Origin of the sequence: Streptomyces sp. NPDC006235 (assembly GCF_040613735.1) — a bacterium.
Lineage (GTDB): Bacteria > Actinomycetota > Actinomycetes > Streptomycetales > Streptomycetaceae > Streptomyces.
Map to the genome: position 1 here is coordinate 1 of NZ_JBEXSR010000025.1, position 57671 is coordinate 57671.

A 57671-nucleotide genomic window follows, 5' to 3' on the forward strand; every position below is an offset into this window, starting at 1 on the left:
CGGTTACATTCCGAACCCGGAAGCTAAGCCTTACAGCGCCGATGGTACTGCAGGGGGGACCCTGTGGGAGAGTAGGACGCCGCCGAACAATTATTAGGAAAACCCCCGCATCTTCGGATGCGGGGGTTTTCTGCGTTTTGGGGCCCTCTTCCGAGGGGCCCTAAACGTCATAGGCGTCCAGCTGCCTTCAATGCCAAATACGCGTCCGCCAATGCCGGCGCCAGATCGTCGGGTGTCGCGTCCACGACCGTCACCCCGTGGCGGCGGAGCTGTTCTGCCGTGCGGTGACGTTCGGACTGGGCCTGGGCGGCTGCGGCTGCCTCGTAGACGGCGTCGACGTTTCCGCGGGCCTTCGCCATTTCGCTGATGTGCGGGTCCGCTACTGATGCCAGCAGGACCGTGTGGCGCTGGGTGAGCTGGGAGAGGACCGGGAGGAGGCCCTCTTCGATGGGGGCCGCGTCCAGGGTCGTGAGGAGCACGATCAGAGAGCGGCGGGGGGACGTGCGCAGGGCTGTGGCCGTGAGGCCTCGGGCGTTCGTTTCGACGAGCTCGGGTTCGAGCGTGGCCATCGCGTTGACCAGGGACGGAAGGACATCGCCTGCGGTGCGACCCTGGACGAGGGCGCGGACCTTGCGGTCGTAGGCGAGGAGGTCGACGCGGTCGCCGGCGCGTGAGGCGAGGGCCGCGAGCAGGAGGGCCGCGTCCATGGAGGCGTCGAGGCGGGGTGCGTCGCCCACGCGGCCTGCCGAGGTGCGGCCGGTGTCGAGGACCAGGAGGACGTGGCGGTCGCGTTCCGGGCGCCAGGTGCGTACGGCGACCGCGGACTGGCGGGCTGTGGCGCGCCAGTCGATGGAGCGGGTGTCGTCGCCGGGGACGTACTCGCGCAGGCTGTCGAATTCGGTTCCCTCGCCGCGGGTGAGCAGGCTTGTGCGGCCGTCCAGTTCGCGGAGGCGGGCCAATTTGGAGGGCAGGTGCTTGCGACTGGTGAAGGGGGGCAGGACACGTACGGTCCAGGGGGCCTTGTGGGTGCCCTGGCGGGAGAAGAGGCCGAGAGGGCCGTACGAGCGGATGGTGACACGGTCAGCCTGGCGGTCGCCCCGGCGGGTGGGGCGCAGGCGGGTCGTCACGCGTCGGCGTTCGCCCGCGGGGACCGTGAGGCGGTGGCGGGAGGCCGTTGTTTCCATGCCTGGCTGCCAGGCGCTCGGTGGCCAGGCATCGCGGAGGCGGGCACGCAGGGGGCGGCGGGTCGGGTTGGTGATGGTCAGGGTCACGTCCGCGGTGTCGCCGAGGCGTACGGACGTGTCGCCGGAGCGGCTGAGACCCAGGCGTCGTACGGGGGCGGCCAGGGCGAAGTCGCAGGCGCAGGCCACGGCCAAGGGTGCGTTGACCGCCAGGATGCCCGTCCAGCTGGGTTCCCAGATGCCTACGGGGAGGGAGCCCAGGGCTGCCAGGAGGGCGGCGCGTCCGGTGAGTGCCATCAGCGGGGGACGGGGACGTGGGCGAGGATCGCGTTGATGACGGAGTCGGCCGTCACGCCTTCCATTTCGGCCTCCGGACGGAGTTGTACGCGGTGGCGGAGGGTGGGGAGGGCGAGGGCCTTCACGTCGTCGGGGATGACGTAGTCGCGGCCGGTCAGCCAGGCCCAGGCGCGGGCGGTGGCCAGGAGAGCCGTGGCGCCTCGGGGGGAGACGCCGAGGGTGAGGGACGGCGACTCGCGGGTGGCGCGGCAGATGTCGACCACGTAGGCGGTGATCTCCGGGGAGATCGTCGTCTTGGCGACGGCGGCGCGTGCTGCCTCGAGGTCGGCTGGGCCCGCCACGGGGCGTACGCCGGCGGCGTGCAGGTCGCGTGGGTTGAAGCCCTCGGCGTGGCGGGTGAGGACGTCGATCTCGTCCTGGCGGGAGGGGAGGGGGATGGTGAGTTTGAGGAGGAAGCGGTCCAGCTGGGCTTCGGGGAGGGGGTAGGTGCCCTCGTACTCCACCGGGTTCTGGGTCGCGGCGACCAGGAACGGGTCGGGGAGGGTGCGAGGGGTGCCGTCGACGGTGACCTGGCGTTCTTCCATGGCTTCCAGGAGGGACGACTGGGTCTTGGGGGGTGTGCGGTTGATCTCGTCGGCGAGGAGGAGGTTGGTGAAGACGGGGCCGGGTTGGAAGGAGAACTCGGCGCTTCGGGTGTCGTAGACCAGGGATCCGGTGACGTCGCTGGGCATCAGGTCGGGGGTGAACTGGACGCGTTTGGTGTCGAGTTCGAGGGCGGAGGCGAGGGCGCGGACCAGGAGGGTCTTGGCGACGCCGGGGACGCCTTCGAGGAGGACGTGGCCGCGGCAGAGCAGGGCGACGACGAGGCCGGTCACGGCGGGGTCCTGGCCGACCACGGCCTTGGCGATCTCGGCGCGCAGGGCCTCCAGGGCGGCTCGGGCGGCGCCCGGGTCCCCGGTCTGCCCGGCGTTGTCAGTGGTCGGGTCCATCATGGACGGCGTACCTCTCTTTCGAGGGCGTCGAGTTGGTCGGCGAGTGCGATGAGTGCTGCGTCGTCGCTGGGCGGGGGTCCGAAGAGCAGGGTGCGCAGGTCCTGTCCGTCGCCGTGGAGGTGGGCGGACAGGGCGGGGAGCAGGGCCTCGGGCGTGTGCGCCTGGGTGACGGGGACGCCTGTGAGGGGGGCGAGGCGGGTGCGGGTGGCGGAGCGAAGAGCGTTGGCCGCGCGGTCGCGGGCGTCGGACTTGCGGTAGAGGCGGGCTCGGCCTTCGGCGGTTTCGGAGGCGCGGATCGCCACGGGGAGTTTTTCGGGCACGAGGGGGCCGAGCCGGCGTGCCCGCCAGAGGGCGGCCAGGGCTGCGGCGATGAAGAGTTGCAGGGTGCCCCAGAGCCAGCCCGAGGGCATCAGGTCGAAGAAGCTGCGTTCGTCGTCGGTGCCGGTGGCCGACGTGTCGGAGAGCGAGGGGAGGTACCAGACCAGATGGGGGCGGGAGCCGAGGAGTTGGAGGGCGAGCGAGGCGTTGCCCTGCTTGTCGAGGCGGTCGTTGAGGAGGATGTCGGGCGCGCCGAGGACGACGGTGTCGCCGTCCCCGGTCGCGTCCGGGATGCGCAGCAGGGTGGCCAGGCGCTCGCTGGGGTAGCACGCGTCGGCGTCGAGGTGGGTGGTGGTGTAGCGGACGCCGCCCGTGTCGGCGGTGCCCGCGCGCCGGGCGGCGGGCAGCCGGCAGTCGGGGGAGAGCGTGGAGTCGAGGCTGGTGGCGGGGTCGGCGGTGACGCCGGGGGCGAGTCGCTCGACGGACGCGCTGCCGGAGGCGACCAGGACGGTGCGGCCGCGGGAGTCGGCGAACGCGTTGTGCAGGCGGGACTGCTGACTGCGGGTCAGCAGGTCGGGAACGGCGACCAGGAGGGTCGTGTCCGGGCCTGCTGCGGCGGCTGCCTCGTCGAGGGTGGTGACCACGCGTGTGTCCACGCCCCGGTCGGCGAGGAGTTCGGCGACTGCGCGGCTGCCGTTGGGGTCGGCGGAGCGCGGGTCGAGTTCGCCGTGGCGGGCGTCGGAGCGGAGCACGGCGATGGCGATGGCCCCCACCAGGAGCAGTACGAGGGCGAGCGCGATGCCGCGCGCGCGGGTCCAGACCTGGCGGGCGGTGGGCGAGGCCGAGGTGGGCTGGAGGGTGGCCTCGGTGGTCATTCGGCGGCTCCCTGGCGGGTGTGGGGGGCCGTGGTGGGGGCGCTGCTCGTGGCGAGCTGGGGCTTGGTGCGTTCCAGGTCGCGGTCGAGTTCTTCGATGCGGTGGTACGACTGCTCGGTCGCCGACCGGCCGCCGTATGTCACGTCGTCGAAGTCGCGGGCGGCGGCGCGCAGTCGGTCGGTGTGGGCGGGCAGGGCCCGGCCGGCTTCGGCGGCGGCCTCGTCGGCGGTGCGGCCGGGGCGGACGTCCAGGAGGGCGCGTTCCTCCAGGGCACGGACGAGGGCGCGCATGCGTTCCTGGACGGCTTGGTTCCAGTGGCCCTGGGCGGCGTGTGCCTCGGCGGCGGCGCGATGGTCGGCGGCGCTGCGGGGGCGGTCGTCGAACAGGGTGGCGGACGAGGTGGGTTGGCGGCGCGGGCTGCCCAGGCGCCACCACAGGGCGGCCAGTACGGCGACGACGGCCAGGATGATGACGGCCAGGCCGAGTGTGCCGCCGGGCGTGGCGGTCGAGGCGGCGTTGAACAGTTTGTCGAGCCAGTCCCAGAAGGCGTCGAGGGCGCGCTGGAACAGGCTGGGGTCGTCCTCGTGGTACATCCGCTTCGACAGCTCGCGCCGGGCCGCCTCGCGCGCGGGGTCGCGCGGGATGGTGAGGGGCGGTTCGTCGGCGGAGCGTGCCGACGACAGTACGGACGTGCCGTCGGCGCGCAGCAGTGTGCGTATGGCGGCGCCTGGCAGCGCCGATGTGAGAACGTCCCCCGCCCAGCTCACGGCATCAGCTCCCCGGGACGGCGCCGGGGGCGGTGGAGCCGTAGCCCTGGACACCGGCGGCGCGGGCCAGTTCGAGGTCGAGGGCCTCGCGGCGGATGCGCTGGTCGATGTAGAGGAGCACGGTGACGCCGGCCGTGATCGGGAACGTGATCATGGAGCCGATCACCGCGCCGATGCCGCTGACGATGAGGAAGGTCCAGCCGAGGCCGGAGCCGCCGCTGTTGAGCCAGCCGGTGACGCCGTTGCCGCTGAGGGCCGCGGCGAGGAAGGTGAACGGGATGACGATGATCGAGGCGACGACGTTCGCGATGATCGTGGCGAGCAGCTGGATGCCGAAGATCCGCCACCAGGTGCCCCGGACGAGCTTCGTGGAGCGGCTCATGGCCTTCTTGATGCCCTGCTTCTCCAGCATCAGGGCGGGCGAGGCCAGGGAGAAGCGGATCATCAGCCAGAGGGCGACGATGCCGGCGCCGATGACGCCCAGTATGGTCAGGGCGACGCCCGCCCCGGTGCTGCCAGCGGCGGCGATGAGGATGCCGGGCAGGGTGCCGACGGTGACGATGCCCGCGGTGATGAGCAGCAGCAGGCAGATGAGGCCGAAGAGTTTGACGACCTGGGGGCGGGCGTCCCGCCAGGCCTCGCCGATGGTCACCGACTTGCCGAGCACGGCGCGACTGGTGACGGTCGTGAGCAGCGCGGTCGCGATGACCGTGCCGACCAGGGAGATGACGAAGACGACGGTGGAGTTGAGCATGGCGTCGCCCATGGCGCGGCTCAGTTCGCTGAGGGTGGCGCTGGGGTCGTTGAGGGCGGCGGTGCTGGAGTCGTCCAGGACGAGGCCCTGGAACAGCACGACGATGATCTCGGTGATGACCGCGACGGTCAGGGAGATGCCGAGGACCGTGCGCCAGTAGGTGCGCATGGTGGAGACGGCGCCGTCGAGGATCTCGCCCACGCCGAGCGGGCGGAGCGGGATCACACCGGGCTTGGCAGCGGGCGGGGGGCCGCCCCAGGCGTTGCCCCAGCCGCCGTAGCCTCCGGGGCCGCCAGGGCCCGGGTATCCGCCGGGGGTTCCTGGACCGCCGGGGCCGTAGCCTCCGGGACCGCCGGGGCCGTATCCGCCGGGGGGTTGGGTGCCCCAGCCCGGGCCGGGCGGCGGGGGCGGAGGAGCCTGGCCGGGGACGGCCGGGCCTCCGGAGCCGCTGGGGGCGGACCACTGGGCGGGTGGCGGCTGGTCCTTGGACCACTGCGGGCCGGGGCCCTGCGGGGCCTGGGCCGGCTGGCCCGGCTGGTCCGCGGGCTGTGCGGGGCCGGGGCGGTCGGCGGACTCGGCAGGGCCCGGGCGGTCGGCGGGTTCGGCAGGGCCCGGGCGGTCGGCGGGTTCGGCAGGGCCCGGGCGGTCGGCGGGCTCGGGAGGGCCGGACGCGTCCGGCTTCTGCCCGTCGGACGGGGCGGATCCGGGCGAGGCCCAGCCCGGAGTGTCGTTCATCGTCGCTCCTTCACGGTGCCCGTCCGCGGTCGCGGCGGCAGGTTGGCAGCCATCGTGCCATGGGGTGGTCTTGGAGTGACCGGCAGCGGTATGGGCTGCGTACCTTCAATTGTCCGCGCGTTAGGGGGCAGACTGACGGCATGGCTGATCAGTACGCGTACAGCGGTGATGACAAGCGGCCGACCGAGACCCCGGCGATCCGTTGGGACGAGCCACCGGAAGGACCCGTTCTGGTCCTTCTCGACCAGACGAGGCTGCCGGCCGAGGAGGTCGAACTGGTCTGTACGGACGCGCCCGCGCTGGTGGAGGCGATCCGCTCGCTCGCCGTGCGCGGGGCGCCCCTGCTCGGCATCGCGGGGGCGTACGGCGTCGCACTCGCGGCCGTGCGGGGCTTCGACGTGGACGAGGCCGCCGCCGCGCTGGCGAGCGCCCGGCCGACCGCGGTGAACCTGGCTGTGGGGGTGCGCCGGGCACAGGCGGCCCACGAGGCCGCGCTCGCCAAGGGCGGTGACATCAGGCAGGCGGCCGCGGCGGCGCTGGCGGCGGCGCGGCAGCTGCACCGGGAGGACGCCGAAGCCAGTGCGCGGATGGCCGAGCACGGGCTGGCCCTGCTGGACGAGCTGCTGCCCGGCGGCGGGCACCGGATCCTGACGCACTGCAACACCGGTTCGCTGGTGTCGGGCGGCGAGGGGACGGCGTTCGCGGTGGCGCTGGCGGCGCACCGGGCGGGCCGGCTCCGGCGTCTGTGGGTGGACGAGACGCGTCCGTTGTTGCAGGGCGCCCGGCTGACGGCGTACGAGGCGGCGCGCAGCGGGATGGCGTACACGCTGCTCACCGACAACGCAGCCGGGTCGCTGTTCGCCGCCGGGGAGGTGGACGCGGTGCTGATCGGGGCGGACCGCATCACGGCGGACGGCTCGGTGGCGAACAAGGTCGGGAGCTATCCGCTGGCGGTGCTGGCGCGGTATCACCATGTGCCGTTCATCGTGGTGGCGCCGGTGACGACAGTGGATCTGGACACCCCGGACGGGGCGTCCATCGAGGTCGAGCAGCGGGCCGGTCATGAGGTGACCGAGTTCGTGGCGCCGCAGGTGCCGGTGACCGGGGCGGAGGCGGGCGGTGGCATTCCGGTGGCGCCGCTGGGGACGCAGGCGTACAACCCGGCGTTCGACGTGACGCCGCCCGAGCTGGTGACGGCGATCGTCACGGAGGAGGGCGCGGTTTCCCCGGTCACGGACGAGGCGCTCGCCGAGGTGTGTGCCCGGTCGCGCCGGGTGGCGGCGGGCTGAGCCGGGTGGCGGCCGGAGCGCGTGCGCAGGGGCGCGGGCTCCGGCAACCTCGTCGTTTCGCGGGGCGAGGGCCTGCCGCTGCGCGTCGTCGAGATCACCAAGGGAGGCGGGCGAGGGCAGACAGTAGCGCTTGCTGCGACTATGGTCACTGGCCGGTGACCTACCTCACCACTGCCTTCGCCACTGTTATGAGAATGGGATGATGTCGTTTATGAAGGGACGAGTCCTTGTCGTCGACGACGACACCGCACTTGCCGAGATGCTCGGCATCGTGCTGCGTGGTGAGGGTTTCGAGCCGTCTTTCGTGGCCGACGGCGACAAGGCGCTTGCCGCCTTCCGCGAGTCCAAGCCCGATCTGGTGCTGCTCGATCTGATGCTGCCCGGCCGGGACGGCATCGAGGTGTGCCGCCTGATCAGGGCGGAGTCCGGTGTGCCGATCGTGATGCTCACGGCGAAGAGCGACACGGTCGACGTCGTCGTGGGCCTGGAGTCGGGTGCCGACGACTACATCGTGAAGCCGTTCAAGCCGAAGGAGCTGGTGGCCCGGATCCGGGCGCGGCTCAGGAGGTCGGAAGAGCCCGCCCCGGAGCAGCTCGCCATCGGTGACCTGGTCATCGACGTGGCCGGGCACTCCGTGAAGCGGGACGGGCAGTCGATCGCGCTGACGCCGCTGGAGTTCGACCTGCTGGTCGCGCTCGCGCGCAAGCCGTGGCAGGTGTTCACGCGTGAGGTGCTGCTGGAGCAGGTGTGGGGCTACCGGCACGCGGCGGACACGCGTCTGGTCAACGTGCATGTGCAGCGGCTGCGCTCCAAGGTCGAGAAGGACCCGGAGAAGCCGGAGATCGTGGTGACCGTCCGTGGTGTCGGGTACAAGGCAGGACCGAGCTGACATGTCCGGCGACAGTGCCGCTTCGGCGCCCGGCCGGTCCGGGGCCCGCCCGGGGCGGTCTGTCGGGCGGAAGAAGGCGGGCTCCCGCTGGGGACGGTTCCTGGAGAGCGGGCTGCTGCTCCAGGGCGGGGTCCAGGGCAGTCCGGTCATCCGGCTGTTCATGCGGTGGGTGCGCCGGCCGCTGCTGCCGGTCATGCGGCTGTGGCGGCGCAACATCCAACTCAAGGTCGTCGTCACGACGCTGTTGATGTCGTTGGGCGTGGTCCTGCTGCTGGGCTTCGTCGTCATCGGGCAGGTGCGCAACGGCCTGCTGGACGCCAAGGTGAAGGCGTCCCAGAGCCAGGCCACGGGCGGATTCGCGGTGGCCAAGCAGCGGGCGGACGAGGCGGCGAGCGGCACCGGCGACGATGTCGCCACGGCGGACGGGCGTCCCGCACAGAACGTCACCGAGTGGATGAGCGACCTGGTCTCCTCGCTGTCCAGCGGCGGCCAGGGCGCCTTCGACGTGGTGACCCTCCCGGCCTCCGACGAGGACGGCGCGGGCGGCCGGGGACAGCGTGCCTCCGGCGAGGTGGACTGGAGCAGGAGCGTGCCCCCCGAGCTGCGCGAGCGGATCGGCAGCAGCACGACGGCCGCGCAGAGCTACACCCGCATCACCTACAACAACGCGACCAAGGACTCCCAGCCGGGCCTCGTCGTCGGCAAGCAGGTCAACGACCCCAACGGGGACCCGTACCAGCTCTACTACCTCTTCCCGCTCACCCAGGAGGAGAAGTCGCTGAGCCTGGTCAAGGGGACCCTCGCGACGGCCGGGCTGTTCGTCGTCGTCCTGCTGGGGGCCATCGCCTGGCTGGTGGTGCGGCAGGTCGTCACGCCGGTGCGGATGGCGGCGGGGATCGCCGAGCGGCTGTCCGCCGGGCGGCTTCAGGAACGTATGAAGGTCACCGGTGAGGACGACATCGCGCGGCTCGGCGAGGCCTTCAACAAGATGGCCCAGAACCTCCAGCTGAAGATCAGCCAGCTGGAGGACCTGTCGCGGATGCAGCGCCGGTTCGTGTCGGACGTGTCGCACGAGCTGCGTACGCCGCTGACGACCGTACGGATGGCCGCGGACGTCATCCATGAGGCCCGTGAGGACTTCGACCCGGTGACCGCGCGGTCGGCGGAGCTGCTCGCCGACCAGCTGGACCGGTTCGAGTCGCTGCTCGCGGACCTGCTGGAGATCAGCCGGTTCGACGCGGGCGCCGCCGCGCTGGAGGCGGAGCCGATAGACCTCAGGGACGTCGTACGGCGGGTGGTGAGCGGGGCCGAGCCGCTCGCGGAGCGCAAGGGCACGCAGATCCGGATCGTGGGCGACCAGCAGCCCGTCGTCGCCGAGGCCGACGCCCGGCGCGTGGAGCGCGTGCTGCGCAACCTCGTCGTGAACGCCGTCGAGCACGGTGAGGGCAGGGACGTGGTCGTCAAGCTCGCCGCGGCCGGTGGCGCGGTCGCGGTCGCGGTGCGGGACTACGGGGTCGGGCTCAAGCCGGGCGAGGCGACCCGGGTGTTCAGCCGCTTCTGGCGGGCCGACCCGGCACGCGCGCGTACGACGGGTGGTACGGGTCTGGGGCTGTCCATCGCCCTGGAGGACGCGCGGCTGCACGGCGGCTGGCTTCAGGCGTGGGGCGAGCCGGGCGGCGGCTCGCAGTTCCGGCTGACGCTGCCCAGGACCGCGGACGAGCCGCTGCGGGGCTCGCCCATACCGCTGGAGCCCAAGGACTCACGGCGGAACCGGGGACTCGACGACGCCGGGCTGCCGTGCGGCGGCGGGGACGGCGAGAAGCGGGCGACCGTGCCGGCGCAGTCGGCGAGCGGGCCGGTGCCGTCGGGACAGGCGCGTGATCCGATACCGCCGCGGGCGGCCTCAGCGGCCCCCACGGCGGATCCGACGGCCCTGCCCGGCAACGGCGCGCGCGTGGTGCCCCGGCCCGCCTCGGGCACCGCGAGTGCAGCCGGCAAGGGTGTGGTGAGTGGGTCGGCGAGCGCGGCCGGCGGTGGTCCGGCGACTGCGGCCGGCGACGGCAGGTCGAGTGGGTCTGCCGGGGCCTCTCGGGGCCGGGATGTGAGCGGGCCGCGGGACGCGGACAGGGACGACGGATCCGCGGGCTCGGGCAGGGAAACCGGGACGGAGAGCGCGGACAGGCATGGGGAGGCATCTCGTGGGCGCTGACCGTGGGGGGCGCGGTCGGCGTACGCCCGCGCGCGTGATGGCGTACGCCGCCGGTGGCGTCCTGCTGATGGCGGGGTGTGCCTCGATGCCGGACAGCGGGGATCTGCGGGGTGTGGAGTCCACGCCGCGTCAGGACACCCAGGTACGGGTGTTCGCCGTGCCGCCCGGGGAGGACGCGCCGCCCTCGGAGATCGTGCAGGGCTTCCTCGAGGCGCTCACCAGCGACGATCCGCACTACAAGACCGCGCGACAGTACCTGACCGGCGAGGCCGCGAAGACGTGGCGGCCGGAGACTTCCACCACCGTGCTGGCGGAGGGGCCGGGTGCCAAGCCCGAGGCGGGTGGCGGCGGGGAGGACACCGGCGAGATCTCGTACACGCTCACCGGCACCAAGGTGGCCACCGTGGACGCGCAGCAGGCGTACGCGCCGGCCACCGGGGCGTACGGCCGCACCGTGCATCTGACGCAGGACGAAAAGAGCCGGCAGTGGCGGATCGACGCGCTGCCGCAGGGCGTCGTCATGGGCGAGTCGGACTTCCAGCGCAACTACATGTCCGTCAACAAGTACTACTTCGCCTCGAACACCACGGTGGCCGGGGCGGACACCCAGCCCACCGCGGTCGCCGACCCGGTGTACGTCCGCCGGCGGGTGGACCCCATGACGCAGGTGGTGCGCTCCGTCCTGAGCGGGCCCACGCGGTGGCTCGGGCCCGTGGTCAGGTCGAGCTTCCCCACCGGTACGGCGCTGGCGAAGAAGACCGGTGCGCTGGCGCCCGACGACCGGAACAAGCTGACGGTCCCGCTCAACGACAAGGCCGCGGGAATCGGCACCAACCGGTGCCAGGAGATGGCGGCCCAGCTGCTGTTCACCCTGCAGAGCCTCAGCCCCGCGGTGGAGGAGATCGAGCTGCGGGCCGACGGGGAGGAACTGTGCTCGCTCACGCAGGGCGCTTCCGACTCCGCCGCCTTCCGGAGTTCGGCGCGCCGCCCCGACTACCTGTACTTCGTCGACGGCAAGGACCGGCTGGTACGGATCCCGGCGGGCAGCAGCGACCCCGAGTCGGACCCCGCGCCGGGGGCGCTGGGCGAGGGCGACACGGCACTGCGGTCGGTGGCCGTCTCACGCGACGAGCACACCGCGGCCGGCGTCAGCCTCGACGGCAAGTCGCTGTACGTGGGCTCGCTGGTCTCGGGCGGTTCGCTGGGCGAGCCGGTACTGCGCAGCCATGGCCGGTCCGAGGCCGACCGGCTGACGACCCCCAGCTGGGATGCGCACGACGGCCTGTGGGTGGCCGACCGCGACCCGGACAATCCCCGGCTGCTCCTGCTGCAGGAGGGCAAGGGTGATCCGCTGGAGGTGCGCATGCCGCACGTGGACGGGCGGGTCCAGGCCGTGCGGGTGGCCGCCGACGGGGTGCGGATCGCCCTCGTCGTGGAGAAGGGCGGCAAGAAGACCCTGCTCGTCGGCCTGATCGAGCGGGAGGGGAAGCCGGGCGAGCAGCCTGCCGTCAGGGTGGCCGAACTGCGTTCGGCGACACCGGAGTTGGAGGAGGTCACCGCCATGTCGTGGGCCGGGGACAGCCGGCTCGTGGTGGTCGGGCGTGAGCACGGCGGCGTGGAGCAGATGCGGTACGTCCAGGTCGACGGCTCCACGCCGGACGTACCGGCGCCCGCGGCTCTGACCGGCGTGAAGGAGGTCACCGCCGCCGAGGACGAGCGGCTGCCGCTGGTGGCGTACTCGGTGGACGGCATCGTCCGGCTCCCGTCGGGCGCGCAGTGGGAGAAGGTGACGGAGGGGACGGCGCCGGTTTATCCGGGGTGAGGTGTGGCGCCCCCGCGCCTTCCCGGGAGGTGGTCTCACGGATGAGCGGTTCGTCGGGCGGGGAGTTGTCCACAGGCCGTTGTCCACAGGGGTGGCAGGGCGGGGCCCGGGGCGGCACAGTGGTGGACATGCGGGGGTGGTGGCAGGACCTCACCGACCTGGTGCTGCCGGCCGAGTGCGGGGGCTGCGGGAGGCCTCGTGCGGTGCTCTGCCCGGAGTGCCGTGCGGTGCTGAGCGGAGTCGCGGCATGCCGGGTGCGGCCGGAGCCGGAGCCGCCCGGGCTGCCCCGGGTGCATGCGGCGGCACGGTACGCGGACGAAGTGCGGGCGACGTTGCTGGCCCACAAGGAACGGGGCGCTCTGGCGCTTGCCGGTCCCCTCGGGGCCGCTTTGGCGGGAGCCGTGCGCGCAGGGCTGCAGACGGCGTGGGGCGGCTCCTGGTCCGGGGCCGAAGGGGCGTGGTCCCGGGCTGTCACGGCTCCTGTGCTGCTCGTGCCCGTTCCGTCGGGGCGGCGGGCCGTGCGGGCCCGTGGGCATGATCCCGCGCGGCGGATCGCGCTGGCGGCGGCGGGGGAGCTGCGTCGGAGCGGGGTGCCGGCCCGGGTGCTCGGCGTGCTGCGGCAGCGGCGGGCCGTGGCCGACCAGGCGGAGCTCAACTCCCGGCAGCGGCTGGACAATCTCGCGGGCGCGCTGGCGGTGGTGCCCGGCGGTGACCGACTGCTCTCCGGTGGGCCGGTCGTCCTCGTCGACGACGTGATGACCACGGGGGCGTCCTTGGCGGAGGCAGCGCGCGCCGTGCGGGCGGCGGGGCCGGTTTCGAACGCTGCCGGGGCTGTGGCCGTGTACGGGGGAGAGACGTGGGAAAGCAGAGAGGAACAGAACGTCGGAACAACGCGAGAGAGGACGGGTCGGCGGCCCGGCCGGCAGGGAATGACGTGCGCGGGCGGCGCCGACGGAGCCGTTGACGTGGTGTGCGCGGCGGTGGTCGCGGCATCACCGGACTCTTTTGAAATAAACCGGAACTGACTGAGATCTTGCGTCGTTGCAGGTAGCGAGAGGCCTTATTCACCTGAACGGAGGTACGCCGCAGTAGAGGGTGACGACATCCGTCCAGGCGAGATATGTTCGGTTGAGAGGGAAAGCCGCAGGCCACACCTCTCAAATCCGAATGCCGCGTCGCGGGTTTTTCTTCATCACTCGCGACGGTGGAGTGGAGATCTCGCCCGCGGGGGAGGAGGTGGAAGTCACCGAGTCCGAGGTCCCGGGGCACACCGGGACCTGGTGCAAAAGGGAGACGCTCCGCAGCGAAGCGGAGCGATCCGGGAACGGAGTTCTGCGTGGACATCGTCGTCAAGGGCCGCAAGACCGAGGTGCCCGAGCGGTTCCGGAAGCACGTGGCCGAGAAGCTGAAGCTGGAGAAGATCCAGAAGCTCGATGGCAAGGTGATCAGCCTCGACGTCGAGGTGTCCAAGGAGCCGAACCCCAGGCAGGCCGACCGCTGTGACCGAGTGGAGATCACGCTTCGCTCCCGCGGTCCGGTGATCCGGGCGGAGGCAGCGGCGAGCGATCCGTACGCGGCGCTCGACCTGGCGGCGGAAAAGCTGGAAGCCCGGCTGCGCAGGCAGCACGACAAGCGGTTCTCGCGCCGTGGCGCGCGCCGGATTTCGGCCGCGGAGGTCGCCGATCACGTCCCGGGCGTGGCGACGCTCAACGGAAACGGCCTGGTGCCGACTCCGCAGGAGGAGCCTGAAGAGGCCGTCCCCACGAAGAAGATCGGCTCGCTGGAAGTGCAGGGTGACGGCCCCATCGTCGTCCGCGAGAAGACCCACGTCGCAGCGCCCATGACCCTCGACCAGGCTCTCTACGAGATGGAACTGGTCGGGCACGACTTCTACCTGTTCGTCGACTCCGAGACCAAGGAACCGAGTGTCGTCTACCGACGGCACGCCTACGACTACGGCGTGATCCACCTCAGGACGGACACGATGGTCACACAGGCGCACGCCCCCGAGGCAGGCGGTGCGCTCGGCGGCTGACCATGCCGGGTACAGCGGAGCAGAGGTGCCCCTGGAGCGCGTGTGCGCCCCCAGGGGCACCCCCGTGCGACCTCTTGGCACCCCGCTCCGTCACCCCGGTGTCGTCCGGGCATGAAATCATGGTTGGCCACGGCCCAACCGGTGGGTCGTTGCTCTGGGTTGGCGATGGCTCAGGACCACAGGCCGCAGCCTTCAGGGGGAGGAACGATGGCGGACAGCTTCGGACCGATGCGTGACGAGGATGCCGACGACGGCGTCGTCGGCATGGGCCCGGACACGGACTCTCCACGCAAGGAACCGATCAGAGTCCTTGTGGTCGACGACCACGCACTGTTCCGCCGTGGCCTGGAGATCGTGCTGGCGGCCGAGGAGGACATCCAGGTCATCGGGGAGGCGGGCGACGGCGCCGAGGCCGTCGAGAAGGCCGCCGACCTGCTGCCCGACATCATCCTGATGGATGTGCGGATGCCCAAGCGCGGCGGGATCGAGGCCTGCACCTCCATCAAGGAGGTCGCCCCCAGCGCCAAGATCATCATGCTGACGATCAGTGACGAGGAAGCCGATCTCTACGACGCCATCAAGGCGGGCGCGACCGGTTATCTCCTCAAGGAGATCTCGACGGACGAGGTGGCCACCGCGATTCGCGCGGTGGCCGACGGGCAGTCGCAGATCAGCCCTTCCATGGCGTCGAAGCTGCTCACCGAGTTCAAGTCGATGATCCAGCGCACGGACGAGCGCCGGCTGGTGCCCGCGCCGCGGCTGACGGACCGCGAACTGGAAGTCCTCAAACTCGTCGCGACGGGGATGAACAACCGCGATATCGCCAAGGAGTTGTTCATCTCCGAGAACACCGTGAAGAACCACGTGCGCAACATCCTGGAGAAGCTCCAGCTGCACTCCAGGATGGAAGCGGTGGTGTACGCGATGCGGGAGAAGATCCTCGAGATCCGGTGATCCCTTGCAGCGATAGGGCTCAGGCGAGGATGCGGGCGAGTTCCTTGACGAGGGGTTCGCGCAGGTCCGGTGCGTCGACCAGCTCCACGCGTACGTCCGTGCAGTCCACCCAGGTCGCCGCTTCGACCAGGGCCTGGGCCACGGCCGGGACCGCCTTGGCGCCGTCGAGGGTGACCTGCTTGGCCACCAGCGTGCGGCCCTCGCGGGCCGGGTCCACGCGGCCGACGAGCCGGCCGCCGGCCAGGACCGGCATCGCGAAGTAGCCGTACACCCGCTTCTGTTTGGGGACGTACGCCTCCAGGCGGTGGGTGAAGCCGAAGATCCGCTCCGTGCGCGCCCGCTCCCAGATCAGGGAGTCGAAGGGCGAGAGCAGCGTGGTGCGGTGGCGGCCGCGCGGGGGTGTCTCCAGGGCCGCGGGGTCGGCCCAGGCCGGCTTGCCCCAGCCCTCGACCGTGACCGGGACGAGGCCCGAGTCGGCGATCACCGCGTCGACCTGCTCGCCCTTGAGGCGGTGATAGTCGGCGATGTCCGCGCGGGTGCCGACGCCGAGGGACTGGCCCGCCAGGCGGACCAGGCGGCGCAGGCACTCGGGGTCGTCCAGCTCGTCGTGCAGCAGGTCCTGCGGGATCGCGCGCTCGGCGAGGTCGTACACGCGCTTCCAGCCGCGGCGCTCCACGCAGACCACCTCGCCGTACATCAGGGCGCGTTCGACGGCGACCTTGGAGCCGGACCAGTCCCACCAGTCGTTCGTCTTCTTCGCGCCGCCCAACTCCGTGGCCGTGAGGGGGCCTTCGTCGCGGAGCTGCTTGATGACCTCGTCGTAGGCGCCGTCCGGGAGATCGTGGTTCCAGTGCGGGCGGTTGCGGTAGGCGCGGCGGCGGAAGGCGAAGTGCGGCCACTCCTCGATGGGGAGGATGCAGGCCGCGTGGGACCAGTACTCGAAGGCGTGGGTGTCCGTCCAGTAGGCGTTCTCCACTGTCTTTCGGCCTACCGCGCCCAGGCGGGCGTACGGGACGAGTTCGTGGGAGCGGGCCAGGACCGAGATGGTGTCGAGCTGTATCGCACCCAGGTGGCGGAGGATGCCGCGGACGCCGGCGCGGCGGGGTGGGGCGCCGAGGAAGCCCTGGGCGCGGAGGGTCAGTCTGCGGGCCTCGTCTGCGGAGAGCTCTGTTGTGGGGCGCGGGTGCGGGGTGGTCATGGTTTTGCACGATAGGGGGTGGGACTGACAGTGGGACTGGCAGTGGGGCGTGAGCTGCGGGGTTGGGTGTGGGGCGCTGTGTGTGGGGGCTGGGGTGGGGTGTGTGCGCAGCCCGGCGGAGCGAGGTGCCGCTGCGCCCACCCGTGCCGCCCCAGCGGCACGACTGCCCGCAGCTCAGCGCTACGCGCGGGCCGGCAAGTACGGGGCCGTCGACGGGAGGCCCAGGTCCGAGGGGAGCAAGGAGCCGACCCACGTGTCGCGGCGTACGCCCTTGTTGTTGGTCGCGGCGCGCAACATGCCTTCGATCGTGAAGCCGGCTCGTTCCGCTACCGCGCGGGAGGCGTGGTTGCCCACCTCGGCGCGCCATTCGATGCGGTCGACGGCGGCCTTGGCGAAGGCCCAGCGGCAGGTGGTGAGGGCGGCTTCCGTGATGTAGCCGTTGGAGCGGTGCTGCTTGGCGGCCCAGAAGCCGATCTCGCCCATGCCCAGGGCGTGCATGGTGATGCCGACCATGCCGGTGAGTTCTCCGGAGTGGAGGAAGACGCCGAAGGTGTACATGGACCCGTCCGCCCAGCCGTCGGGCACCAACTGCTCCGTGAAGCCCTCGGCGTGTTCACGGAGGTACGGCGAAGGGATCGTGGTCCAGCGCTGGATGTCGGGGTCCTGGCAGGCCGCGTACACCGCGTCGGTGTCCTGGGGGCCGACCGTGCGCAGCCGGAGGCGGTCCGTGGTGAGGGTGACGGGGTCCATCGGCCGATTGTGGTGGGAGGCCCGAGAAGAGCGCCATCTGTTTGCTGTGAGTGAGGCAGTGATCACGCTTCGCTCAATTCGGGCGGGGGGTGCGGCACCATACGAGGGGCCCGGACGTTGTCCCCTTTGAAGCAGAGTGAATGAGAATGAAGCAGCGGACGGTCGCCGTCTCGGCAGGCCCTCCCGGCGCGGTGGGGTCCTCGCATACGATGGCCGTTGCTCAGTAAGTCAAGTGGTAACCGACCGTCCCAGGCCCGACCGGCAAGGAGACCAACCCCCGTGTCCGTCCTCTCGAAGATCATGCGTGCAGGCGAAGGCAAGATCCTGCGCAAGCTGCACCGCATCGCGGACCAGGTCAACTCCATCGAAGAGGACTTCGTCGACCTCTCCGACGCCGAGCTGCGGGCCCTCACCGATGAGTACAAGCAGCGCTACGCGGACGGCGAGACGCTGGACGACCTGCTGCCCGAGGCGTTCGCCACCGTCCGCGAGGCCGCCAAGCGCGTCCTGGGCCAGCGGCACTACGACGTGCAGATGATGGGCGGCGCGGCCCTGCACATGGGCTACGTGGCGGAGATGAAGACCGGTGAGGGCAAGACCCTCGTGGGCACGCTGCCGGCGTATCTGAACGCGCTGTCCGGCGAGGGCGTCCACATCATCACGGTGAACGACTACCTGGCCGAGCGCGACTCCGAGATGATGGGCCGCGTCCACCGCTTCCTGGGCCTGAGCGTCGGCTGCATCCTCGCCAACATGACGCCGGCTCAGCGCCGCGAGCAGTACGCCTGCGACATCACGTACGGTACGAACAACGAGTTCGGCTTCGACTACCTGCGCGACAACATGGCGTGGTCCAAGGACGAGCTCGTCCAGCGCGGCCACAACTTCGCCATCGTCGACGAGGTCGACTCCATCCTCATCGACGAGGCCCGTACGCCGCTGATCATCTCCGGCCCGGCCGACCAGGCCACCAAGTGGTACGGCGACTTCGCCAAGCTGGTCAAGCGTCTCAAGCGCGGCGAGGCCGGCCAGCCGCTCAAGGGCATCGAGGAGACCGGCGACTACGACGTCGACGAGAAGAAGCGCACGGTCGCGATCCACGAGTCCGGTGTCGCCAAGGTCGAGGACTGGCTGGGCATCGACAACCTCTACGAGTCGGTGAACACCCCGCTGGTGGGCTACCTGAACAACGCCATCAAGGCCAAGGAGCTCTTCAAGAAGGACAAGGACTACGTCATCATCGACGACGAGGTCATGATCGTCGACGAGCACACCGGACGTATCCTCGCGGGCCGCCGTTACAACGAGGGCATGCACCAGGCGATCGAGGCGAAGGAAGGGGTGCCGATCAAGGACGAGAACCAGACGCTCGCCACGATCACGCTCCAGAACTTCTTCCGCCTCTACAAGCGCCACGACCACAAGGGCAAGGAGCAGCCCGGCCTCTGCGGCATGACCGGTACCGCGATGACCGAGGCCGCCGAGTTCCACCAGATCTACAAGCTCGGCGTGGTGCCGATCCCGACCAACCGTCCGATGGTCCGCAAGGACCAGTCGGACCTGATCTACCGGACCGAGGTCGCCAAGTTCGAGGCGGTCGTCGACGACATCGAGGAGAAGCACCGCAAGGGCCAGCCGATCCTCGTCGGCACCACCTCGGTCGAGAAGTCCGAGTACCTCTCGCAGCAGCTCAGCAAGCGCGGCATCCAGCACGAGGTGCTGAACGCCAAGCAGCACGACCGTGAGGCGCAGATCGTCGCCCAGGCCGGCCGCAAGGGCTCCGTCACGGTGGCCACGAACATGGCCGGTCGTGGTACGGACATCAAGCTCGGCGGCAACCCCGAGGACCTCGCCGAGGCGGAGCTGCGCCAGCGCGGCCTCGACCCCGAGGAGCACATCGAGGAGTGGGCGCAGGCCCTGCCCGAGGCGCTCAAGCGCGCCGAGAAGGCCGTCCAGGCCGAGAAGGAAGAGGTCGAGAAGCTCGGCGGCCTCTACGTGCTGGGCACCGAGCGGCACGAGTCGCGGCGGATCGACAACCAGCTGCGCGGTCGTTCCGGCCGTCAGGGCGACCCGGGCGAGTCCCGCTTCTACCTCTCCCTCGGCGACGACCTGATGCGGCTGTTCAAGGCCCAGATGGTCGAGCGCGTGATGTCGATGGCGAACGTCCCGGACGACGTGCCGATCGAGAACAAGATGGTCACGCGTGCGATCGCCTCCGCCCAGTCGCAGGTCGAGCAGCAGAACTTTGAAACCCGCAAGAACGTCCTGAAGTACGACGAGGTCCTCAACCGTCAGCGTGAGGTCATCTACGGCGAGCGGCGCCGCGTCCTGGAGGGCGAGGACCTGCACGAGCAGATCCAGCACTTCATGGACGACACGATCGACGCCTACGTCCAGGCCGAGACCGCCGAGGGCTTCCCCGAGGACTGGGACCTCGACCGGTTGTGGGGCGCCTTCAAGCAGCTCTACCCGTGCAAGGTCACGATCGAGGAGCTGGAGGAGGCCGCCGGCGACCGTGCCGGGCTGACCGCCGAGTTCATCGGCGACTCCGTCAAGGACGACATCCACGAGCAGTACGAGGCGCGCGAGGCGCAGCTCGGCTCCGAGATCATGCGTGAGCTGGAGCGCCGGGTCGTGCTGTCGGTCCTCGACCGCAAGTGGCGCGAGCACCTCTACGAGATGGACTACCTCCAGGAGGGCATCGGCCTGCGCGCGATGGCGCAGAAGGACCCGCTGGTCGAGTACCAGCGCGAGGGCTTCGACATGTTCACCGCCATGATGGAGGGCATCAAGGAGGAGTCCGTCGGCTACCTGTTCAACCTGGAGGTCCAGGTCGAGCAGCAGGTCGAGGAGGTCCCGGTCGAGGACACCAAGCCGGTGGCCGACCTGGAGAAGCACGACACGGTGCCGGCCCAGGCCGGTGCCCGTCCGGAGATCCGCGCCAAGGGGCTCGACGCCCCGCAGCGGCGCAACCTCCACTTCTCCGCCCCGACGGTCGACGGCGAGGGCGGCACCATCGAGGGTGACTTCGCCACCGACGAGGAGCCGGTGCGTTCCGAGGCCGACGGCCTCACGCGCGCGGAGCGCCGCAAGCAGGCGCGGAGCCGGGGTCGTCGTAAGAAGTGACGGTCGCTGAGGCGCCGTAGCGGCAGGAAGGGCCGGACACCCGAGGGTGTCCGGCCCTTCGGTTTGCCGGGGGTCAGTCGGCCTCTGCGCGGGGCGGTCGGGGGCCGCCGAGTTCCACCGCCGTGCAGCGCCAGCGGAGGTCCTGGCCGAGTTCCAGGCGGAAGGCCATGGCGCGCAGTTGGTCTCCGGCGCCGATGCGGGCGAAGGCCTCGATGGCGCCGGGGCGGGGTTCGAAGTAGCCGATGTCGCGGACGACGGGGCGGGTGCCGCGGGTGCGCAGGGGGCCGCGTTCGGCGAGCCAGGCCAGTTCGTCGTAGGCGCGGCCCCGGGTGTGGCGGAGCATCGAGTGGACGGGGCGGTGGCCGCTGAGGACCGCGAGCAGGAGGTCGGCGAAGAGGTCGGTGGGGAGGAGGTGCGCGGCCGGCGCCGGGCGGTGGGGGTGCTGGGCCGGGACGCGGGGTGCGGCGGTGTCCCGGGAGGCCGGGGCGGGTGTGCTGTTCCCAGCCGGGGCGGGTGTGGTGCTCCGGGAGACGAGGGCGGGTGGTGTGGTCCGTCGGGACGCCGGAACGGATGTGGTCTTACCGGAAGCCGGGGCCGGTGGTGTGGTGCGCCGGAAGGCCGGGGCCGGTGGTGTCGTCTGCCGGGAGGCCGGGGCGGTCGCCCGTGCCGCTCTGCGGGGTGCTGTGGGGGTGGCGGAGGGTGTCGGCGGGCGCGTGTCCGTGGGGCGGGTGCGGGGGCTCGTGGCGCGGGCGGAGCCCGGAGGGCGGCCGCCGGCTGCCGGGGTGCGTGCGGGGCCTCCGCCGGGCGTGCGGGGCGGCGTGGTGCCACCGGGGGTGCTGGGCGGTGTGGCGCCGCTGGGGGTGCGGGGAGTAGGGCTCCCGGGGCTGCGCGAGGTGGTGCTGCCGGACGTGCGGGTGTCGGTGCTGCCGCCGGGGCGGCGTGGGTCGCGGCGGGCCGGCGGGCGGGTGGCCGGGCGCTGCTGTGTCCTGGTCATGACCTTGTGCATGGGGATCCCCGTTTCGTGGGCCCGGTTGATACCGGGGAGTAACTTCGGGTGGTGATCTTGTACGGGCCCAACGGGGGCAGGGGCAAGGAAGCGGACCCCGGGTGGCGAGCGCCGGAATGTTCACCTATCCGGGTGGTGTGGAGGGTGCGGAACCAGTCAGTGCGGGGGGTGCACCGGGTGAAAGCCGGGCCTGGAGTTGCCGCGTCCGGCGTCACAGGGCGGAACTCGAAAGGGGACGCGCCGCACGTATCCTGAAGGCCTTCCGGAGCCCTCCGACCGTGAAGACGGCCACGAAACGACCACCAAAAAACGACCACCAAAAAACGACCACGAAAGAAGCCGCCAGCCATGCGTGTCTACGTGCCCCTGACCCTCCCCGGTCTCGCCGAGGCGTACGAGACGGGCGAGCTGGGAGCCGGGCCGTTCGTCGCGTACGCCGTGACACCCGGGCTGCGCGAGTGGTACCTCTCCGACGACATCGAGGAACTGGAGTACGCGGCGCTGAGCCGGGCCGCGCTGGCCTCGCTGCGGCGGCTGGCGGCCGAGCCGGAGGCGCCGCGGCGGCGGGTCGTGGTGGCCGTGGACGTGCCGGACCGGGCCGCGAGCGCCGACCCCGACCGGGGGCTCGACCCGGCGGCGCTGGGGGAGGTGCGGGTCGCCGGCCCCGTCGCGCTGGCCAAGGCGGCGTCCGTGCATGTCGACGCCGCGGACGCGCAGGCGGATGTGACGGCGGCGGCCGATGCGCTGCCGGCGGCGGACGGTGGCGACGACGACGCGCAGTTCGTGGTGGACGGGGCGGAGGACCACGAGCTGCTGTGGTTCGCCACGCAGGAGATTCCGAACCTGGTGGGGCGCGGGGTCTGAGCGCCGGGCGCGGGTGCTCTCGGCGTTTCAGGGGGCGCGTTGAGTCTCCGTTCTCTTGATTGTCAGTGGGGGCGGGTACGTTTTGGGGCATGGGGATGCAGACGGGCGCGCACATTGTCTGGGACTGGAACGGGACGCTGTTCCATGACATCGACGCGATCATCGGGGCGACGAACGCGGCCTTCGCCGAGCTGGGGCTGGAGCCGCTGACGCTGGAGAAGTACCGGGAGCTGTACTGCGTGCCGGTGCCGAAGTTCTACGAGCGGCTGATGGGGAGGCTGCCCACCGAGGCCGAGTGGGAGGTCATGGACGACATCTTCCATCGGTACTACGCGGAGCACCGGGCGCGCTGCGGGCTGACCGTGGGGGCGGTGGAGCTGCTGTCCGGGTGGCGGTCGGCGGGGCGAAGCCAGTCGATCCTCAGCATGTACGTGCATGAGGAGCTGGTTCCGTTGGTGCGGGGATTCGGGATCGAGCCGCACTTCATACGGGTGGACGGGCGGACCGGGCCGTCGGGGGGCAGCAAGGCCGAGCACATGGTGCGGCATCTGGCGTCGCTCTCGAGTGTGGCTCCTGAGCGCACTGTGGTGATCGGGGACGCCGCGGATGACGCGGTGGCCGCGTTGCATGTGGGCGCCCGGGCTGTGCTGTACACCGGCGGGTCGCACAGTCGGGCGAGTCTGGAGGCGGTGGGGGTGCCGGTCGTGGACACGCTTGAGGAAGCCGTGGCGGAGGCGGAGAGACTGGCGGCGTAGCCGGGTGCTCGGCGTCGGCACTGGGGCTGGGTGGGTCCGCAGCCCGGCGGAGCGGGGTGCCGCTGCGCCCACCCGTGCCGCCCGGGGGGGGGGCCTCCCAGGCCCTTAGGGCGCTGAGGGAGGCACGACTGCCCGCAGCGGCGGTAATGGCACTGTGCAGAACGTCAAACTTCCAGGCCTGGTTTTGTACACATACGGCTCATGACGGGCCCCCTGTAAGGAGCGATAGCCTGGTGGCGTGATCAGCGCGATAGTTCGCGGGGACGTCGTCGTCCCTGCCCTGCGCCCGGAGAGCACGGACCACATCCGTGACCGGGCGGCGGTCGCTGGTCTTCGCGGGCGGGACGGGGCTTCGAGGACTCCCGGGACGCCGAGCACCACCCGGACCGAGGCGTCGCAGAGAGCAGCCTCACACCCGTGGGGCAGCTCAAGATTGGCTCAGACACCCCCGCTCATCTCACCTTGCGGCATAGCGTCGGAACAGACCGGATACCCCGTGTCACGACGTGACGTCGTAAGCGCAGAGGCCGTACTTCCTTCTACGTCACGCAACGGCGCGCGACAGGAGCCAGAGGACAATGCAGACCAAGCTGGACGAAGCCAAGGCCGAGTTGCTCGAGAGGGCCGCCCGGGTTGCTGAGAACAGCCCGGTCGGGGGGCACCTACCGACCGGGTCGACGGGCGAGGAGACCCCAGACGCCCAGGAGGCCCCGGATCGCGAGTCCCTGCTCTCGTTCCTCCAGCGTTACTACCTGCACACGGCCCCGGAGGACCTCACCGACCGCGACCCGGTCGACGTCTTCGGAGCCGCCGTCTCGCACTACCGGCTGGCCGAAAACCGCCCCCAGGGCACGGCCAACGTGCGGGTCCACACCCCCACGGTCGAAGAGAACGGGTGGACGTGCAGCCACTCCGTGGTCGAGGTCGTCACCGACGACATGCCCTTCCTCGTCGACTCCGTCACCAATGAGCTGACGCGGCAGGGGCGCGGGATTCACGTCGTCATCCACCCGCAGTTCGTCGTGCGGCGCGATGTCACCGGCAAGCTCATCGAGGTGCTGCCCCAGTCCGCGACCGGCCTGGGTGACCTTCCGCACGACGCGCACATCGAGTCCTGGATCCACGTCGAGATCGACCGCGAGACCGACCGATCCGATCTGAAGCAGATCACCGCCGACCTGCTGCGGGTGCTGTCCGACGCCCGTGAGGCCGTCGAGGACTGGGGCAAGATGCGGGAGGCGGCGATCCGGCTGGCGGAGGGGCTGCCGGACGAGCCCATCCCCGGTGACCTGCCCGGACCCCAGGTCGAGGAGGCCCGCGAGCTGCTGCGCTGGCTGGCCGACGACCACTTCACCTTCCTCGGCTACCGCGAGTACGAGCTGCGCGGGGACGACTCGCTGGCCGCCGTGCCCGGCACCGGCCTCGGCATCCTGCGCGCCGACCCGCACCACTCCGACCAGGAGAGCCACCCGGTCAGCCCGTCCTTCGAGCGGCTGCCCGCCGACGCCCGGGCCAAGGCCCGCGAGCACAAGCTCCTCGTCCTGACCAAGGCGAACAGCCGGTCGACCGTGCACCGGCCGTCGTACCTGGACTACATCGGAGTCAAGAAGTTCGACGCCGAGGGCAATGTCATCGGCGAGCGGCGGTTCCTCGGCCTGTTCTCCTCCGCCGCCTACACCGAGTCCGTGCGCCGGGTCCCGGTCATCCGCCGCAAGGTCGAGGAGGTCCTCGAACAGGCCGGGTTCTCGCCCAACAGCCACGACGGGCGCGACCTGCTCCAGATCCTGGAGACCTACCCGCGCGACGAGCTGTTCCAGACCCCGGTCGACGAGCTGCGGGCCATCGTCACCTCCGTCCTCTACCTCCAGGAGCGCAGGCGGCTGAGGCTCTACCTGCGCCAGGACGAGTACGGGCGTTACTACTCCGCCCTCGTCTACCTCCCGCGCGACCGCTACACCACGGCCGTCCGCCTGCGGATCATCGAGATCCTCAAGGAGGAACTGGGCGGCATCAGCGTCGACTTCACGGCCTGGAACACCGAGTCGATCCTCTCCCGGCTGCACTTCGTGGTCCGCGTCCCGCAGGGCACCGAGCTGCCCGAGCTGTCCGACGCCGACAAGGAGCGCATCGAGGCCCGGCTGGTGGAGGCCGCCCGCTCCTGGGAGGACGCCTTCGCCGAGGCGCTCAACGCCGAGCTCGGCGAGGAGCAGGCGGCGGAGCTGATGCGCCGGTACGCGCACGCCTTCCCCGAGGGCTACAAGGCCGACCACAACCCGCGCGCCGCGGTCGCCGACCTCGTCCACCTCGAACAGCTCAACGCCGAGGAGGGCCAGGACTTCGCGCTCAGCCTCTACGAGCCGGTGGGCGCCGCCCCCGAGGAGCGCCGCTTCAAGATCTACCGCACGGGCGACGCCATCTCCCTGTCGGCGGTGCTGCCGGTCCTCAACCGGCTCGGCGTCGAGGTCGTCGACGAGCGGCCGTACGAACTGCGCTGCTCGGACCGGAGCGTGGCCTGGATCTACGACTTCGGCCTGCGCATGCCCCGCTCCCGCAGCGGCGGTGAGTACCTCGCCGACGACGCCCGCGAGCGGTTCCAGGACGCCTTCGCCGCCACCTGGACCGGCAAGGCGGAGAACGACGGCTTCAACGCCCTGGTGCTGAGCGCCGGGCTGACCTGGCGCCAGGCCATGGTGCTGCGGGCGTACGCGAAGTACCTGCGGCAGGCCGCCTCCACGTTCAGCCAGGACTACATGGAGGACACCCTCCGCAACAACGTCCACACCACCCGCCTGCTCGTCTCCCTGTTCGAGGCGCGGATGTCGCCGGACCGGCAGCGCGCGGGACACGAGATCGTGGACGCGCTGCTGGAGGAGGTCGACGCGGCCCTCGACCAGGTGGCCTCGCTCGACGAGGACCGGATCCTGCGGTCCTTCCTCACCGTCATCAAGGCGACACTGCGGACCAACTTCTTCCAGGAGGCGGCGGGCGGCAAGCCGCACGACTACGTCTCCATGAAGTTCGACCCGCAGGCCATCCCGGACCTTCCGGCGCCGCGCCCGGCGTTCGAGATCTGGGTGTACTCGCCGCGCGTCGAGGGCGTGCACCTGCGCTTCGGCAAGGTCGCGCGCGGGGGCTTGCGCTGGTCCGACCGCCGTGAGGACTTCCGTACGGAGATCCTCGGCCTGGTCAAGGCGCAGATGGTGAAGAACACCGTCATCGTGCCGGTCGGCGCCAAGGGCGGCTTCGTCGCCAAGCAGCTGCCCGACCCGAGCGTCGACCGCGACGCGTGGATGGCCGAGGGCATCGCCAGCTACAAGACGTTCATCTCGGCGCTGCTCGACATCACCGACAACATGGTGGCCGGCGAGGTCGTGCCCCCGGCGGACGTCGTGAGGCACGACGAGGACGACACGTACCTCGTCGTCGCCGCCGACAAGGGCACCGCGACCTTCTCCGACATCGCCAACGGGGTCGCCGAGCAGTACAACTTCTGGCTCGGTGACGCCTTCGCCTCCGGCGGCTCGGCCGGCTACGACCACAAGGGCATGGGCATCACCGCCCGCGGCGCCTGGGAGTCCGTCAAGCGGCACTTCCGCGACATGGGCGTGGACACGCAGACCGAGGACTTCACGGTCGTCGGCATCGGCGACATGTCCGGTGACGTGTTCGGCAACGGCATGCTGCTCTCCGAACACATCCGCCTGGTGGCCGCCTTCGACCACCGGCACATCTTCATCGACCCGAACCCGGACGCCGCCACCTCCTACGCCGAGCGCCGCCGCCTGTTCGAGCTGCCGCGTTCCAGCTGGGAGGACTACAACAAGGAGCTGCTGTCGGCCGGCGGCGGCATCTTCCCGCGTACGGCCAAGGCGATCCCGGTCAACGCGCACATCCGCGAGGCCCTCGGCATCGAGGCCAAGGTCACCAAGCTGACCCCGGCCGACCTGATGAAGGCGATCCTCCAGGCGCCGGTGGACCTGCTGTGGAACGGCGGCATCGGTACGTACGTCAAGTCCTCCGCCGAGTCGAACGCGGACGTCGGCGACAAGGCCAACGACTCCATCCGCGTCGACGGCAAGGACCTGCGCGTCAAGGTCGTCGGCGAGGGCGGCAACCTGGGCCTGACCCAGCTCGGCCGGATCGAGTTCGCGCTGCACGGCGGCCGGATCAACACCGACGCGATCGACAACAGCGCGGGCGTGGACACCTCCGACCACGAGGTGAACATCAAGATCCTGCTCAACGGCCTGGTCGCGGACGGCGACATGACCGTCAAGCAGCGCAACAAGCTGCTCGCCGAGATGACCGACGAGGTCGGCCGGCTGGTGCTGCGCAACAACTACGCGCAGAACACGGCGATCTCCAACGCCCTCGCCCAGTCCAAGGACATGCTCCACGCCCAGCAGCGCTTCATGAAGCACCTGGTCAGGGAGGGCCACCTCGACCGGGCGCTGGAGTTCCTGCCCACCGACCGGCAGATCCGCGAGCGGCTCGCCCAGGGGCAGGGCCTGACCAGCCCGGAGACGGCCGTCCTGCTGGCGTACACGAAGATCACGGTTGCCGAGGAGCTGCTGCACACCTCGCTGCCCGACGACCCCTACCTGCGGGGCCTGCTGCACTGCTACTTCCCGACCGCGCTGCGCGAGCAGTTCGCCGAGCGCATCGACGGCCACCCGCTGCGCCGCGAGATCACCACGACCGTCCTGGTCAACGACACGGTCAACACGGGCGGTACGACGTACCTGCACCGCCTGCGCGAGGAGACCGGCGCGTCCCTGGAGGAGATCGTCCGGGCCCAGACCGCGGCGCGGGCGATCTTCCGCTCCGCCGAGGTGTGGGACGGGGTCGAGGCGCTCGACAACAAGGCCGAGGCCGACGTGCAGACCCGTATCCGGCTGCACTCGCGCCGCCTCGTGGAGCGCGGCACGCGCTGGCTGCTCAACAACCGGCCGCAGCCGCTCCAGCTCGCCGAGACCGTCGACTTCTTCGCCGACCGCGTCGAGCAGGTCTGGACGCAGCTGCCGAAGCTGCTGCGGGGTGCGGACCTGGAGTGGTACCAGAAGATCTACGACGAGCTGACGGACGCCGGCGTCCCGGACGAACTCGCCACCCGCGTGGCCGGGTTCTCCTCCGCCTTCCCGACGCTCGACATCGTCTCGGTCGCCGACCGCATGGGCCGGGAGCCGCTGGACGTCGCCGAGGTCTACTACGACCTCGCCGACCGGCTGCGGATCACGCAGCTCATGGACCGCATCATCGAGCTGCCCCGCGCCGACCGCTGGCAGTCCATGGCCCGCGCGGCGATCCGCGAGGACCTGTACGCGGCGCACGCGGCGCTGACCGCCGACGTCCTGGCGGTGGGCAACGGCACCTCGACGCCCGAGCAGCGCTACAAGGCGTGGGAGCAGAAGAACGCGGCGATCCTCGGCCGGGCCCGCACCACGCTGGAGGAGATCCAGAGCTCCGAGGCGTTCGACCTCGCGAACCTGTCGGTCGCGATGCGGACGATGCGGACACTGCTGCGGACGCATTCGTAGCAGTACGGCGTCCTGGGCGCCCCGGGCCGATTTCCGGCCCGGGGCGCATTCTTCTTGGCGTGCGCTTTCTTCTTGGCGTGCCTTAGGGCGATTCGAGTGGAGGACTTACGGTTTCCGGCTAAGGCTTGGGGCGTGACAGTGAATCTCTCCGGGGAGCGAGCGGCCGCTCCCACCCCGCCGGTCAAGCGCGTCGTCGTCGAAGTGGTGAACTTCGCGCTGGTCGGCGGGAGCGGCGTCGCGGTGAACTTCCTGGTGTTCAACGTGCTCCTGCACGGGCTGCACCGGGCCGCCATGCCGGCGACCGTGCTGGCCAGCCTGATCGCCATGGGCACCAATTACCTCGGGTTCCGGTATTTCACCTACCGGGACAGGGCATCCCGCACCCGGCGCCAGATCGCGCTGTTCTTCGGCTTCAGCGGAATCGGCGTGGCCATGGAGAGCGGGCTGTTCTACGCCGGATACCACGGGCTCGGCCTGACCGGTCCCCTCGAGTCCAACGCGGTCAAGGCGGCCTCCATCGTGCTGGCCTCCGCCTTCCGCTTCCTCGTCTACCGCACCTGGGTGTTCCAGCACGATGCGCACCGCACCTAGACCGGCAACGCTCGCCGCGCAGGCGGCGGCCGCGGTGGTCGTCCTGCTGATGGTCCTCGTGATCGTCCGGCTGCCGTGGGCCGGGGATCTCGGCATGCACGCCGCGACCGTCCAGCGGCTGCGGCACGATCTCGTCGACCCGGGCAATCCGCTCGTCGACGCGGACACACCGAGCCCGTACTACTCGCCCTGGATGCTGGTGCTCGGCTGTGTCGCGCGGGTGAGCGGTCTGTCGGTCTTCGTGGTGCTGCGGCTGGGGGCGCTGGCCGGGCTCGCGCTGCTGCTGTCGGGGGTGTGGCGGTACGTGCGGACGCTGAGCGGCCATCGTGCCGCGCCCGCGCTGGCCGTACTGAGCCTGCTGTTCCTCTGGGGAACGGTCCTGTTCAACTGGAGCGGTTTCTACGGGCTCAACTCGCTCGCGCTGACGGTGTCGTATCCGAGCGTCTTCGCGCTGGCGCTCGCGTTCCACCTCTGGGCGTGGCTCGGACGGGCGGTGCGCGGCGACGGCAAGAGCAACGGCGACGGCGACGGTGGTCACGGTGGCGCGGGCTGGGGCGTGTGGCTCGGCCTGGGGGCGCTGTGGGCGCTGATCCTGCTGTGCCATCAGTTCTCGGGCGTGGTGGCCACGCTGGGGGCGGTCGCGACGGTGGTGGCCGCGCGGCCGGGCCGGGCGGTGTGGGTCCGGCTGGGCGGTGGACTGGTGCTGGGGCTGATCGTGCTGCTGCTGTGGCCGTACTACGACTTCTTCGCACTGGTCGGGGCCGGTACGGATCTGGAGTCGGTGCACCGGCCGTTGTACGAGGACCTGGTCGGGCGGTACTGGCTGGTGCTGCTCGGGGTGGTGGCGCTGGGGATGCGGTGGCGGCGGGACCGGTGGGATCCGCTGGTGCTGTTCTTCGTTCTGGGGGTCGTCGTGGTGACGGCGGGCGGGGTGAGCGGGCACTGGTCGTGGGGGCGGGCGCTGCCGTCGGCGTTGATTCCGGCGCAGGTGGCTGCGGCGGTGGAGGTGGGGGAGGCCGGGCGGCGGCAGGCTCGGGTGGCGTGGGCGTGTGTGCTGGGGGTGGCCTTGGCCGTGGGGGCTTGGACGCAGGTCGGGACGGTCGGGTACGTGGTGAAGCCGCGGGATCTGCCGGAAGCTGTCGCCGAGAAGTACCGGCGGCCCTGGGCCGGGTACTTCTGGACGACGCCGTGGGTGAAGTACGGGGACGTCGTGATGGCCCGGGAGGGGCGGCCGGCCCGGCAGATCCCCGCGTACGGGGCGTACACCGTGGCGCCTGGGTACCCCGACTTCTTTCTGCCGGGGGAAGGGCGGCGGGCGGCGGCTGTGCGGAGGTATTTCGGCCAGGGGACGTCGGGGCGGGAGCGCGAGGAGATTCTCCGGGAGTACGAAGTGCGGTGGGTTGTGGACAAGGAGGCCGCCGGGAAACGCGGTGTGAGGTTGCGGGAGGTGACCCGGGGGCCGGAGGGGCAGGTGTTGTACGCGGTGGTGCGATGACAGGGCTCGGCGCGCTGTGCGGCTGGTCCTGGACGCGGCCGTCAGCGGCTTCGGCGGGCGTTGAGCCGGGCGGCCTGGCGTGTCAGGTGGGCGCGCTCGGCGAGGTTGGGTGCCTGGTGGGCCGCCTCGGCGTAGAGCCGTGCCGCTGTCGCCAGATCACCGTCGCGCTCGTGGAGATACGCCGCCACCGCGGTGTGGCGGGGCAGCGAGGAGTCCAGCGCCGCGAGTGCCGCGAGGCCGGCGCGTGGTCCGTCGGCCTCCCCGACCGCGACCGCGCGGTTGAGGCGGACGACCGGGCTGTCGGTCAGGCGCGCGAGCTCGTCGTACCACTCGACGATCTGCACCCAGTCGGTCTCCTCGGCGGTGGGGGCGTCGGCGTGGAGGGCCGCGATGGCGGCCTGGGCCTGGAACTCGCCCAGCCGGTCGCGGGCGAGAGCCCCCTGAAGGATCATGATGCCCTCGGTGATCAACGCGGTGTCCCACCGGCCGCGGTCCTGCTCGGCGAGCGGCACCAGGCTGCCGTCGGGCGCGGTCCGGGCGGCACGCCGGGCGTGGTGGAGCAGCATGAGGGCGAGCAGACCGGCCACCTCGGGGTGGTCGATGGACGCGGCGAGCTGCCGGGTGAGCCGGATGGCCTCGGCGGCGAGGTCGACGTCGCCGGAGTAGCCCTCGTTGAAGACGAGGTAGAGGACGCGCAGCACGGTGGCGACGTCGCCGGGCCGGTCGAAGCGCACGCCGGAGACAGTGCGCTTGGCCCGGCTGATCCGCTGCGCCATGGTGGCCTCGGGCACCAGATAGGCCTCGGCGATCTGGCGGGTGGTCAGTCCGCCGACGGCGCGCAGCGTGAGCGCGACCGCCGATGCCGGGGTCAGCGACGGGTGGGCGCACAGGAAGTAGAGCTGGAGCGTGTCGTCCACCGCGGGTGCCCGCCCTGGCACCGGCTCCTCCTCGACACGGTCCTCACGCCGGCGGCGGGCGGCGTCGGCGCGCGTCGCGTCGAGGAACTTGCGCCAAGCCACGGTCACCAGCCAGCCCTTGGCATCCCGCGGGGGATCGGCCGGCCAGACCCGGAGCGCCTCGACCAGGGCGTCCTGCACGGCGTCCTCGGCCGCCGCGAAGTCGGCTCCGCGGCGGACGAGGACGGTGAGCACGCTCGGCGTGAGGCTCCTGAGCAGGGCCTCGTTCATCCGGGTCACCTGGGAGGTCACTCAGTGATGGTGGGCTGCACGCCGTAGAACGGGCGCAGTTCCAGCCACTCGTGGATGGGCTTCCCGCCCGCACCGGGGGCGGCCGACAGTTCCCCGGCCAGCTCCACGGCCCGCTCGTAGCTGTCGACGTCGATCACCATCCAGCCGGCGATGAGGTCCTTGGTCTCGGCGAACGGCCCGTCGGTGACCGGCGGGCGTCCCTCACCGTCGTAGCGGACCCACGTACCCTCGGGCGCCAGCGCCTGGCTGTCGACGAACTCGCCGGTCTCCTCGAGCCGGGCCGCGAAGTCGCGCATGTACTGCAGGTGGGCCGAGATCTCCTCGGGGCTCCACTGGTCCATCGGCACGTCGTTGGCCGAAGCCGGGGCGCCGCGGTAGTGCTTCAGCAGCAGGTACTTGGCCATCGTGTTCTCCTCGGGGCTGTGCGACCCATTGTGGTCGCGTTCACCCCGGGGACGGAGCCGGACGCGGGTTCTCGACATCTCCGTCGACATCCGCGTCGATTATTTTTCCCCGCCCGTTTCACCTTCTGGTGGCAAGGCCTACTTCAACGCGCTCGCCACCAGGCGGGCCGCCCGCTTCACCCGGGGCTTCGCCACCCGGCGGGTCAGCGGGCGGATCAGGGTCGCCGTCAGGCCCAGCGGTTCCCAGCGGACCTGCAGGCGGCCCGGGCCGTGTCCCTCCGGTTCCAGGGTCAGGCGGTGGTGGGGGACCTGGGTCGTCAGGGCCGGGAACGTCAGGGGTGCCAGGAGCAGACCCGTGTGGGTCACGCCCTGGTGTTCCAGGCGGAGCAAGGGGTGGCGGACTCCGGCGAAGCCGTGGAAGGGGAGGGGCGCCGCCGCCAGGTCCAGGTGGACGTGGCCCTCGAAGAGGCCGGGGCGGACGGGACAGAGGCGGAACGGGACGCGCAGACGGCTCCGGCCCGGGGCGATGAGGAGGGTCGCGCGCTGGGGGCCGACCGGGAGGCGCCGGGCCGGGTCGTACGTGCGGATGGTGAGGTCGACCGAGGCGCCGGGGCCCCGGGTGATCTCAGTGATCTCGTGGCGGAACTGGGCGCTCGGGAAGGGGCGCGTCTCCAGCTCCAGGTCGGAGATGTCCAGTTCGCGGCGGGACCATGCGGTGGACGGGATCCGGTCGCCCCAGTACGTGCGGCCGTCCCCGTCCGTCGTGACCTGCCTCGGTGCCACACCGTGGCCCAGGCCCCGGGCCGCCAGCCCGGCTTCCGGCAGGCGGCGGTCGCGGATCAGCTGGATGACCACGCGCTCGGCGCGCGGGAGGCGGGCGAACGCGCCCGGGGTGAGCGTGTCGAGGTACGGCGTGACGATGTCCGCGAAGGCGGACAGCCACTCTTCGTCCCGGTAGGGCAGGTCACCGGCGTACATCCGGAAGTCGTGCTTGAGGAACTTGTGGTCCTTGTCCTCCCGCAGCGACTCGTGCCCGCTCTCGGCCAGGAACGCGTCGATGAGGTGCTGGACGTGGACGCGGTCGCGGACGTTGGCGAGCTTGTGCCGCTGGTTGGATATCGAGGCCGCGTCCAAGGCGGCGAACGGGGCGACGTACCAGCGGTAGACCGGCTCCGGGATGATCGTGAACGCCTTGGCCAGGCAGTACGCCTGCGCCGAGAACAGCTGGTCCTCGTAGTGGATGCCCTCGGGGAAGCGCAGGCCGTGCCGGTCGAGGAAGGCGCGGGCGTACATCTTGCTGGTGGCGAGGTGCTCGAAGAGCAGCCGTGGGTCGGCCTCGATGCCCTCGAGGGTGCGGCGCTCGGCGACCAGGTGCGGCATCCACGTCGAGCGGCGGCCGTTGTCGACCCGGATCCGCTGCACCGCGCCCATCGCGAAGTCGATCTCGCGTTCGCGGTGCGCGGCGAGCAGCAGTGCGACAGCGCCCTCGGGAAGTTCGTCGTCGCTGTCGAGGAACATCAGGTACGGCGCCCGGGCGATCTCCAATGCGCGGTTGCGCGGCGCGCTGCATCCGCCGCTGTTCTTCTCCAGGCGCAGGTGCCGGATGCGGGGGTCCTCGGCGGCCAGACGGCGTGCCACCTCGGGTGTCTCATCCGTCGAGTGGTCGTCGCTGATGACGATCTCCACGTTCGAGTGGGTCTGCCGGCGGACCGAGTCGACCGCGCGGGGGAGGCGTTCGGCGTCGTTGTGGACGATGACCGTCACGGTGACGTCGGGGGTGCTCATGCGGTCGCCTCCTGCGGGGTCGGGGCCGGGGTGCGTTCCTCGATGGGCAGCACCGGCGGCAGGGACCGTTCGTCCTGGCCGAGGAAGACCCGGCGTACGACGCGTTCGGCGGCGCGTCCGTCGTCGTACTCGCAGAACCGGCGCCGGAAGACGGCCCGGGACTTCGCCGCGCCCTCGTCGCGCCAGGCGTCGGTGGCGAGGATCTCCGTCAGCTCCTCCTGGGTGCGGGCGACGGGGCCCGGGGCCTCGGCCATCAGGTCGAAGTAGACGCCGCGGGTGGTGCGGTACGTCTCCCAGTCGTCGGCGTGGATCACGATCGGCCGGTCGAGGTTGGCGTAGTCGAACATGATCGAGGAGTAGTCCGTGACCAGGGCGTCCGCCGCCAGGCACAGCTCCTCCACCGGGTCGTAGGAGGAGACGTCGATGATCCGGCCCGTGCGCCGCAGGTTGGTGAGCGGGGAGGCCGCGCCGCCGTAGAAGTAGTGGCCGCGGACGAGCAGGACCGTGTCCTCGCCGAGGCGGTCGGCGAGGGCGGCGAGGTCCAGGCGCGGGGTCCAGCCGGCCTCGTAGTCGCGGTGGGTGGGCGCGTAGAGGACGGCCCGGCGGCCCGGCGCGATGCCGAGCCTGTCGCGGACCCTGCGGACGTCCTCGGCGCCGGCCGTGTAGTAGACATCATTGCGCGGATAGCCGTGGTCGAGGGAGACGTAGTGCGACGGGTACGCGCGCTCCCACATGCGCGTGGTGTGGCTGTTGGCGGAGACGCTGTAGTCCCACTTGTCGATGCGCTCCAGCAGCGCCTGGAAGTCCAGGCCCTGCGCGGCCGCCGGGTACGCCATCTGGTCGATGCCCATGCGCTTCAGGGGCGTGCCGTGGTGGGTCTGGACGTGGATCGCGTCGGGGCGCTTGACCACCGCGTTGGGGAAGTTGACGTTGTTGACGAGGTACTTGGCGGTCGCCAGCACCTCCCAGTAGCGGCGGCTGCCGGGCACGACGTGGTCGGTGCCGGGTGGCAGCAGGGCCGCGTTCTCCTCGGTCACCACCCACACCGGGTGGATCTGCGGGGCCAGTTCGGCGAGTTTCGCGGCGATCGCGGCCGGGTTACAGGCGACGCCGCGGTTCCAGTAGGCCGCGAACACCGCCAGGTGGGGGTTGACCGGGCGGCCGAGCGCCCTGCGGTACTGGTGGTCGCGGAGCTTGGCGCCGGCCTGCCGCCTGCGGGCCCGTACGGCCGACTTGGCGGTGCGGCGGGTGCGGTTGACGGCCTGGAAGGCCCGGTACCTGCCGTAGGCGCCCTCTTCGAGCAGGGAGCGGCGGACGCCCTCCAGCCCGGCGGGGCGCCGGTAGCCCTCGGGACGGCGGCGCAGGGCGGCCAGGGACGCCCGGCGGAAGAACTCCCGCGCGACCTCCTCGGGCATGCCGCCGCGCGCGAAGGTGCGCAGGCAGTCGCGGACCATGACGTCGTAGAGCACGGCGTGGGCGGCGCGACGGTCCCGGGTGAGGTCGAGGAGCGACTCGTAGCGCTCGACCAGGCCGTAGTGCTGCTCGGGGCCGACCGGGGGCAGGCTCGCGGGGCGCAGTCGGCGGTCCTCGTAGGCGACGTGCGGCAGGCAGGCGACGCGGTCGGCGAGCAGCAGGGCGGCCAGGGCGGCGTACGGCTCGTCGTCGGTGGTGAGCCGCTGCTCGTGCGCCCGCCAGAAGTCCGCGCGCAGCACGCGGGTGCCGAGCAGCGGGGTCAGGCGCAGCAGGGGCGCGCAGTCGTCGAGGGGGACGTCGGCCCGGCCCGCCCGGGCCAGCAGGGAGCCGTCCCGGGAGGGCATGCCGGAGGTGCGCCAGGTGCTGCGGACGTGGTCCAGGAGCAGGACGTCCACCTCGCCTGGCAGCTCGGCCACTCGCTCGGCGACCGTGCGCGGGGCGCCGGCGGGCAGGCCGTCCTTGGCATGGACGAAGTGCAGCCAGCGCCCGGTGGCCCGCGCCGCGCCCGCCGCCCGGGCCGCGGCGTCGCCCGTGCCGTCCGGCAGCGGCACGACCTGTACGTCCGGGGTGTGCCGCTCGGCCGTCTCCCTGGCCCAGTCGCCGACCGCGGCCACGATGAGCTCGGCGTCCGGCAGGGGATGGGCGGCGAGGGAGTCGAGGAGTTCCGTCAGGTGGTCCTGAACGTTCGGCCCGTGGACGATGACGCTCAGCTCGGCCATCACGGGGACTCCTTCTCGCAGCGGCACCCTATGCGGTCATGGTGCCATCAATGAGGCAAAAGGGCCGATCGAGTGCGCCTCACGAGGGAACGGTGGCCTTCGGCTCCGGCTTGGCCTTGGGCGACTTGTCGCCGGTGAACGCCTCGTACTCCTTCAGGACGTCCTCCGTCGGCCCGTCCATGAGGAGTTCCCCGCGTTCCAGCCACAGCACGCGGTCACAGGTGTCGCGGATCGACTTGTTGTTGTGGCTGACCAGGAACACCGTCCCGGCGTGCTTGCGCAGCTCGCGGATGCGGTCCTCGGAACGCTTCTGGAAGGAGCGGTCGCCGGTGGCCAGGGCCTCGTCGATCAGCAGGACGTCGTGGTCCTTGGCGGCGGCGATGGAGAACCGCAGCCGCGCGGCCATGCCGGAGGAGTACGTGCGCATCGGCAGCGTGATGAAGTCGCCCTTCTCGTTGATGCCGGAGAAGTCGACGATGTCCTGGTAGCGGTCCCTGACCTGCTCGCGGGACATGCCCATGGCCAGGCCGCCGAGGTGCACGTTGCGTTCGCCGGTCAGGTCGTTCATCAGGGCCGCGTTGACGCCGAGCAGGGAGGGCTGGCCGTCGGTGTAGATATGGCCGTTCTCCACGGGGAGGAGTCCGGCGACGGCCTTCAGCAGGGTCGACTTGCCGGAGCCGTTTGTGCCGATCAGGCCGATCGCCTCGCCCCGGTAGGCGACGAAGGACACGTTCTTCACGGCGTGCACCCGGCGCACGCCCGACGCCTTCTCCGTCTGCTTGCGGCGCACGATGCGGTTGAGGGCGGCGGTCGCGGAGCCGCGTCCGGCGCCGGTGCCGTTGACGCGGTAGACGATGTCGACGCCGTCGGCGACGACGGTGGGGATCCTGTCGTTGGTGAGGTCAGCCACGGCCGTACGTCTCCTCAGCCTTCCAGAAGTAGATGAAACCGCCGACGCCGGCCACCAGCGCCCAGCCGGCGGCGAGCGCCCACACATGGGCCGGGAGCTGGCTCGCGTGGAAGCTGTCGATCAGGGCGAAGCGCATCAGGTCGATGTAGACGGCGGCCGGGTTGGCCGCCAGCGCCACCGTCACCACGTGCGGCAGGCTGTCCTTCTGCGCCAGCTTGTCGATGCTCCACATGACGCCCGAGACGTACATCCAGGTCCGCAGCACGAACGGCATCAGCTGGGCGATGTCCGGTGTCCTGGCGCCCATCCGGGCCATGACCATGGAGACGCCCGCGTTGAACGTGAACTGCAGGAACAGCGCCGGCAGCGCCAGCAGCCAGGACACGCTGACCGGCACGCCGAAGCAGAGCAGGATGACGACCAGGGCGCCCATCGAGAACAGCAGCTGCTGGAGCTGCTGGAGGCAGAACGACAGGGGCAGCGCGGCGCGCGGGAAGTGCAGGGCCCGCACCAGGCCGAGGTTGCCGGAGATGGCGCGGGTGCCCGCCATGATCGAGCTCTGCGTGAACGTCCAGATGAACACGCCCGTGACCAGGAACGGGATGTAGTCCGGTACGCCGTGCTTGGTGCCGAGCAGCACGCCGAAGATGAAGTAGTAGACCGCCGCGTTCAGCAGCGGGGTCATCACCTGCCAGACCTGGCCGAGCTTCGCCTGGCTGTACTGGGCGGTGAGCTTGGCGGTGGCGAACGCGGTGATGAAGTGGCGCCGGGCCCACAGCTGGCGGACGTACTCGGGCAGGGCGGGGCGGGCGCCGCTGACGGAGAGGCCGTGGCGGGCGGCGAGGGCCGCGAGGTCGTCGTCGGCCGGGGCCGGTGCTTGGGGCGGTGTGTGGAGGACCTGGCTCACATCCGCTGCTTTCGTTCGGGGGGTGTGGGACCTGGGGGGGTCGTGAAGAGCGAGGGGATGAGCCGGTTCTTACCGGACTCTTCACGACTTCTTACGTCGGGACGGGACCGTATCGTCGCAACGAGAGCGTATGTCGTCCGTACCTCGGAACGCAACGTCGGAACGCAACCGTTTCGTCGTGACGCCCTATGCTGTCGGCATGACGACGAAGCCCGACGAGCCCCAGCAGCCCCCGCGCCGCCGGGCCCCCGCGGGGGCCGCCGTACTGCGGGAGGACGTGACGGAAGCCATCCGGGCGGCCGTCTTCGAGGAGCTCGCGGCCGTCGGCTACGCGCGCATGTCCATCGAGGGGATCGCGCGCCGGGCCGGGGTCGGGAAGACGGCGGTGTACCGCCGCTGGCGCTCCAAGCTGCACCTGGTCCTCGACATCGTCTCGGCGCTCGCCGTGCAGGGCCTGCCCGTGCCGGACACCGGCACCCTGGAGGGCGACCTGCGGCTGCTGTACGAGGTGACGTCCCGCGCCCTGCGTCACCCCGTCGCCTCGCAGGTCATCCCCGACCTCCAGGCCGAGGCGGCCCGCAACCCCGAGATCGCCGAGGCCCTCCAGAAGGCCCTGCGCGAAGGTCAGGACGGGGTCGCGACCGGCATCGTCACGGCGGCGGAAGCCCGCGGCGAACTGAGCCCGGGCCTCGACCACGACCTGGCCCTCGACCTGATCTCCGGCCCGCTCTACTGGCGCTCGGTGGTGATCCGCAGCCCGAAGCTGCCCAAGGGGTACCTGGGGTCGCTGGCCCGGGCCACGGCGGCGGCGTTGAAGGCGCTGTAGCTCTGCCGGACGGCCCGGGTCAGCCCCGCGCCGCCTTTGGATGCAGACGCACCCAGCCCTCCCACGCCGACGTGATCATGTCCTGGACGTCGTGCCGGGCCTTCCAGCCCAGCTCCGCGGCCGCGCGCTCGGCGGAGGCGACGACCCGGGCAGGGTCGCCCGGGCGGCGGGGCGTGACCGTGGGCGGCCGGTCGTAGCCGGTCACCGCGTTGATGCGGTCGATCATCTCGCGGACGGAGACGCCCTCGCCCCGGCCGATGTTGAGCGTGAGGTCGCGGCCGGGGGAGGAGCGCAGTACCCGGGCCGCCGCGACATGGGCCTCGGCCAGGTCGACGACGTGGATGTAGTCGCGTACGCAGGTGCCGTCCGGGGTCGGGTAGTCGTCGCCGAAGACGCGCGGCGGCGCGTCTTCCGTGAGCTTCTCGAAGACCATCGGGACGAGGTTGAACACGCCGACGTCCGCGAGTTCCGGGCTCGCCGCGCCGGCCACGTTGAAGTAGCGCAGGGACGCGGTCGACAGCCCGGTCGCCCGGCCCGTCGCGCGCACCAGCCACTCACCGGCCAGCTTCGTCTCGCCGTAGGGCGACATGGGCACGCAGGGCGTCTCCTCCGTGACCAGGTCCACGTCCGGCATGCCGTACACCGCCGCCGAGGAGGAGAAGACGAAGGACGGCACCTTCGCCGCCGTCACCGCGTCCAGCAGGACCCGCAGGCCCTCGACGTTCTCCCGGTAGTAGTGCAGCGGCTGCTCGACGGACTCGCCCACCTGCTTCTTCGCCGCGAGGTGGACGACGCCGGTGACCGCGTGGTCCGCGAGGGTGCGCGCGAGCCGCTCGCCGTCCAGTGTGGAGCCCACCACCAGTGGCACCCCGTCGGACACGCGCTCGGCGATACCGGTGGACAGGTCGTCGTACACCACCGCCTGTTCGCCCGCCGCGGTCATCGCCCGTACGACGTGCGCTCCGATGTAGCCGGCGCCGCCGGTGATCAACCAGGTCATGTGCGGCTGTCCCCTCGTCAGTTGGCCCGTGGTGGTGGTACTTGTGCGGCCCGTGGTGGTGCTCGTGCCGATCGTGCCGATACGTCCTCGTGCCCTCAGTGAAGCAGGCGGCGCAGTCTTCCGCGTACGACGGACAGCACACCGCGTACGCCGGGCGCGACGCGCAGCGCCAGCGCGCCCGAGTGCGTGGCGTACGGCTGTACGAGTACCACGCCGTGCCGGGCGCTCGGGACGGCGCTGCGGCGCAGCAGACCGGTGCCCGTGAGGGCGTGCGCCGTGACGTCGCGGCTCACGCCGTCGCGGAAGCGGATCCGAAGGCGCAGGTCCCAGGTGCCCACGCCGGGCGCGGCCAGCGCCGGGAGGTCCACGGACGTCTCCGCCGACCAGGTGCCGGACGACGGCACCAGCGCGGTCGTGCGACGGACCGCCTCGTCCCCGTCGTCCCGGTGCCGCCACTCCACCTCCACCGCCTCCGGGACGGCCTGTGCCACCCGGCCGTACAGCTCGTGCAGGCGCAGCCGGAGCCGGGCGCCACGCGCGCGTGGCCGCAGCTCCGCGTCGACGGCGAGGGGCAGCACGGGCACGGGCCGGGTGAGCAGCGGCTCCAGGGAGACCTGCGGGAGGTCCTCCGACCAGACGGGCGTGCCGTCCGCGGCCCGGGCGTACGGCGGGTACAGCCGGGCCGGGCGGGCCGCCAGCTCCCGCAGCCGGGGCAGGTCGCGCGGCTCCGGGGAGGCCAGGACGACCCGCCCCGCCAGGCGGCCGGGAGCGGCCGGGTTGCGGGCCCAGTCGTCCGCGTCGTACTCGGCGAGATGCGCCCGCGTGAGCTCCCACCACGCGCGCCGGTAGGCGGCGTCGCGCAACCCCAGTTCCCGCAGGTACATCCGCAGATCGTGGTCGAGGAACTTGGCGCGCGTGACCCGCGCGAGTTCCTTCTGCCCGGCGTCCAGCAGGACCTCGTACGCCTGCCGGCACGCCTCCGTACGGGCCCGCCAGTTCTCGACGCCGGCCCGGTCCAGCGAGATCGACAGCCGCTCGGCGGACCGCCGCACGTGCCAGACGTACACCCGGTCCGGGACCAGGACGATGCGCGGGGCCGCGGCCAGCACGCGCGCGGTGAAGACCACGTCCTCGTAGGGGAAGCGGCCCTCGGGGAAGCGGATGCCGTGCTCGCGCAGGAAGCCGGTGCGGTAGAGCTTGTTGACGCAGAGCGTGTCGTGGACCAGGAGCGGGCGCTGCGCCGGGTGCGGTACCACGGCGTGCAGCGTGTACAGGCGCGCCTGCCAGGGTACTTCGCGCCCCGACGGCAGTTCCCGGCGTACGCACAGGCCGCTCGCGACCTCCGCGTGCGCGCCCGTCGCCGCGTCGAGCAGCGCGTCGACCGCTCCCGGCGGCAGCACGTCGTCGCTGTCCAGGAACATCACGTACGGCGACGTCACCGCGTCGAGCCCGGTGTTGCGCGGGGTGCCGCAGCCGCCGCTGTTGGCCCGGCGGCGGATGACCTTCAACCGGGGCTCCGACGCGGCCAGCCGGCCGAGCAGATCGGCGCTGCCGTCCGCCGAACAGTCGTCGACGGCCACGACCTCGCGCACGGCCGGGCCCTGGGCGAGCGCCGAGCGCACGGCGTCCGTCACATGGGCGGCGTCGTCGTAGCCGATGACCACGACGGCGACGTGGGGGAGCGGCCTCTCGGGGTTCTGTACGGCATGCATCACGGCGGCATTCATTACGGCGGATCGTAAGCCGGGCGAATGATATGAAAGTGGTAACACACCATCAAGTGTCATCAAAGCCAGCGTAACGGCACAGAATCGGCCCGTGATGAGCGGACAGTCCCGGGGGAGCGGCCGGTTCGGCGCGGGTGTGGTGCCCGGTGCCGTTCCCATGGCCGTTCCCGTGGTGGTTCCCGTGGTGGTTCCCATGGCGGTGATGCTCGCGATCGGGTTGTGGGGCCTGGACCGCGGTGGCATGTGGGGCGATGAGAGCGTCACCTTCCAGGTCGCGCAGCGCACGGTGCCGCAGATCTGGCGGCTGCTGCACGAGGTGGACGCCGTGCACGGCCTGTACTACCTGGTCATGCACGCCGTCCTCGCCGTCCACCCGGACGAGGTCGTCCTGCGGCTGCCGTCGGTGTGCGCGGCGACGGCGACCGCCGGCCTGGTCGCGGCCCTCGGCCTCCGGCTGACCGGGCCGCGGGTCGGCCTGGGGGCCGGTCTCCTCTACGCGATCACGCCGATGACCGGCCACTACGCCCAGGAGGGACGCTCGTACGCGCTCGTCGCGGCGGGCGTGACGGGGGCGACGCTGCTGCTGCTCAGGGCCGTGGAGGCGGCCACCGCCCGGGCCTGGTGGCCGTACGGGACCGTCCTCGCCCTGACCTGTCTGCTGCACGAGCTGGCGGTGCTGGTGCTGTGCGCGCACGCGCTGACGCTGGCGCTGCTGCGGGTGCCGAGGGCGGTGTGGACGGGGTGGGGGCGCGCGGCTGGGGTGGTGGTCCTGGTCCTGTTGCCGCTGGTGTGGGTGTCGCAGGGGCAGTCCGGGCAGGTGGCGTGGCTGGTGACGCCCGGGTGGGACAGGGCCGAGAGACTGCTGCGGAACTTCTGTCCGGGCCCGGCCGGGGTGGCCTTCTGGGCGTCGCTGCCGCTCATGGCCGTCGGGCTCCGGACCCGGCGACTGGCGGCGGTGGCGCTCCCCCTGCTGCTGGCACCACCGGTGATCCTCATGACCGTGTCGCAGGCGCGGCCGCTCTTCCACGACCGGTACGTGCTCTACTCCCTGGCGGGAGCGTCCCTGCTGGTGGCCGCCGGGGCCGGGCGGGTGGCCGGAGCGCTGGGGCGACTGCGGTTCGACGGGCGCCGGGTACGGGTCGGCGGCCGGCAGGTGCGAGTTCTGCTGGGCATCACCGGCCTCCTCGCCCTCACCGCCACCTTCAGCCACCAGCTCCCCGTCCACCGCCAGCACCGGTCCGCCGCGCACCGCCCCGACAACCTCGCCGTCGTCTCCGCGCTCGCCCTGCGCCAGATGCGCCCCGGCGACCCGGTGCTGTTCGTGCCGTCGGTCGGGAGGCTCGCCGCGCTGGCCTACCCGAAGGGGTTCCGGCAGGTCCGGGACATCGCGCTGCGGGAGTCGGCCCCGCGGTCCGGGACCCTGTGGGGCCGTGAGGCGACCCCCGCGGAGCTGCGGCACCGGCTCGCCTCGGTGGACCGCGTCTGGACCGTCGCGGAGGCGTACGCGCTGGACCCGCGCTGGTCGCCGCGCGACCCGGTCGAGCGCGTGAAACGGGCCGTCCTGGCGGAGGAGTTCACGGTCCGGGAGGAACACGCCCGGGGCGGGGTGGTGCTGCGTCTCCACGTGCGGAGGGCCCCGGGGGACGCACCTGCCACCGACGAACCGTCCACCGGGGTGGCGACCGCCGGTGAGCCGTTCGCCATGCGCCGTGGCAGCTCGGGCTTTCGTGTCGAGCGCCGGCCGTCGGTGGTTGATCGCGCAGTTCCCCGCGCCCCTTGATGCCCGACGTACCGGCCGCCGATGAGCCGCCCGGCGCGTCCACCGAGACCCCCGCCTCCGCTACGACCGTCCGTCTGCCGGCGAACCGCCCGCCGGCTCCGCGAGCGCCGCCGCGTCCAGTGCCGTGGTGAGTTCGTCCACGCGGGCGCGCAGGGCGCGGATCTCCTCCGGGCCGAAGCCCGTCGAGGCGGCGATCCGGCGCGGCACCTGAAGCGCTCGCCGCCGCATCGCCGTGCCCTCCTCGGTCAGCCGCACCTCCACCGACCGCTCGTCGCGCGCGCTGCGCTCCCGGCGTACGAGCCCCGCCGCCTCCAGCCGCTTCAGCAGCGGCGACAGCGTGCCGGAGTCCAGGCGCAGATGCTCGCCGAGCTTCTTCACGGGCAGCTCCCCGTGCTCCCACAGCACCAGCATCACCAGGTACTGCGGGTACGTGAGCCCGAGGTCCTTGAGGATCCCGCGGTAGACGCCGTTGAAGGCGCGGGATGCCGCGTGCAGGGAGAAGCAGATCTGCTGGTCCAGGCGGAGCCAGTCGTCGTCCGGCGTGTTCATGCTTCCAGGATAGCTCGTGCCCACCATTCAATTGCACACAACTTAATTGTGTGCTCTAATTCTGGGTGTCAGGCGGCCCCGGAAGCGGGCCGCCGAACGTTGACGTGTGAGAGGGAAGGATTTCCATGGACGCGCTCTACACCGCTGTCGCCACCGCCACCCACGGCCGCGAGGGCCGCGCCGTCAGCTCCGACGGCGTGCTGGACCTCGCGCTGGGCGTACCCCAGGCGATGGGCGGCAACGGCCAGGGCACCAACCCCGAGCAGCTCTTCGCCGCCGGGTACGCCGCCTGCTTCGGCAGCGCCCTCGGCCTCGTCGGCCGCCAGGCCAAGGTCGACGTCAGCGACGCCGCCGTGACCGCCGAGGTCTCCATAGGCAAGCAGGGCGAGGGCTTCGGGCTCGCCGTCATCCTCCGCGTGGAGCTCCCCGACAGCGTGGACGAGACGACCGGCCGCAAGCTGGTCGAGCAGGCCCACCAGGTCTGCCCGTACTCCAACGCCACCCGCGGCAACATCGAGGTCGACCTCGTCATCGAGTAAGCACCGGCACGTCACCCCCCGACCCGCGCCAGCACCTCCCCCGTCCGTCTGCTCCACGCCACCACCACGGCCTCCTCGGGCACCGGGTGCCAGCGCGTCAGCAGCAGCCAGCGCACGTGATAGCGGCGGACGACGGCGGCCCGCTCGGCGCGGGTCGAGTCGGGGGCCAGATAGGCGCGGACGTCGGCCGCCCGGCGCTCCCGCTCCCGTTCGTCGAGGGCGGGGTCGGGCCAGATGGGCGCGGCGAGGTTCGGCCCGTACCCAGCGATGGAGTGGCTGGCCAGATACCCGTCGGTGATCACCACCTCGCCCGGCCCGATGTGCCGCGCCGCCCAGTCGTACGACGGCCAGCGCGTCGGCTGCGTGAACCCCACCGGGTCGACCGAGCGCGGCACGACCGCCCCGGCGTGCACGGTGACGAACCCGACGCACACCCCGGCCGCCACCGCCCCGCCCAGCACCCGCCTGGCCCGCCGCCACGGCCGGGGCGCCGCCAGCTCCACCGCCAGCGCGAACTGCAGCGGCAGCAGGACGGCCCACAGGGCCCGGGCGTAGGTGTAGTGCCCGCTCACCCAGCCGTACCCCACCAGCAGGCACTCCAGCAGGAACATCAGCACCAGCGGGTCTCGCACCGAGCCGCGGGCCCGCACCCACAGTGCGGGCAGGCCGAGCAGCGCCAGCCAGGAGTTGGCGAGCATCCCGTCGTACAGCCGTCGGTGCATCGCGTCCATGCCGGTGTCGCCCACCAGCGACAGGACGTCGTAGTACGGCCACGACACGGCGAGCGCCGCGCAGGCCCCGCCGGCGAGCGCCCAGCGCGCCACGACCGGCCGGCGCCACCCCCGCTGCCGCGACGCCACGATCGCCACCGCCCCGACGAGCGCCGAGGCCGCCGTGACGGGATGGGTGAGCAGGATCAGCCCGTACAGGGCGCCGATCCCGGCGTACCCCCACCAGCCGCCGAGCCCGCTCGGGCCGACGAACCGCACGGACGGGGCGTCCTCTCGCGCGCGCCCGCAGGTCCAGGCCCACGCCCAGAACGTCAGCCCGATCGCGACGGCGGACGGATAGCCCAGGTTCGTCGTCATCGACATCAGCCCGAGGTAGCCGCTCCACAGGATCCGCGCGGTGCCCCACAGCAGCGTCATGAACAGCAGGGCCAGGACCGGCGCCCACGGGCGCGGGGTGAGGGCCCGGACGAAACGGCCGATCCCTGTCAGCAGCACCAGCAGGTGCACCGGACCGGCGAGCTTCACCACCGCCCAGCCGGACAGGCCGGTCAGCCGCGCCAGGACGCCCTGGGCGACGGCGTACGGCCCGTAGTAGGGACTGCCCTCGCCCGGCAGATCGGCCATGGTGTGGGCCGGATGCAGCAGATCGGCCTTGAGACGTTCGACGACCGCCGCGTGCTGTCCGGCGTCGCAGCACAGCGGGACCCGCCAGAACGCCAGCGTCATCACCAGCCAGAACAGGGCGCCGTAGAACTGGTACGGCGTCAGCCGCCCCACACGGCCGCCGCGCAGCGCCGTCGCGCCGCGCACGGTCCGCCGGACGAGGACCGAGGCGCTCACGGGACTGTCGGAAGGGCAAGGGTCTGGGGCATGCGCCGAATGTTCCCGCCCGCACGCACACCCTGACCCCGGGTCACTTCATCGAGTGAGGCGGCTACGCCCACCTGCCCACACACCCGCCTGCCGTCGTCAGTCGCACAGCGCCCGCTCCGCCGCGACCGGCCAGCGCGCGAACCGGAACTGCGTCCGCTCGAAGGCCCCCGTGAGGTTCCGCAGGAACCGCTCGGCGGTCAGCGGCGCGCGCACGGACTCCTTCAGCTCGGCCAGCTCGCCGCAGCCCAGTGCGGCCCGGGCCGCCTCGACCGCCTCCCGCGAGGCCCCGGCCCGCAGCAGGTCCCGCTGCGGCGGGTGCCGCACCGCCCACTCCGCGAAGACCCAGTGGTTGCGCAGGAACTTCTCGTGCCCGGGCCAGCTCCACCGTTCCAGCGCGAGATGCGCGCCCACGGGACTGGCCAGCCCCCAGGCGTCGTTGACATAGGCGTCGAGCGGCGCCGCGGCTCCCGTGACACCGAGGTGACGTCCCACGATCACCACCTGGTACGGGGAGTCCTCGCGCATCGGCGTGGCGTGCAGCCGGCGCGCGGCGTCGAAGTACAGCAGGGTCGGCCGGGGCGCCCGCGCGGCCCGGGCCAGCATGTCGCGCCCCTCCGGCAGGGCCGGCCAGTTGTCGACCCAGGTGGCGGTGCGCACCGGGTTGTGGTCGCCGAGGCCCTCCACGTCGGAGCTGCGCACGTTGAAGGAGCCGGGCGTGCTGCGCACGTCGAACGGCGTCCGCAGCGGGCTGACCGCCGCGCACAGCCACACCAGCAGCAGCGCGCTCGCGACCCCCGTGAACCGGGTCGCGGGCACGACCAGGACCGGCAGGAGCAGCAGCAGGAGGGCGGGCAGGATCATGCGGGCGTGCATGTAGTCGCCGCCGACGCGGACGACGTACCCGGCGAGCAGCGCGCCCGCCGCGAGCGGCGCCAGCAGCACCGCGAGCGAGGCCCGCCCCGGGGCGCGGTCCCGCCGTTCCAGCCGGGTGCGCCGCACGAGCAGGACGGCCAGCGCGGCGAGCACGGGCACGACGGGCCACAGCCAGTAGGGTCCGAGCGTCTCCTGCACATAGCCGGCGCCCCGGCCCCAGTCGCTGGCGCTCGCCTCCTTGGCGATGGCGGGCAGCGGCACGAGGATCCCGTAGTACCCGGCCCGGAACACCTCATAGGCCAGCGGCAGCGCCACCGCCGAGGCCGCCATCGCCGCGGTGCCCCGCCGGGACGGGCGCAGCACCCACCACTGCGCCGCCAGGAAGCACGCCGTGACCACCGCGAGATCGGGCCGGACCAGCGGCCCCAGCCCGAACACGAAGGCGGTGGCGCAGGTCACCCGGGCTTCCTGACCGCGCCGGGTGCCCGTCAGCAGCCACCACGACAGGCCGGTCCAGCAGGCGCCGAGGCCGCTCTCCAGGCCCGAGGTCATGTACGACCAGAACGGGGGCACGGCCAGCAGCACGAACACACCGGCCGGGAGCAGCAGCCCCGCGCCCCGGTGCAGCCGGCACGTGGCGACCAGGGCGAGCGCGAACCCGGCCGTGCTCAGCAGCAGCCCGAGCCCGACCGCGAGGAACGCCGGGTCCTCGCCGGTGACCCAGGTGCCGAGCGCGAGCAGCCACTGCCACAGGGTGCCGGTCGAGCTCTCCGCCCGTTCCCCGACGTTGAACACGGGCCCGTTGCCCGCCAGGATCTGCCGGACCGGACGCAGGTAGATCAGCCCGTCGTCGCAGATCCAGCGTCGCCGGTAGCCCAGCACGAACAGGGCCGCGGCCGGGACGGCGACCAGGGCCGCGTGCCACCAGTGCACCGGCCGCAGCCGCTCGACGACGGCCGGGGGCCGTGCCGAGGAGGCCCGCTGGCCGGGCAGGGAGGGAACGGCCTCGGGGCCGGCGGGGGTTCTCATCGCTCGATCAGCGCCCCTGACCGGGCGGGCAGCCCCGGGGTGCGGCGGGCCGCGGGCAGCAGCGCACCGCCCCGTTCGCCCAGCATCAGCAGGCGTACGACCCGCTCGGCGGCCTGCCCGTCCTCGAACTCGCAGTACCGGTCCCGGAAGCCCGCCCGCAGCCGAGCCGACTCCGCGTCCTGCCAGGTGCCGGACGCGAACAGCCAGGCCAGTTCCCGGTACGAGCGCGACACGTGCCCCGGTGCGTCCGCCGTGATGTCGAAGTAGGCGCCCCGGCTCGCCGTGAAAGCGCCCCAGTCGTCGGCGTGCACCACGACCGGCCGGTCGAGGAGGACGTAGTCGAACATCAGGGCGGAGTAGTCGGTGACCAGCGCGTCGGCGGCGAGCAGCACGTCCTCGACGTGCGGCTCGTCGGTCGCGTCCACCACCACGCCCCGCCGGTGCAGGTCGGCGAGGCCCAGGCCGCGCGCCACGCCCCCGGCCAGCGAGGGGTGCAGGCGGACGACGAGCGTGTGGCCGGGGCCGAGGTCCGCGGCGAACCGGGCCAGGTCGAACCGGTCGACGTGACCGCCCCGCCGGTAGTCGCGGCGGGTCGGCGCGTACAGCACGACCGTGTGGTCGGAGGGGATGCCGAGCCGCTCCCGGACGGCCCGGCCCCGCTCCGGGCCGGCGCCGACCAGCACGTCGTTGCGCGGGCTGCCGGTCCGCAGCGAGGTGAAGTGGCACGGGTACGCCCGCTCCCAGGCCCGCTCCGCGTGCCGCCCGGCGACCAGGCTGTAGTCCCAGCGGTCGGCGCGGCGCAGCATCTGCGGCACGTCGAAGCCGTGCCGGGCGCCCGGTTTGGTCAGCAGGTCGGCGCCCATGTACTTGAGCGGGGTGCCCTGGTGGGTCTGGATGTGGACGCTGCCGGGCCGCTTGGCCAGGGTGCCGGGCCAGTTGACGTTGTTCACCCAGTACGTGGCCCGCGCCATGACCTCGTGGTAGCGCCGCGAGCCCGGCGTGACGTGGTCGATGCCGGGCGGCAGCGCGTCCACCGCGTCCTCCCGGACCACCCACACGCCCCGGATGTGCGGGGCGAGTTCGCGGGCCTTGGCGTGAATCGCGGCCGGGTCACCGGACACGCCCCGGTGGTGGGTCGCCGAGTAGACGGCGAGATGCGGATCGAGAGGCCGCTTCGACTGGGCCCGGTACCAGGTGCGCACGGCGGTCTCCGACGCCTTCCGCACCACCCGGCGCTGCCCGCCCAGGACGGTGGCGCGCACGTCCCGCAGTCCCCGCACCGCCGCGTACGAGGCGTAGGGCGCCGACGCCAGCAGCCGCATCTCGACCCCGCGCCAGCCCTCCGGCTCCGGGAACCCGCCCTCGGGGAGGTGACGGCGGTGGAAGGAGCGGATCTCGCGGTAGAAGTCGCCCCGGTCGGCGGGCCGCACCCGGTCCTCCCGGGCCAGTACGAACAGCATGTGGTCCAGGGCCCGCTCCAGCAGCAGCGGCCGCGCCCAGTCCAGGTCGGGGCGCTGCTCCAGGAACGCGAACAGGCCCTCGTACTGCGGGAAGATGTCGAAGTGCCGGCGCCCCGGCGTCTTGGTGATCGCGCCCTGCCGGCGCTGCCGGTACTCCACCCCGATCCGGTCCAGACAGGCGATCCGCTCCGCCAGCACCATCGACCGGTAGCTGACCGGCGCGTCCTCGTACAGCCCCGGCGCGTACCGCAGGCCGTGCTCCTGGAAGAAGGACCGGCGGTACGCCTTGTTCCAGGCGACCAGGAAGAGGTTCAGGTACTGCGGGCTCTCCCGGATGCCGAAGGTGTCCGTGCCCGCCGCGGCCAGCAGGTCCGCCGCCTCGCTGCGCCCGCCCCGGCCCCACCAGTAGATGCGCACGTGGTCGAAGACCAGGATGTCCGGGTCGCTCGTCAGCTCCAGCCGCGCGGCGACGGCCGCCAGCAGGCCCGGCGTGTAGTGGTCGTCGCTGTCGAGGAACAGGACGTAGTCGCCGGCCGCCTCCTCCAGGCCGGCGTTGCGGGCTCCGCCCAGGCCGACGTTCTCGGGCAGGTGCAGCACCCGCACCCGGGCGTCGCGGGCCGCGTACTCGTCGAGGATCGCACCGCTGCCGTCCGGCGAGCGGTCGTCCACGGCGATCACCTCGAAATCGCCGTACGACTGGCCGAGCACCGAGTCGAGACACTCGCGCAGGAAGCCCTGCACCTTGTAGACGGGGACGATGATGCTGAAGCGGGGCACTTCTTCGGTCAGCTCCTTACGAGGGTGGCGGCGGGGGCCGGGACGCGCTCCGCGAGCGGGATCACGGGCGGGATCGACTCGGGTGGCTCCCCCAGCAGCACCCGGCGTACGACGCGCTCGGCGGCCCGCCCGTCGTCGAACTGGCAGAAGCGCTCACGGAACGCGGCGCGCAGGGCCGTGGCGGACTCGTCCGCCCAGCCGCCGTCGCGGAAGAGGGCCGCCAGTTCCTCGGGCGTCCGGGCGACCCGGCCGGGCGGGACCTGCATCAGGTCGAAGTAGACGCCCCGCAGCTCCCGGTAGACCTCCCAGTCGTCGGCGTACACGACGATCGGCCGGTCCAGGTTGGCGTAGTCGAACATGATCGACGAGTAGTCGGTGATCAGCGCGTCGGCGGCCAGGCACACGTCCTCCGAGGAGCGGTGCCCGGTGACGTCGATGATCCGGCCGCCGCCCCGGCTCGCCCCCTGGTCGTAGAAGTAGTGGGCGCGCAGCAGCACCACGTAGTCGTCGCCGATCGCCTCGCAGAACTCCGCCAGGTCCAGGCCCGACGCGAAGCCGGTGGCGTAGTCGCGGTGCGTGGGCGCGTAGAGCAGGGCCTTCTTGCCGTCCGGGACGCCCAGCTCCTTGCGGACGCGGGCGACGTCCTCGGCGGACGCCGTGCAGTAGACGTCGTTGCGCGGATAGCCGTACTCGAGGGTCTCGTGCGCGCCCGGGAACGCCTTCTCCCACATCTCGGTGGAGTGCCGGTTGGAGGTGAGGTTGTAGTCCCAGCGGTCGACCCGGGCCAGCAGCTTGGTGAAGCTGCCGGTCGCCGCGGCCACCACGGGGTACGTCGCCTGGTCGGCGCCCATCTTCTTCAGCGGTGTGCCGTGCTGGGTCTGCAGGTGCACGCTGCCGGGGCGTTTGACGACGGCGTCCGCGAAGTTGGCGTTGTTGACGAGGTACTTGGCGCGGGCCAGCACCTGCCAGTACTTCCGGCTGCCGATCACCGCGTACTCCACGTCCGGCGGCACGGCGCCCACCGCGTCCGGCTCCACCAGGAACACCGCACGCAGGTGCGGGGCGAGTTCGCGGGCCTTGGCGTGGATCGCGGCCGGGTTGCAGGCGTAGCCGCGGCCCCAGTACGCGCAGTACACGACGAGGTTCTCGTCGAGGGGCAGCCGCAGGGCCGCCGCGTACCGCAGGCGGGTGCGCAGCCCCCTCGGGCGCGGGAGCAGCGCGGCGGCTCCCGCGACCCTCCGGTTGGCGGCGCGCAGGGCGCGGAACGTGGCGTACGATCCGGCCGCCAGCAGCCGGTGCTGGACGCCGAGGCTGCCGCCGGGCGGCCGGTAGCCCGCGGGGCGGTGCTGCCGGTAGAGGGCGCTCGCCCGGCGGAAGAAGGCGCGCCGCCCGGCCGGCAGCCGCCGGGGATGGGCGGCCGTCTTCAGCACGGCGGCGAAGAGCTGCTCGAACAGCGGCCCCAGCCGGTCCGCGGGCAGCCCTTGCTCCGCGGCCCGCGTGAGCACCAGTTCGGTCTGGTCGAGCAGCTCGGCGTGGTGCTGCCCGGGCAGGTTGAGGCGGTTGCCCTGCCGGCGCAGCAGATGCCGGACGACGACCGTGCGCAGGGCCGCCATCCGCTCCGCCCGCAGGGCGACCAGACCGCCGAACCCGGTGTCGGTGAAGTGGTCCCCGGGGAAGGTGAGGTTCTGCTCGGTGAGGAAGGCCCGGCGGTAGGCCGCGCTCCACGCCGGCAGCGTCACGCCCGTCAGCCGCGGGGCCCGGCCGGGGGAGAAGGCCCCGTCCGGTGTCCCGGCCAGCAGGGGCGCGGCCGGGTTGGCCGGCTCGCCCTCCCACCAGGGGGTGCGCTCGTGCTCGAAGTACAGGACGTCGACGTCACCGACGGCGCTCAGCCGGGCGTCCAGCGCCGCCAGCGCCCCCGGGACCAGGGCGTCGTCGCCGTCGAGGAACAGCACATGGCCGCCGACGGCCGACCGCAGCCCGGTGTTGCGCGCCCCGGCCAGACCGGCCGACGGCGGCGAGTGCACCGGCGTCACCCGGGAGTCCCGCTCGGCGTACCCGGCGACGACGTCCGCCGCGGGTGAGTCGGGCGCGTCGCACACCGGGATCAGCTCGAAGTCGCCGAACGACTGGGCGAGGACCGAGTCCAGCGCCTGGGACAGCCGGCCCGCGACCCCATGGGACGGGACGACGATGCTGAAGCGGGGCATTCTGCTCTTTCTGTCGGGGCCGAGGGTCTTCGGAAGCGGGGACCGCGTCAGGTGACGCGAGGGCGTCGAGGCCGGCCGGACGGGCGCCAGGTCGGCGGTCGGCTCGGCGTCGGCCGTGACGGACTGGAGGGCATGTGGACTCCCACGCGTGAGAACCGGGCTCAGAGGAGGTCGGTGACGACGGGCGGACCGGCCGGCTGCGGCACCGTGGCGAGCGGCTCGCGCACCAGCGAGGCCGCCGCCGACGGCACGGGCCGGCGCTCGTCGAGCGGCACGACCGGCGGCAGCTCCGACTCCCCGAGGACGACCCGGCGCACGACCCGCTCGGCGGCCCGGCCGTCGTCGTACGTGCAGAACCGCTCCCGGAACGCCGAGCGCAGCTGGGCCGACCGGGAGCCGCGCCAGTGGCCGGTGGCGAAGATGTCGATCAGCTCGTCCTCGCCGCGCGCGACCGCGCCCGGCGGGAAGGCGCGCAGGTCGAAGTAGGTGCCGCGGGCCGCGTCGTACGCCTCCCAGTCGTCGGCGTGGATCACGATCGGCCGGTCCAGGTTGGCGTAGTCGAACATCAGCGACGAGTAGTCCGTGACCAGGGCGTCCGAGGCCAGGCACAGGGACTCCACGCTCGGGTGGTCGCTGACGTCGACGACCCGGCCGCAGGTGTCGGCCAGCGGGGCGTCGTAGGCGTGGTGGGCGCGGGCCAGCACCATGAAGCGCGGGCCCAGGCGGCGCACGATCCGCTGGAGGTCGAGGGTCTGGCGCTGGGAGCGGCGGTAGTCGCGGCGGGTCGGGGCGTAGAGGATCGCCACCGTGCCCTCCGGGACGCCGAGGGAGGCGCGCAGCCGGGCCACGTCCGCTTCGGTCGCCGTGCGGAACACGTCGTTGCGGGGACAGCCGTACTCCAGCGTGGTGTAGCGGCCGGGGTGGACGCGCTCGTGGGTGAGGGTGGTGTGGCGGTTGGCGGACAGCAGGTAGTCCCACTGGTCGACACTCTTGAGCAGCCGGGCGAAGTCCCTGCCCCGGGCCGCCGCCGGGTGCTCCTGCAGGTCGAGGCCGATGTGCCCCAGCGGGGTGCCCTGCCCGGTCTGGATGAGGGTCTGGCCCCGGCGCTTGACCAGGCGGTGGTCGAAGTCGGTGTTGCTGACGAGGTAGGCCGAGCGGGCCAGTGCCGTCCAGTAGGCGGCCGTGCCGGGGACGACGCGGCGCGGGCCGGGCGGGATGGTGTGGTGGTGCTCGGGGCGGGCGATCCACGTCGTGCGGATGTGCGGCGCGAGATCGCGGAACGCGGACTCCAGCGCGCCCGGGTTGCAGCTGTGGCCGCGGCCGTCGTAGGCGGTGAAGACGGCCCGGTCGGCGCGCAGCGGGAGACAGCGCTGGACGCGGTAGTGGAGCCCGAGCGCCGCGGACCGCGCTCCGCGCAGCAGTTTCCCAGTGGTCCGCGCGACGCGGCGGTGCAGGGCCGACGCCAGCTGGAGCGTGCGGTAGGTGCGGTGCAGGCCGAAGCGGATCAGGATGTGGTGGATCCGGCAGCGCAGGGGGACGGCGACGCCGGGGGTGCGGTAGCGGCGGTAGTGGGCGCGGGCCCGGCGCATGAAGTCCGCGTGCGTGCCGGGGGGCAGCCGGTCCCGACGCGAGTACACGATCGCCAGGTGGTGGACCATGCGGCGGAACAACACCGGCCGCCACCGGGCCAGTTCGGGCCGCTCCTCCAGATACGCGAACACCCGGTCGTACTGCTCGAAGACGTCGAAGTGCCGCTCGCTGGTGGTGCGCAGGATGCTGCCCTGCCGCCGCTGCCGGTAGTGCACGCAGACGCGGTCGAGGGTCGCGATCGACTCCGCGGTCATCAGCACCGGGTACGTCCACGGCGTGTCCTCGTAGTACCCGGGCGGGAAGGCGAACCCCTGCTCCTCGACGAACTCCCGCCGGTAGGCCTTGTTCCAGGCGACCATCAGCAGCCGCAGCAGGCCCGGCCGGTCCTCCAGGCGGAACGGGGCCGGGCCCCGCTCGGTGAGCTGGAGGGCCGCCTGGTTGCGGACCGCCTCGCCCGTCCAGTAGGTGCGCGCGTAGTCGAAGACCAGGACGTCCGGATCGCCCGTCTCCTTCAGCCGGTCCGCGATCGACCGCAGCGCGTCGGGCGTGAGGGTGTCGTCGCTGTCGAGGAACAGCAGGTAGTCGCCGCTCGCGTGGGACACGCCGGCGTTTCTCGCGCGCCCCAGGCCGACGTTCTGAGACAGGTGGACGGGGTGGACGCGCGCGTCGCGGGCGGCGAACTCGTCGATGATCGCGCCGCACGCGTCCGGCGAGCAGTCGTCGACGACGATCAGTTCGAGATCGGGACAGGACTGGGAGAGCACCGATTCGAGGCACTCGTGCAGGTACGCCTGAACCTGGTACGCGGGGACAATGACACTGAACCTGGGCAAGAGGCCATCCATCGGTCGGCGCGGGCGTTCGGCCCGGGAACGGCCGGTGGGGTGAGTTGGTTACGGCGGCTACGGCATCCGGGGGAACGCACAAGGGGCGGGCCGCGCCCGGTCCGCCCCTCCAACTGCCTTGCGCTGAACGCTACTTGACGGCTCCTGCCATCACGCCGGACACGAACTGCCGCTGGAACGCGAAGAAGACGGCCAGCGGGACCACCATCGAGATGAACGCGCCGGGTGCCAGCACGTCGATGTTGTTGCCGAACTGCCGTACCTGCGTCTGGAGTGCGACCGTGATCGGCTGGCTCCCGGAGTCCGAGAAGATCAGCGCGACCAGCATGTCGTTCCACACCCACAGGAACTGGAAGATGCCCAGCGAGGCGATCGCCGGGGCGCCGAGCGGCATCACGACACGGAAGAACAGGCGCAGTTCGCCCGCCCCGTCCAGGCGCGCCGCCTCCAGCAGCTCCCTCGGGATCTCCGCGAAGAAGTTCCGCAGCAGGAACACCGCGAACGGCAGACCGAAGCCGACGTGGAAGAGCACCACGCCGATCACCGAGCCGAAGATGCCGATGTTGCCGAAGAGTTCGGCGATCGGGATCAGCGCGACCTGCACGGGCACGACCAACAGGCCGACCACGCCCAGGAACCACCAGTCCCGGCCCGGGAACTCCATCCAGGCGAAGGCGTAGCCCGCCAGCGAGCCGATGATCACGACCAGCAGCGTCGCCGGGACGGTGATCCACACCGTGTTGACCAGGCTGCTGGTGATGTCCTCGTTCTCCAGCAGCTTCGAGTAGCTGTCGAAGGTCATCTGGGACGGCTCGGTGAACACCTTCCACCAGCCGCTCGCCGCGATGTCCTCCGGCGAACGCAGACTCGCCAGCAGCAGACCGATCGTCGGCACCAGCCAGAACAGGCCCACGACGATGAGGAACACCCGCACCAGTCCGCCGCTGACCCCCTCGGCCAGCCGGGACCCCAGCGACTGCTTCGCCTTCATCGCCGCACCTCCCGCCTCAGCCGCCTCACGTTGAACCACATCACCGGGATCACCAGCAGGAGCAGGAACACCGAGATGGCGCTGGCGATGCCCGGCTGGTCCTCGGAGAAGCCCTTGCGGTACAGCTCCAGGGCGAGGACGTTGGCGTCGTCCTGGGCGGAGCCGGGGGCGATGATGAAGACCAGGTCGAAGATCTTCAGCACGTTGATCATCAGGGTGACGGTGACGACCGCGAGGACCGGCGCCAGCAGCGGCACCGTGACCCGTCTGAACACCTGCCACTCACTCGCGCCGTCGACCCGGGCGGCCTCCAGCAGTTCACGCGGCACGCCCGCGAGCCCGGCCGCGATCAGCACCATCGCGAAGCCCGCCCACATCCAGATGTACGCGCCGATGATGGACGGGGTGACCAGGGACGGGCCGAGCCAGTCCAGGCCGTTGTACGGCTCCTTGAAGTTGCTGTCCGGGAGCCGGAGTTGTGCCCCGTCGGCCGCGGCCGGCAGGGTGAAGGTGCCGTCGTCGCCGGCCGTGGTGGAGGCCACGACCTTGCCGTCCTTGACGGCTTCGATCCTCATGCCGGCATAGCCCAGTTCGGACGGATCGACGGTGTTCAGCTTGCCGACGCCCTTGCCCCGCGTGAAGTCCTGCCAGGTCGTGCCGGTGACCTTGTCCGGCTCGGGCTTCGGCGCCACCGCCGGCTTCGCGCCGTCCGGCATCAGGTCGGGCGCGACACCCACCAGGGGCAGCGAGACGGTCTCGCCCGCGCGGACGGGTGACTTGGTGATGAACGCACCGCCGCCCGCCGGTTCCAGCGGCGACTGACGGCCCGGGTGGGCCTTCGGGAACGCCGACGCCTGCGTGAACGTGTCGTGCACGCCCACCCACACCGCGTTCGCCACGCCCTTGTCCGGGTCCTGGTCGTACACCAGGCGGAAGATGATGCCCGCCGCCAGCATGGAGATCGCCATCGGCATGAAGACGACCAGCTTGAAGGCCGTGCCCCAGCGCACCCGTTCGGTCAGCACCGCGAAGATCAGGCCGAGCGCCGTCGCGACCGTCGGCGCGAACACCACCCAGATGACGTTGTTCTTCAGCGCGGTGCGGATGCCCTCGTCGGTGAAGAGGGCCTCGTAGTTGTCGATCCCGGCGAAGCCGTCGCCGGACTGGTCGTAGAAGCTGCGGACCACCGAGTACCCGATCGGGTACACCACGAGCGCGCCGAGCAGGACGAGCGCGGGCAACAGGAACAGCGCCGCGACCATCCTGCGGGTGCCGGTCACACTCTTGCGCGACTTGCCCACGGCAGGGGGCTTGACGCCCCCTGCCGCCGTGGCCGACGTCATGCCGTCAGCCTCCGTAGGCCGCGGCCGCTTCGGCCTCCAGCTTCTGCTGTGCCCCCGCGACGTCCTTCGGGTTCTTCAGGAAGTCCTGGAGGATCTTCCACTCGCCCTTGCCGGGCGTCCCGCCGAAGGCCTGCGGGGCCTGGTCGGACATGTCGAAGCGGAAGTCGTCACCGGCGTCGATGAGCGCCTTGGCGATCCTCTGCTGCACCGCGTTCGGGTACGCGGAGTTCGGCACGTTCTTGTTCGGCGAGAGGTAGCCGCCCAGCTTGGCCTGAATCTGAGCCGCGTCCGGCGAGGCGAGCCAGGTGGCCAGGGCCTGCGACCCCTTGGAGTCCTCAAGGATCACGGCCGCGTCGCCGCCCGAGACCACCGGCCCGTTGTCACCGACCGCCGGGAACGGGAACACCTTCGCGTCCGTACCGATCTTCATGGTCGTAGGGATGTTGACCTGCGCGAAGTCGCCCGCGGCGACCATGGCGGCCTTGGGCTGGTCCCCGCCGGTGAAGACCTGCGTGACGGAGGCCGGGAAGTCGGTCTGCAACGCCCCCTTCGCGATGTAGTCGGACTTGCCCCAGACCTGCGCGAGCGTGGTCAGCGCGTCCTTCACGGACGGGTCCGTCCACTTGATCTCGTGCTTGGCCAGCTGGTCGTACTTCTCCGGGCCGGCCTGGGAGAGGTAGACGTTC

At 71.9% G+C, this 57671-nt stretch carries 41 protein-coding genes and 1 rRNA gene (1 of these 42 running past the window's edge); 17 read left to right on the forward strand and 25 right to left on the reverse strand.

All coding sequences use genetic code 11. The annotated features are described in order from the left end of the window. A 5S ribosomal RNA gene (gene rrf, locus ABZ192_RS26160) occupies positions 1-88 on the forward strand; the annotation flags it as partial. Positions 89-167: 79 nt separating this feature from the next. Here rrf and ABZ192_RS26165 read toward each other — a convergent pair. From ABZ192_RS26165 to ABZ192_RS26185, 5 genes are read right to left on the reverse strand one after another with little or no spacing between them, the layout of a single operon-like run. Continuing rightward, entirely contained in the window at positions 168-1478 is a 1311-nt protein-coding gene (locus tag ABZ192_RS26165) for a DUF58 domain-containing protein (protein ID WP_356926901.1), read from the reverse strand. Beyond that, positions 1478-2467 (reverse strand): MoxR family ATPase, encoded by a 990-nt coding sequence (locus tag ABZ192_RS26170; RefSeq protein ID WP_356926902.1) that lies wholly within the window; start codon positions 2465-2467, stop codon positions 1478-1480. The genes ABZ192_RS26165 and ABZ192_RS26170 overlap by 1 nt, the downstream gene beginning before the upstream one ends. Then, positions 2467-3663, reverse strand: coding sequence for a DUF4350 domain-containing protein (locus ABZ192_RS26175; RefSeq protein WP_356926903.1), 1197 nt, complete (start codon positions 3661-3663; stop codon positions 2467-2469). Before ABZ192_RS26175 ends, ABZ192_RS26170 begins: the two co-directional genes overlap by 1 nt. Then, on the reverse strand, positions 3660-4430 hold the full coding sequence (locus ABZ192_RS26180; protein WP_356926904.1) for a DUF4129 domain-containing protein: 771 nt from the start codon (positions 4428-4430) through the stop codon (positions 3660-3662). Before ABZ192_RS26180 ends, ABZ192_RS26175 begins: the two co-directional genes overlap by 4 nt. A gap of 4 nt (positions 4431-4434) precedes the next feature. Further along, positions 4435-5919: a glycerophosphoryl diester phosphodiesterase membrane domain-containing protein gene (locus ABZ192_RS26185; RefSeq protein WP_356926905.1), complete on the reverse strand. Its 1485-nt coding sequence runs from the start codon at positions 5917-5919 to the stop codon at positions 4435-4437. Between the two features lie 140 nt (positions 5920-6059). On the opposite strand from ABZ192_RS26185, the gene mtnA reads away from it, so the two are divergent. From mtnA to ABZ192_RS26220, 7 genes are all read left to right on the forward strand, one after another. Continuing rightward, positions 6060-7208 carry an S-methyl-5-thioribose-1-phosphate isomerase gene (mtnA, locus tag ABZ192_RS26190; protein WP_356926906.1) on the forward strand — a complete coding sequence of 383 codons (1149 nt, stop codon included), beginning with the start codon at positions 6060-6062 and terminating at the stop codon, positions 7206-7208. 199 nt (positions 7209-7407) lie between these two features. Beyond that, the gene (mtrA, locus tag ABZ192_RS26195; protein ID WP_003990656.1) at positions 7408-8097 is read left to right on the forward strand and encodes a two-component system response regulator MtrA; all 690 of its coding nucleotides are present in this window, start codon (positions 7408-7410) and stop codon (positions 8095-8097) included. Position 8098: 1 nt separating this feature from the next. Then, positions 8099-10306 carry an MtrAB system histidine kinase MtrB gene (mtrB, locus tag ABZ192_RS26200; RefSeq protein WP_356926907.1) on the forward strand — a complete coding sequence of 736 codons (2208 nt, stop codon included), beginning with the start codon at positions 8099-8101 and terminating at the stop codon, positions 10304-10306. Then, positions 10296-12128, forward strand: coding sequence for an LpqB family beta-propeller domain-containing protein (locus ABZ192_RS26205; protein ID WP_356926908.1), 1833 nt, complete (start codon positions 10296-10298; stop codon positions 12126-12128). The genes mtrB and ABZ192_RS26205 overlap by 11 nt, the downstream gene beginning before the upstream one ends. Positions 12129-12256: 128 nt before the next feature. After that, entirely contained in the window at positions 12257-13153 is an 897-nt protein-coding gene (locus ABZ192_RS26210) for a ComF family protein (RefSeq protein ID WP_356926909.1), read from the forward strand. Between the two features lie 311 nt (positions 13154-13464). Further along, positions 13465-14163, forward strand: coding sequence for a ribosome-associated translation inhibitor RaiA (raiA, locus tag ABZ192_RS26215; RefSeq protein WP_356926910.1), 699 nt, complete (start codon positions 13465-13467; stop codon positions 14161-14163). Positions 14164-14370: 207 nt separating this feature from the next. Next, a complete protein-coding gene (locus ABZ192_RS26220; RefSeq protein ID WP_356926911.1) occupies positions 14371-15117 on the forward strand; it encodes a response regulator transcription factor in 747 nt (248 codons plus the stop codon). Between the two features lie 19 nt (positions 15118-15136). On the opposite strand, the gene ABZ192_RS26225 is transcribed toward ABZ192_RS26220, so the two are convergent. After that, the gene (locus ABZ192_RS26225) at positions 15137-16315 is read right to left on the reverse strand and encodes a crosslink repair DNA glycosylase YcaQ family protein (protein ID WP_356926912.1); all 1179 of its coding nucleotides are present in this window, start codon (positions 16313-16315) and stop codon (positions 15137-15139) included. Positions 16316-16495: 180 nt separating this feature from the next. Continuing rightward, positions 16496-17065: a GNAT family N-acetyltransferase gene (locus ABZ192_RS26230; RefSeq protein ID WP_356926913.1), complete on the reverse strand. Its 570-nt coding sequence runs from the start codon at positions 17063-17065 to the stop codon at positions 16496-16498. A gap of 279 nt (positions 17066-17344) precedes the next feature. On the opposite strand from ABZ192_RS26230, the gene secA reads away from it, so the two are divergent. Next, positions 17345-20191: a preprotein translocase subunit SecA gene (secA, locus tag ABZ192_RS26235; protein WP_356926914.1), complete on the forward strand. Its 2847-nt coding sequence runs from the start codon at positions 17345-17347 to the stop codon at positions 20189-20191. Positions 20192-20264: 73 nt separating this feature from the next. Here the strand turns inward: secA and ABZ192_RS26240 are convergent, their stop codons facing one another. Next, complete coding sequence (locus ABZ192_RS26240) at positions 20265-21185, reverse strand: Rv3235 family protein (protein ID WP_356926915.1); 921 nt, start codon at positions 21183-21185, stop codon at positions 20265-20267. A 360-nt stretch (positions 21186-21545) separates the two neighbouring features. Here ABZ192_RS26240 and ABZ192_RS26245 point away from each other — a divergent pair, with 360 nt between their 5' ends. From ABZ192_RS26245 to ABZ192_RS26265, 5 genes are all read left to right on the forward strand, one after another. After that, complete coding sequence (locus tag ABZ192_RS26245) at positions 21546-22061, forward strand: hypothetical protein (protein ID WP_356926916.1); 516 nt, start codon at positions 21546-21548, stop codon at positions 22059-22061. A gap of 89 nt (positions 22062-22150) precedes the next feature. Next, complete coding sequence (locus ABZ192_RS26250; RefSeq protein ID WP_356926917.1) at positions 22151-22816, forward strand: HAD hydrolase-like protein; 666 nt, start codon at positions 22151-22153, stop codon at positions 22814-22816. 578 nt (positions 22817-23394) lie between these two features. Then, a complete protein-coding gene (locus ABZ192_RS26255; RefSeq protein ID WP_356926918.1) occupies positions 23395-28353 on the forward strand; it encodes an NAD-glutamate dehydrogenase in 4959 nt (1652 codons plus the stop codon). Positions 28354-28485: 132 nt separating this feature from the next. Further along, positions 28486-28944 (forward strand): GtrA family protein, encoded by a 459-nt coding sequence (locus ABZ192_RS26260; protein WP_356926919.1) that lies wholly within the window; start codon positions 28486-28488, stop codon positions 28942-28944. Then, entirely contained in the window at positions 28928-30439 is a 1512-nt protein-coding gene (locus tag ABZ192_RS26265; RefSeq protein ID WP_356926920.1) for a hypothetical protein, read from the forward strand. The genes ABZ192_RS26260 and ABZ192_RS26265 overlap by 17 nt, the downstream gene beginning before the upstream one ends. Positions 30440-30480: 41 nt before the next feature. Here the strand turns inward: ABZ192_RS26265 and ABZ192_RS26270 are convergent, their stop codons facing one another. The 6 genes from ABZ192_RS26270 to ABZ192_RS26295 form a co-directional block, all read right to left on the reverse strand. Continuing rightward, positions 30481-31626, reverse strand: coding sequence for a DUF6596 domain-containing protein (locus tag ABZ192_RS26270; protein WP_356926980.1), 1146 nt, complete (start codon positions 31624-31626; stop codon positions 30481-30483). Between the two features lie 17 nt (positions 31627-31643). Continuing rightward, a complete protein-coding gene (locus tag ABZ192_RS26275) occupies positions 31644-32051 on the reverse strand; it encodes a YciI family protein (RefSeq protein WP_356926921.1) in 408 nt (135 codons plus the stop codon). Between the two features lie 138 nt (positions 32052-32189). Further along, a complete protein-coding gene (locus tag ABZ192_RS26280) occupies positions 32190-33836 on the reverse strand; it encodes a glycosyltransferase family 2 protein (RefSeq protein ID WP_356926922.1) in 1647 nt (548 codons plus the stop codon). Then, positions 33833-36028: a CDP-glycerol glycerophosphotransferase family protein gene (locus tag ABZ192_RS26285; RefSeq protein ID WP_356926923.1), complete on the reverse strand. Its 2196-nt coding sequence runs from the start codon at positions 36026-36028 to the stop codon at positions 33833-33835. The genes ABZ192_RS26280 and ABZ192_RS26285 overlap by 4 nt, the downstream gene beginning before the upstream one ends. Positions 36029-36107: 79 nt before the next feature. Continuing rightward, the gene (locus ABZ192_RS26290) at positions 36108-36938 is read right to left on the reverse strand and encodes an ABC transporter ATP-binding protein (protein ID WP_356926924.1); all 831 of its coding nucleotides are present in this window, start codon (positions 36936-36938) and stop codon (positions 36108-36110) included. After that, on the reverse strand, positions 36931-37845 hold the full coding sequence (locus ABZ192_RS26295) for an ABC transporter permease (protein ID WP_356926925.1): 915 nt from the start codon (positions 37843-37845) through the stop codon (positions 36931-36933). The genes ABZ192_RS26290 and ABZ192_RS26295 overlap by 8 nt, the downstream gene beginning before the upstream one ends. A gap of 199 nt (positions 37846-38044) precedes the next feature. On the opposite strand from ABZ192_RS26295, the gene ABZ192_RS26300 reads away from it, so the two are divergent. Further along, the gene (locus ABZ192_RS26300; protein WP_356926926.1) at positions 38045-38671 is read left to right on the forward strand and encodes a TetR/AcrR family transcriptional regulator; all 627 of its coding nucleotides are present in this window, start codon (positions 38045-38047) and stop codon (positions 38669-38671) included. Between the two features lie 19 nt (positions 38672-38690). Here ABZ192_RS26300 and galE read toward each other — a convergent pair whose 3' ends face one another. After that, positions 38691-39671: a UDP-glucose 4-epimerase GalE gene (galE, locus tag ABZ192_RS26305; RefSeq protein WP_356926927.1), complete on the reverse strand. Its 981-nt coding sequence runs from the start codon at positions 39669-39671 to the stop codon at positions 38691-38693. A 95-nt stretch (positions 39672-39766) separates the two neighbouring features. Then, positions 39767-41398, reverse strand: a complete 1632-nt coding sequence (locus tag ABZ192_RS26310; RefSeq protein ID WP_356926928.1) for a glycosyltransferase family A protein — start codon at positions 41396-41398, stop codon at positions 39767-39769. A gap of 193 nt (positions 41399-41591) precedes the next feature. Here ABZ192_RS26310 and ABZ192_RS26315 point away from each other — a divergent pair, with 193 nt between their 5' ends. Further along, a complete protein-coding gene (locus tag ABZ192_RS26315; RefSeq protein ID WP_356926981.1) occupies positions 41592-43178 on the forward strand; it encodes a glycosyltransferase family 39 protein in 1587 nt (528 codons plus the stop codon). 60 nt (positions 43179-43238) lie between these two features. Here the strand turns inward: ABZ192_RS26315 and ABZ192_RS26320 are convergent, their stop codons facing one another. Further along, entirely contained in the window at positions 43239-43727 is a 489-nt protein-coding gene (locus ABZ192_RS26320; RefSeq protein WP_356926929.1) for a MarR family transcriptional regulator, read from the reverse strand. Between the two features lie 125 nt (positions 43728-43852). Here ABZ192_RS26320 and ABZ192_RS26325 point away from each other — a divergent pair, with 125 nt between their 5' ends. Further along, positions 43853-44266, forward strand: coding sequence for an organic hydroperoxide resistance protein (locus ABZ192_RS26325; protein WP_356926930.1), 414 nt, complete (start codon positions 43853-43855; stop codon positions 44264-44266). Between the two features lie 11 nt (positions 44267-44277). Here ABZ192_RS26325 and ABZ192_RS26330 read toward each other — a convergent pair whose 3' ends face one another. The 8 genes from ABZ192_RS26330 to ABZ192_RS26365 all read right to left on the reverse strand — a co-directional run. After that, complete coding sequence (locus ABZ192_RS26330) at positions 44278-45837, reverse strand: hypothetical protein (protein ID WP_356926931.1); 1560 nt, start codon at positions 45835-45837, stop codon at positions 44278-44280. Positions 45838-45966: 129 nt separating this feature from the next. Beyond that, complete coding sequence (locus tag ABZ192_RS26335; RefSeq protein WP_356926932.1) at positions 45967-47772, reverse strand: hypothetical protein; 1806 nt, start codon at positions 47770-47772, stop codon at positions 45967-45969. Next, on the reverse strand, positions 47769-50009 hold the full coding sequence (locus ABZ192_RS26340) for a bifunctional glycosyltransferase family 2 protein/CDP-glycerol:glycerophosphate glycerophosphotransferase (protein WP_356926933.1): 2241 nt from the start codon (positions 50007-50009) through the stop codon (positions 47769-47771). Before ABZ192_RS26340 ends, ABZ192_RS26335 begins: the two co-directional genes overlap by 4 nt. Positions 50010-50017: 8 nt before the next feature. Then, positions 50018-52216: a CDP-glycerol glycerophosphotransferase family protein gene (locus tag ABZ192_RS26345; RefSeq protein WP_356926934.1), complete on the reverse strand. Its 2199-nt coding sequence runs from the start codon at positions 52214-52216 to the stop codon at positions 50018-50020. A 161-nt stretch (positions 52217-52377) separates the two neighbouring features. After that, positions 52378-54639 (reverse strand): bifunctional glycosyltransferase family 2 protein/CDP-glycerol:glycerophosphate glycerophosphotransferase, encoded by a 2262-nt coding sequence (locus tag ABZ192_RS26350; protein ID WP_356926935.1) that lies wholly within the window; start codon positions 54637-54639, stop codon positions 52378-52380. Positions 54640-54781: 142 nt separating this feature from the next. Beyond that, positions 54782-55642: a carbohydrate ABC transporter permease gene (locus tag ABZ192_RS26355; protein ID WP_354736551.1), complete on the reverse strand. Its 861-nt coding sequence runs from the start codon at positions 55640-55642 to the stop codon at positions 54782-54784. Further along, a complete protein-coding gene (locus ABZ192_RS26360; protein WP_356926936.1) occupies positions 55639-56985 on the reverse strand; it encodes a sugar ABC transporter permease in 1347 nt (448 codons plus the stop codon). The genes ABZ192_RS26355 and ABZ192_RS26360 overlap by 4 nt, the downstream gene beginning before the upstream one ends. A gap of 4 nt (positions 56986-56989) precedes the next feature. Next, a protein-coding gene (locus tag ABZ192_RS26365; protein WP_356926937.1) for an ABC transporter substrate-binding protein crosses the window boundary here: on the reverse strand, positions 56990-57671 show its final stretch. Its footprint extends 725 nt past the window's final position; the window shows 682 of its 1407 coding nt (coding positions 726-1407); its start codon lies off the right edge, out of view; its stop codon occupies positions 56990-56992.

Coding starts and splice junctions, on each gene's coding strand:
- ABZ192_RS26165 (WP_356926901.1), bottom strand. CDS start 1,478: ATGGCACTCACCGGACGCGCCGCCCTCCTGGCAGCCCTGGGCTCCCTC.
- ABZ192_RS26170 (WP_356926902.1), bottom strand. CDS start 2,467: ATGGACCCGACCACTGACAACGCCGGGCAGACCGGGGACCCGGGCGCC.
- ABZ192_RS26175 (WP_356926903.1), bottom strand. CDS start 3,663: ATGACCACCGAGGCCACCCTCCAGCCCACCTCGGCCTCGCCCACCGCC.
- ABZ192_RS26185 (WP_356926905.1), bottom strand. CDS start 5,919: ATGAACGACACTCCGGGCTGGGCCTCGCCCGGATCCGCCCCGTCCGAC.
- mtnA (WP_356926906.1), top strand. CDS start 6,060: ATGGCTGATCAGTACGCGTACAGCGGTGATGACAAGCGGCCGACCGAG.
- mtrA (WP_003990656.1), top strand. CDS start 7,408: ATGATGTCGTTTATGAAGGGACGAGTCCTTGTCGTCGACGACGACACC.
- mtrB (WP_356926907.1), top strand. CDS start 8,099: ATGTCCGGCGACAGTGCCGCTTCGGCGCCCGGCCGGTCCGGGGCCCGC.
- ABZ192_RS26210 (WP_356926909.1), top strand. CDS start 12,257: ATGCGGGGGTGGTGGCAGGACCTCACCGACCTGGTGCTGCCGGCCGAG.
- ABZ192_RS26220 (WP_356926911.1), top strand. CDS start 14,371: ATGGCGGACAGCTTCGGACCGATGCGTGACGAGGATGCCGACGACGGC.
- ABZ192_RS26225 (WP_356926912.1), bottom strand. CDS start 16,315: ATGACCACCCCGCACCCGCGCCCCACAACAGAGCTCTCCGCAGACGAG.
- ABZ192_RS26230 (WP_356926913.1), bottom strand. CDS start 17,065: ATGGACCCCGTCACCCTCACCACGGACCGCCTCCGGCTGCGCACGGTC.
- ABZ192_RS26240 (WP_356926915.1), bottom strand. CDS start 21,185: ATGACCAGGACACAGCAGCGCCCGGCCACCCGCCCGCCGGCCCGCCGC.
- ABZ192_RS26245 (WP_356926916.1), top strand. CDS start 21,546: ATGCGTGTCTACGTGCCCCTGACCCTCCCCGGTCTCGCCGAGGCGTAC.
- ABZ192_RS26250 (WP_356926917.1), top strand. CDS start 22,151: ATGGGGATGCAGACGGGCGCGCACATTGTCTGGGACTGGAACGGGACG.
- ABZ192_RS26255 (WP_356926918.1), top strand. CDS start 23,395: ATGCAGACCAAGCTGGACGAAGCCAAGGCCGAGTTGCTCGAGAGGGCC.
- ABZ192_RS26265 (WP_356926920.1), top strand. CDS start 28,928: ATGCGCACCGCACCTAGACCGGCAACGCTCGCCGCGCAGGCGGCGGCC.
- ABZ192_RS26270 (WP_356926980.1), bottom strand. CDS start 31,626: ATGAACGAGGCCCTGCTCAGGAGCCTCACGCCGAGCGTGCTCACCGTC.
- ABZ192_RS26275 (WP_356926921.1), bottom strand. CDS start 32,051: ATGGCCAAGTACCTGCTGCTGAAGCACTACCGCGGCGCCCCGGCTTCG.
- ABZ192_RS26280 (WP_356926922.1), bottom strand. CDS start 33,836: ATGAGCACCCCCGACGTCACCGTGACGGTCATCGTCCACAACGACGCC.
- ABZ192_RS26285 (WP_356926923.1), bottom strand. CDS start 36,028: ATGGCCGAGCTGAGCGTCATCGTCCACGGGCCGAACGTTCAGGACCAC.
- ABZ192_RS26300 (WP_356926926.1), top strand. CDS start 38,045: ATGACGACGAAGCCCGACGAGCCCCAGCAGCCCCCGCGCCGCCGGGCC.
- galE (WP_356926927.1), bottom strand. CDS start 39,671: ATGACCTGGTTGATCACCGGCGGCGCCGGCTACATCGGAGCGCACGTC.
- ABZ192_RS26310 (WP_356926928.1), bottom strand. CDS start 41,398: ATGAATGCCGCCGTGATGCATGCCGTACAGAACCCCGAGAGGCCGCTC.
- ABZ192_RS26315 (WP_356926981.1), top strand. CDS start 41,592: ATGGCGGTGATGCTCGCGATCGGGTTGTGGGGCCTGGACCGCGGTGGC.
- ABZ192_RS26320 (WP_356926929.1), bottom strand. CDS start 43,727: ATGAACACGCCGGACGACGACTGGCTCCGCCTGGACCAGCAGATCTGC.
- ABZ192_RS26325 (WP_356926930.1), top strand. CDS start 43,853: ATGGACGCGCTCTACACCGCTGTCGCCACCGCCACCCACGGCCGCGAG.
- ABZ192_RS26335 (WP_356926932.1), bottom strand. CDS start 47,772: ATGAGAACCCCCGCCGGCCCCGAGGCCGTTCCCTCCCTGCCCGGCCAG.
- ABZ192_RS26345 (WP_356926934.1), bottom strand. CDS start 52,216: ATGCCCCGCTTCAGCATCGTCGTCCCGTCCCATGGGGTCGCGGGCCGG.
- ABZ192_RS26355 (WP_354736551.1), bottom strand. CDS start 55,642: ATGAAGGCGAAGCAGTCGCTGGGGTCCCGGCTGGCCGAGGGGGTCAGC.
- ABZ192_RS26360 (WP_356926936.1), bottom strand. CDS start 56,985: ATGACGTCGGCCACGGCGGCAGGGGGCGTCAAGCCCCCTGCCGTGGGC.